The 55313-nt window shown below is 72.5% G+C and carries 54 protein-coding genes, 2 rRNA genes and 2 pseudogenes (1 of these 58 running past the window's edge); 41 read left to right on the plus strand and 17 right to left on the minus strand.

Annotated features, from left to right (window positions below; all coding sequences use genetic code 11):
* From ACFYWQ_RS04865 to ACFYWQ_RS04910, 10 genes are all read left to right on the plus strand, one after another.
* Window positions 1-73, plus strand: a 23S ribosomal RNA gene (locus ACFYWQ_RS04865); the annotation flags it as partial.
* An 87-nt stretch (window positions 74-160) separates the two neighbouring features.
* A 5S ribosomal RNA gene (rrf, locus tag ACFYWQ_RS04870) occupies window positions 161-277 on the plus strand.
* A 61-nt stretch (window positions 278-338) separates the two neighbouring features.
* Complete coding sequence (locus tag ACFYWQ_RS04875; protein WP_389512891.1) at window positions 339-983, plus strand: HAD family hydrolase; 645 nt, start codon at window positions 339-341, stop codon at window positions 981-983.
* Window positions 984-1091: 108 nt separating this feature from the next.
* Window positions 1092-2420, plus strand: a complete 1329-nt coding sequence (locus tag ACFYWQ_RS04880) for an MFS transporter (protein ID WP_389512893.1) — start codon at window positions 1092-1094, stop codon at window positions 2418-2420.
* The gene (locus tag ACFYWQ_RS04885) at window positions 2311-3462 is read left to right on the plus strand and encodes an acetoin utilization protein AcuC (RefSeq protein WP_389514334.1); all 1152 of its coding nucleotides are present in this window, start codon (window positions 2311-2313) and stop codon (window positions 3460-3462) included. Before ACFYWQ_RS04880 ends, ACFYWQ_RS04885 begins: the two co-directional genes overlap by 110 nt.
* Window positions 3463-3648: 186 nt before the next feature.
* A complete protein-coding gene (locus tag ACFYWQ_RS04890; protein WP_389512895.1) occupies window positions 3649-4464 on the plus strand; it encodes a phosphatase in 816 nt (271 codons plus the stop codon).
* 134 nt (window positions 4465-4598) lie between these two features.
* Entirely contained in the window at window positions 4599-4808 is a 210-nt protein-coding gene (locus ACFYWQ_RS04895) for a helix-turn-helix domain-containing protein (protein WP_162655568.1), read from the plus strand.
* Between the two features lie 155 nt (window positions 4809-4963).
* Window positions 4964-5062, plus strand: a complete 99-nt coding sequence (locus ACFYWQ_RS04900; RefSeq protein WP_003948845.1) for a 30S ribosomal protein bS22 — start codon at window positions 4964-4966, stop codon at window positions 5060-5062.
* A 393-nt stretch (window positions 5063-5455) separates the two neighbouring features.
* The gene (locus ACFYWQ_RS04905; protein ID WP_389512897.1) at window positions 5456-6517 is read left to right on the plus strand and encodes an NAD-dependent epimerase/dehydratase family protein; all 1062 of its coding nucleotides are present in this window, start codon (window positions 5456-5458) and stop codon (window positions 6515-6517) included.
* Window positions 6518-6531: 14 nt separating this feature from the next.
* Window positions 6532-7608, plus strand: a complete 1077-nt coding sequence (locus ACFYWQ_RS04910) for a lysophospholipid acyltransferase family protein (RefSeq protein WP_389512899.1) — start codon at window positions 6532-6534, stop codon at window positions 7606-7608.
* A 146-nt stretch (window positions 7609-7754) separates the two neighbouring features.
* Here ACFYWQ_RS04910 and ACFYWQ_RS04915 read toward each other — a convergent pair whose 3' ends face one another.
* The 3 genes from ACFYWQ_RS04915 to ACFYWQ_RS04925 form a co-directional block, all read right to left on the minus strand.
* Window positions 7755-9047: a DUF5667 domain-containing protein gene (locus tag ACFYWQ_RS04915; protein WP_389512901.1), complete on the minus strand. Its 1293-nt coding sequence runs from the start codon at window positions 9045-9047 to the stop codon at window positions 7755-7757.
* Between the two features lie 235 nt (window positions 9048-9282).
* Complete coding sequence (locus ACFYWQ_RS04920) at window positions 9283-10062, minus strand: ECF subfamily RNA polymerase sigma factor, BldN family (protein WP_389512902.1); 780 nt, start codon at window positions 10060-10062, stop codon at window positions 9283-9285.
* A 517-nt stretch (window positions 10063-10579) separates the two neighbouring features.
* The gene (locus ACFYWQ_RS04925) at window positions 10580-11482 is read right to left on the minus strand and encodes an HAD family hydrolase (RefSeq protein ID WP_389512904.1); all 903 of its coding nucleotides are present in this window, start codon (window positions 11480-11482) and stop codon (window positions 10580-10582) included.
* A 303-nt stretch (window positions 11483-11785) separates the two neighbouring features.
* On the opposite strand from ACFYWQ_RS04925, the gene ACFYWQ_RS04930 reads away from it, so the two are divergent.
* From ACFYWQ_RS04930 to ACFYWQ_RS04950, 5 genes are all read left to right on the plus strand, one after another.
* Window positions 11786-12073, plus strand: a complete 288-nt coding sequence (locus ACFYWQ_RS04930; RefSeq protein WP_389512905.1) for a glutaredoxin family protein — start codon at window positions 11786-11788, stop codon at window positions 12071-12073.
* A gap of 350 nt (window positions 12074-12423) precedes the next feature.
* Complete coding sequence (locus ACFYWQ_RS04935; protein WP_389512907.1) at window positions 12424-13245, plus strand: redox-sensing transcriptional repressor Rex; 822 nt, start codon at window positions 12424-12426, stop codon at window positions 13243-13245.
* Entirely contained in the window at window positions 13242-14948 is a 1707-nt protein-coding gene (locus ACFYWQ_RS04940) for a glutamyl-tRNA reductase (protein WP_389512909.1), read from the plus strand. The genes ACFYWQ_RS04935 and ACFYWQ_RS04940 overlap by 4 nt, the downstream gene beginning before the upstream one ends.
* Window positions 14945-15904: a hydroxymethylbilane synthase gene (gene hemC, locus ACFYWQ_RS04945; RefSeq protein ID WP_389512911.1), complete on the plus strand. Its 960-nt coding sequence runs from the start codon at window positions 14945-14947 to the stop codon at window positions 15902-15904. The genes ACFYWQ_RS04940 and hemC overlap by 4 nt, the downstream gene beginning before the upstream one ends.
* Window positions 15901-17604, plus strand: coding sequence for a uroporphyrinogen-III synthase (locus tag ACFYWQ_RS04950; RefSeq protein WP_389512913.1), 1704 nt, complete (start codon window positions 15901-15903; stop codon window positions 17602-17604). Before hemC ends, ACFYWQ_RS04950 begins: the two co-directional genes overlap by 4 nt.
* A 60-nt stretch (window positions 17605-17664) precedes the next feature.
* Here the strand turns inward: ACFYWQ_RS04950 and ACFYWQ_RS04955 are convergent, their stop codons facing one another.
* Both ACFYWQ_RS04955 and ACFYWQ_RS04960 read right to left on the minus strand, forming a co-directional pair.
* Complete coding sequence (locus ACFYWQ_RS04955) at window positions 17665-17871, minus strand: DUF397 domain-containing protein (RefSeq protein ID WP_389512915.1); 207 nt, start codon at window positions 17869-17871, stop codon at window positions 17665-17667.
* On the minus strand, window positions 17868-18704 hold the full coding sequence (locus ACFYWQ_RS04960; RefSeq protein WP_389512917.1) for a helix-turn-helix transcriptional regulator: 837 nt from the start codon (window positions 18702-18704) through the stop codon (window positions 17868-17870). Before ACFYWQ_RS04960 ends, ACFYWQ_RS04955 begins: the two co-directional genes overlap by 4 nt.
* A 160-nt stretch (window positions 18705-18864) precedes the next feature.
* Between ACFYWQ_RS04960 and ACFYWQ_RS04965 the strand changes: the two genes are divergently transcribed.
* Complete coding sequence (locus tag ACFYWQ_RS04965; RefSeq protein WP_389512919.1) at window positions 18865-19299, plus strand: ATP-binding protein; 435 nt, start codon at window positions 18865-18867, stop codon at window positions 19297-19299.
* Window positions 19300-19594: 295 nt separating this feature from the next.
* Entirely contained in the window at window positions 19595-20638 is a 1044-nt protein-coding gene (locus ACFYWQ_RS04970) for a helix-turn-helix domain-containing protein (protein WP_389512921.1), read from the plus strand.
* Window positions 20639-20669: 31 nt separating this feature from the next.
* Here the strand turns inward: ACFYWQ_RS04970 and ACFYWQ_RS04975 are convergent, their stop codons facing one another.
* Window positions 20670-21317, minus strand: coding sequence for a DUF4232 domain-containing protein (locus tag ACFYWQ_RS04975; RefSeq protein WP_389512923.1), 648 nt, complete (start codon window positions 21315-21317; stop codon window positions 20670-20672).
* Between the two features lie 445 nt (window positions 21318-21762).
* Here ACFYWQ_RS04975 and ACFYWQ_RS04980 point away from each other — a divergent pair, with 445 nt between their 5' ends.
* From ACFYWQ_RS04980 to ACFYWQ_RS04995, 4 genes are all read left to right on the plus strand, one after another.
* Window positions 21763-22239, plus strand: a complete 477-nt coding sequence (locus ACFYWQ_RS04980) for a TetR/AcrR family transcriptional regulator (RefSeq protein WP_389512924.1) — start codon at window positions 21763-21765, stop codon at window positions 22237-22239.
* An 18-nt stretch (window positions 22240-22257) separates the two neighbouring features.
* The gene (locus ACFYWQ_RS04985) at window positions 22258-22623 is read left to right on the plus strand and encodes a hypothetical protein (RefSeq protein ID WP_389512926.1); all 366 of its coding nucleotides are present in this window, start codon (window positions 22258-22260) and stop codon (window positions 22621-22623) included.
* 122 nt (window positions 22624-22745) lie between these two features.
* Window positions 22746-23738: a porphobilinogen synthase gene (gene hemB / locus ACFYWQ_RS04990; protein WP_389512929.1), complete on the plus strand. Its 993-nt coding sequence runs from the start codon at window positions 22746-22748 to the stop codon at window positions 23736-23738.
* A 147-nt stretch (window positions 23739-23885) separates the two neighbouring features.
* On the plus strand, window positions 23886-25118 hold the full coding sequence (locus ACFYWQ_RS04995; RefSeq protein WP_389512931.1) for a PLP-dependent aminotransferase family protein: 1233 nt from the start codon (window positions 23886-23888) through the stop codon (window positions 25116-25118).
* 37 nt (window positions 25119-25155) lie between these two features.
* Here ACFYWQ_RS04995 and ACFYWQ_RS05000 read toward each other — a convergent pair whose 3' ends face one another.
* A complete protein-coding gene (locus tag ACFYWQ_RS05000) occupies window positions 25156-26025 on the minus strand; it encodes a DUF4253 domain-containing protein (RefSeq protein WP_389512933.1) in 870 nt (289 codons plus the stop codon).
* Window positions 26026-26062: 37 nt separating this feature from the next.
* On the minus strand, window positions 26063-26215 hold the full coding sequence (locus ACFYWQ_RS05005; RefSeq protein ID WP_389512935.1) for a hypothetical protein: 153 nt from the start codon (window positions 26213-26215) through the stop codon (window positions 26063-26065).
* Window positions 26216-26488: 273 nt separating this feature from the next.
* Between ACFYWQ_RS05005 and ACFYWQ_RS05010 the strand changes: the two genes are divergently transcribed.
* Window positions 26489-27784, plus strand: a complete 1296-nt coding sequence (locus ACFYWQ_RS05010) for a hypothetical protein (protein WP_389512937.1) — start codon at window positions 26489-26491, stop codon at window positions 27782-27784.
* 58 nt (window positions 27785-27842) lie between these two features.
* On the opposite strand, the gene argS is transcribed toward ACFYWQ_RS05010, so the two are convergent.
* Window positions 27843-29609 carry an arginine--tRNA ligase gene (argS, locus tag ACFYWQ_RS05015; protein WP_389512939.1) on the minus strand — a complete coding sequence of 589 codons (1767 nt, stop codon included), beginning with the start codon at window positions 29607-29609 and terminating at the stop codon, window positions 27843-27845.
* 135 nt (window positions 29610-29744) lie between these two features.
* On the opposite strand from argS, the gene lysS reads away from it, so the two are divergent.
* Window positions 29745-31487 (plus strand): lysine--tRNA ligase, encoded by a 1743-nt coding sequence (lysS, locus tag ACFYWQ_RS05020; RefSeq protein WP_389512941.1) that lies wholly within the window; start codon window positions 29745-29747, stop codon window positions 31485-31487.
* Window positions 31488-31581: 94 nt separating this feature from the next.
* Here the strand turns inward: lysS and ACFYWQ_RS05025 are convergent, their stop codons facing one another.
* The 3 genes from ACFYWQ_RS05025 to ACFYWQ_RS05035 all read right to left on the minus strand — a co-directional run bounded on the left by ACFYWQ_RS05025 (window position 31582) and on the right by ACFYWQ_RS05035 (window position 35099).
* Window positions 31582-33072: a DUF2637 domain-containing protein gene (locus ACFYWQ_RS05025; protein WP_389512943.1), complete on the minus strand. Its 1491-nt coding sequence runs from the start codon at window positions 33070-33072 to the stop codon at window positions 31582-31584.
* A 76-nt stretch (window positions 33073-33148) separates the two neighbouring features.
* Window positions 33149-34108 (minus strand): DUF3558 family protein, encoded by a 960-nt coding sequence (locus ACFYWQ_RS05030; RefSeq protein WP_389512945.1) that lies wholly within the window; start codon window positions 34106-34108, stop codon window positions 33149-33151.
* 118 nt (window positions 34109-34226) lie between these two features.
* Window positions 34227-35099: a DUF3558 domain-containing protein gene (locus ACFYWQ_RS05035; RefSeq protein ID WP_389512946.1), complete on the minus strand. Its 873-nt coding sequence runs from the start codon at window positions 35097-35099 to the stop codon at window positions 34227-34229.
* 221 nt (window positions 35100-35320) lie between these two features.
* Between ACFYWQ_RS05035 and ACFYWQ_RS05040 the strand changes: the two genes are divergently transcribed.
* Window positions 35321-36514: an RtcB family protein gene (locus ACFYWQ_RS05040; RefSeq protein WP_389512948.1), complete on the plus strand. Its 1194-nt coding sequence runs from the start codon at window positions 35321-35323 to the stop codon at window positions 36512-36514.
* Between the two features lie 73 nt (window positions 36515-36587).
* Here the strand turns inward: ACFYWQ_RS05040 and ACFYWQ_RS05045 are convergent, their stop codons facing one another.
* Window positions 36588-36794: a hypothetical protein gene (locus ACFYWQ_RS05045; RefSeq protein WP_389512949.1), complete on the minus strand. Its 207-nt coding sequence runs from the start codon at window positions 36792-36794 to the stop codon at window positions 36588-36590.
* Window positions 36794-37570: an SDR family NAD(P)-dependent oxidoreductase gene (locus tag ACFYWQ_RS05050; RefSeq protein ID WP_389512950.1), complete on the minus strand. Its 777-nt coding sequence runs from the start codon at window positions 37568-37570 to the stop codon at window positions 36794-36796. Before ACFYWQ_RS05050 ends, ACFYWQ_RS05045 begins: the two co-directional genes overlap by 1 nt.
* A 357-nt stretch (window positions 37571-37927) precedes the next feature.
* Between ACFYWQ_RS05050 and ACFYWQ_RS05055 the strand changes: the two genes are divergently transcribed.
* The 12 genes from ACFYWQ_RS05055 (at window position 37928) to ACFYWQ_RS05110 (ending at window position 50076) form a co-directional block, all read left to right on the plus strand.
* A complete protein-coding gene (locus ACFYWQ_RS05055) occupies window positions 37928-38419 on the plus strand; it encodes a hypothetical protein (RefSeq protein ID WP_389512951.1) in 492 nt (163 codons plus the stop codon).
* Between the two features lie 79 nt (window positions 38420-38498).
* Window positions 38499-38972 (plus strand): MarR family winged helix-turn-helix transcriptional regulator, encoded by a 474-nt coding sequence (locus ACFYWQ_RS05060; RefSeq protein WP_389512952.1) that lies wholly within the window; start codon window positions 38499-38501, stop codon window positions 38970-38972.
* 3 nt (window positions 38973-38975) lie between these two features.
* Entirely contained in the window at window positions 38976-40073 is a 1098-nt protein-coding gene (locus ACFYWQ_RS05065; protein WP_389512953.1) for a permease, read from the plus strand.
* Entirely contained in the window at window positions 40070-40993 is a 924-nt protein-coding gene (locus tag ACFYWQ_RS05070; protein ID WP_389512954.1) for a TIGR03943 family putative permease subunit, read from the plus strand. The genes ACFYWQ_RS05065 and ACFYWQ_RS05070 overlap by 4 nt, the downstream gene beginning before the upstream one ends.
* A 112-nt stretch (window positions 40994-41105) precedes the next feature.
* Window positions 41106-42269 carry a terpene synthase family protein gene (locus ACFYWQ_RS05075; RefSeq protein WP_389512955.1) on the plus strand — a complete coding sequence of 388 codons (1164 nt, stop codon included), beginning with the start codon at window positions 41106-41108 and terminating at the stop codon, window positions 42267-42269.
* A gap of 276 nt (window positions 42270-42545) precedes the next feature.
* A complete protein-coding gene (locus ACFYWQ_RS05080) occupies window positions 42546-43631 on the plus strand; it encodes an LLM class flavin-dependent oxidoreductase (protein WP_389512957.1) in 1086 nt (361 codons plus the stop codon).
* Complete coding sequence (locus ACFYWQ_RS05085) at window positions 43628-44248, plus strand: FMN reductase (RefSeq protein WP_389512959.1); 621 nt, start codon at window positions 43628-43630, stop codon at window positions 44246-44248. The genes ACFYWQ_RS05080 and ACFYWQ_RS05085 overlap by 4 nt, the downstream gene beginning before the upstream one ends.
* A 91-nt stretch (window positions 44249-44339) precedes the next feature.
* On the plus strand, window positions 44340-45059 hold the full coding sequence (locus tag ACFYWQ_RS05090; RefSeq protein WP_389512960.1) for a response regulator transcription factor: 720 nt from the start codon (window positions 44340-44342) through the stop codon (window positions 45057-45059).
* A 36-nt stretch (window positions 45060-45095) separates the two neighbouring features.
* Window positions 45096-46502, plus strand: a complete 1407-nt coding sequence (locus ACFYWQ_RS05095; RefSeq protein ID WP_389512962.1) for an ATP-binding protein — start codon at window positions 45096-45098, stop codon at window positions 46500-46502.
* Between the two features lie 586 nt (window positions 46503-47088).
* Window positions 47089-48354: an ArgE/DapE family deacylase gene (locus tag ACFYWQ_RS05100; RefSeq protein WP_389512964.1), complete on the plus strand. Its 1266-nt coding sequence runs from the start codon at window positions 47089-47091 to the stop codon at window positions 48352-48354.
* A gap of 116 nt (window positions 48355-48470) precedes the next feature.
* Window positions 48471-49211, plus strand: a complete 741-nt coding sequence (locus ACFYWQ_RS05105; protein ID WP_389512966.1) for a hypothetical protein — start codon at window positions 48471-48473, stop codon at window positions 49209-49211.
* Between the two features lie 208 nt (window positions 49212-49419).
* Entirely contained in the window at window positions 49420-50076 is a 657-nt protein-coding gene (locus ACFYWQ_RS05110; protein WP_389512968.1) for a sigma-70 family RNA polymerase sigma factor, read from the plus strand.
* 61 nt (window positions 50077-50137) lie between these two features.
* Here the strand turns inward: ACFYWQ_RS05110 and ACFYWQ_RS05115 are convergent.
* Window positions 50138-50305, minus strand: a pseudogene (locus ACFYWQ_RS05115) (helix-turn-helix domain-containing protein); the annotation flags it as partial.
* 403 nt (window positions 50306-50708) lie between these two features.
* Window positions 50709-51233, minus strand: a complete 525-nt coding sequence (locus ACFYWQ_RS05120; protein ID WP_389512970.1) for a hypothetical protein — start codon at window positions 51231-51233, stop codon at window positions 50709-50711.
* Window positions 51234-51288: 55 nt separating this feature from the next.
* Here ACFYWQ_RS05120 and ACFYWQ_RS05125 point away from each other — a divergent pair.
* Window positions 51289-51465, plus strand: a pseudogene (locus ACFYWQ_RS05125) (type II toxin-antitoxin system RelE/ParE family toxin); the annotation flags it as partial.
* Entirely contained in the window at window positions 51465-51827 is a 363-nt protein-coding gene (locus ACFYWQ_RS05130; protein WP_389512971.1) for a helix-turn-helix domain-containing protein, read from the plus strand. The pseudogene ACFYWQ_RS05125 and the gene ACFYWQ_RS05130, both read left to right, overlap by 1 nt.
* Window positions 51828-51866: 39 nt before the next feature.
* On the opposite strand, the gene ACFYWQ_RS05135 is transcribed toward ACFYWQ_RS05130, so the two are convergent.
* On the minus strand, window positions 51867-52514 hold the full coding sequence (locus tag ACFYWQ_RS05135) for a hypothetical protein (RefSeq protein WP_389512973.1): 648 nt from the start codon (window positions 52512-52514) through the stop codon (window positions 51867-51869).
* Window positions 52515-52830: 316 nt separating this feature from the next.
* On the opposite strand from ACFYWQ_RS05135, the gene hemL reads away from it, so the two are divergent.
* From hemL to ACFYWQ_RS05150, 3 genes are all read left to right on the plus strand, one after another.
* Window positions 52831-54150 (plus strand): glutamate-1-semialdehyde 2,1-aminomutase, encoded by a 1320-nt coding sequence (hemL, locus tag ACFYWQ_RS05140; protein WP_389512974.1) that lies wholly within the window; start codon window positions 52831-52833, stop codon window positions 54148-54150.
* Window positions 54147-54866, plus strand: a complete 720-nt coding sequence (locus tag ACFYWQ_RS05145; protein WP_389512975.1) for a histidine phosphatase family protein — start codon at window positions 54147-54149, stop codon at window positions 54864-54866. Before hemL ends, ACFYWQ_RS05145 begins: the two co-directional genes overlap by 4 nt.
* 212 nt (window positions 54867-55078) lie before the next feature.
* Window positions 55079-55313 carry the start of a hypothetical protein gene (locus tag ACFYWQ_RS05150; RefSeq protein WP_389512977.1) on the plus strand. Its footprint extends 1175 nt past the window's final position, so the window shows 235 of its 1410 coding nt (coding positions 1-235); it begins with the start codon at window positions 55079-55081; its stop codon lies beyond the right edge, outside the window.

A 55313-nucleotide genomic window follows, 5' to 3' on the forward strand; every position in this document is an offset into this window, starting at 1 on the left:
GTTGATAGGCCGGATCTGGAAGCACGGTAACGTGTGGAGGTGACCGGTACTAATAGGCCGAGGGCTTGTCCTCAGTTGCTCGCGTCCACTGTGTTGGTTCTGAAACCACGAACAGCCCCACGTTGTCACAGGCGTGGTGCGGCTGACAGTTTCATAGTGTTTCGGTGGTTATAGCGTGAGGGAAACGCCCGGTTACATTCCGAACCCGGAAGCTAAGCCTTACAGCGCCGATGGTACTGCAGGGGGGACCCTGTGGGAGAGTAGGACGCCGCCGAACAATTTTTGAGAAATCCCCCGTGCCGGATGGCACGGGGGATTTCTGCGTTTAGGGTCGAAACATGGACTACGACCTGGTCATCTTCGACAACGACGGTGTGCTCGTCGACAGCGAACCCATTTCCAACCGGCTGCTCGCCGCCTATCTGACCGAGCTGGGGCACCCCACGACGTACGAGGAATCGATCCGGGACTACATGGGGTCCGCGATGCACCGGATCCACGAGCTGGTCCTGGAGCGGACCGGGCAGCGGCTGCCGGCGGACTTCGACGACGTCTTCCACACCCGGGTCTTCGCCGCGTTCGAGCAGGAACTGGCCGCCGTCGACGGGGCCGCCGCCGTGCTGGAGAAACTGGCCGCCAACGGGGTGCCGTACTGTGTGGCGTCCTCCGGCAGCCATGAACGTATTCGGGTGGGCCACCGGACGACCGGGCTCGACCGGTGGTTCGACGAGGGACGGATCTTCAGCTCGCAGGACGTGGGACGGGGCAAGCCGGCCCCGGACCTGTTCCTCCACGCGGCCGAGCGGATGGGAGTCGCGCCGCAGCGCTGCGTCGTCGTGGAGGACTCACCACTCGGGGTGCAGGCGGCCGTCGCGGCCGGGATGGACGTGTACGGGTTCACCGCCATGACACCGGCGGAGAAGCTGGCCGGAGCCGACCGTCTCTTCTCCGACATGGCCGAGCTGGCCGACCTGCTCGCCTGACCCCTGGAACTCGCCCGCCCCCCGACTCCCGACCTCCCCTGAAGGTGAAGGAAATTCATCTTCGGCTGGATCTACCCACCAGTACGCCGGAGCCCTACGCTCGCCGCCATGACGGAAGTGCTGCGGCGCGGTAGGGCCTCGCTGGCGTTCGGCTTCTTCGCGCAGGGCGTCGCCTTCGCCCTGCTCGTGACCCGGATCCCGGCCATCCAGGACCGGTACGGGGTGTCGGACGCGCTGCTGCCCCTCTTCCTCGCCGCCGTGCCCGTCCTCGCCGGAGTCGGCAGCGTGGCCACCGAACAGCTGGTGAAGCGCGTACCGGCGCGTTCGCTGCTGCGCTGGTCCCAGCCGGTCGTGCTCCTGGCGCTGCTCGGCGTCGGGGCGGGCGAGCGCATGGTCGCGCTCGGAACCGCGCTCGCGGTCTTCGGGCTGGCGGTGGGGATGCTGGACGCCTCGATGAACATGCTCGGGGTGAGCATGCAGCGGGCGTACGGGCGAAGCATCATGCTCGGTTTCCACGCCGCGTACAGCCTGGGCGGAATCCTGGGCGCGTCCCTGGCCTGGGCGGGGGCGCACTGGCACCTCGCGCTCTGGGTGTCGTATCTGCCGGTCGTGGCGGTGCTGTTGCCGGCCGTGCTGGTGGGGAGCCGGTGGTATGCCGACGGGGACGGCGGCACCCTCCGGGAGGAGGGACGGGCGGAGGACCGGGCCGGGAAGAGCGCCGGGCGGGGGGACGGTGACGGCGTCGTCTTCAGGGCGCTGCTGCCGCTGTGCCTGGTGATGACCTTCGCGTACATCGGGGACTCGACCGTCTCCAACTGGAGTGCCAAGTACCTCCAGGACGTGCTGGGCGGGTCCGAGCAGCTGGCGACCGTGCCGTACAACGTGTACATGGTGACGACGCTGCTCGGGCGGGCCGTCGGGGACCTCGGGGTGCGGCGGTTCGGGGCGGTGGGCGTCGTGCGGGCGGGGGCGCTGGTGGCGGCGGTGGGGTTCGCCGTGGTCGCGGTCGCCCCGGGGGCGTGGCTGGGGATCGGCGGGTTCACCCTGCTGGGAGTGGGGCTGTGTGTGCTGGTGCCGCAGACGTTCGCCGCGGCCGGGAGGATGTTCCCGGGGGCTTCGGACGCGGCGGTCGCCCGGCTCAACGTCTTCAACTACGTGGGTTTCCTGATCGGTTCGCCGTTGGTGGGGGCGTTGGGGGACGCGTGGAGCTACCGGGGGGCGATGGTGGTGCCGATGGCGTTGGTGCTGGTGACGTTGGTGTACGCCCGGTCGTTCGCCGCTCGGCCGGACCGATACGGTGGCGGTCATGAGCGGCCGCGCACAGCTGATGTGGGACGAGGCAGTAACGGGCTACGACTTCGGCCCGGACCATCCGATGGACCCGGTCCGGCTGGATCTGACCCGGAGGCTCGTCCACGCCCTGGGGCTCGACCGTGAGGTGACGGTCGCGTCCGCCCAACCGGCCGGCGAGTCGACGCTGCGGCTGGTGCACCGCGAGGACTACATCGCCGCGGTGAAGGCGGCCTCGCTGGACCCGGGTGCGGCGGACACCTCGTACGGGCTGGGGACGGTGGACGATCCGGCCTTCGCCGGGATGCACGAGGTGTCCTCCCTCATCGCCGGGCTGTCCGTGGGCGCGGCGGAGGCGGTGTGGCGCGGGGACGCGCTGCACGCGGTGAACTTCGCGGGCGGCCTGCACCACGCGATGCCGGGCGGCGCGTCGGGGTTCTGCATCTACAACGACGCCTCGCTGGCCATCGCGCGGCTGCTGGAGCTGGGGGCCGAGCGGGTCGCCTACGTGGACGTCGACGTGCATCACGGCGACGGGGTGCAGGCGGCGTTCTGGGAGGACCCGCGGGTCCTGACGATCTCGTTGCACGAGCATCCCCGGACGCTGTTCCCGCAGACCGGGTGGCCCGAGGAGACGGGGGCGGAGCGCGCCGAGGGATCGGCGGTGAACGTCGCCCTGCCGGCGGGGACCGGGGACGCGGGATGGCTGCGGGCGTTCCACGCCGTCGTGCCGGAACTGATCGCCGACTTCCGGCCGGACGTCCTGGTCACCCAGCACGGGGCCGACACGCACTTCGAGGATCCGCTTGCCCACCTCGCGGTGTCGCTGGACGCCCAGCGGGCCGTGCAGACGGCCTGCCACGATCTGGCGCATGCGCATGCCGGGGGGAAGTGGGTCGCGCTGGGCGGGGGCGGATACGCCGTGGTCGATGTGGTGCCGCGGTCGTGGGCGCATCTGGTGGGCGTGGCGGCGGGGGCGCCGGTGCCGCCGGAGACGGTGATCCCCGAGGGATGGCGGCAGGACGTCTTCGCCCGTACCCGGCAGCTGGCCCCCGCGCGGATGACCGACGGGCGGTGGCCCGTGGAGTGGGCGGACTGGGAGGCGGGGTACGACCCCGCGGACCGGCTGGACCAGGCGGTACTGGCGACGCGGCGGGCCGCGTATCCGCTGCGGGGGCTGCTGCCGTAGGGGCTGCCGTAGGGGGCCCGGCGCTGACGAGCTGTCCTGGCGAGCCGCACCAGGGGCTGCCGTAGGGGCGGAGACGGACAGCAGGGAGACGGCGGGAGAGAGCGGGAGACGGTGGGCTTACGCCGACCGTGCGTTCTTCGGCCGTTCCCGGGACGCCCCCCGCCCTCCTCGCGCACCATCACCCCCGTGTGGAGTACCGCGGCCCTGAGGGCCCATCTGCTGGCTGCCGGGCTGGCCGGGGTGGTGGCCACCTCCCGGGAGGAGAGCCTTCGCCGTTACCGCCTCTTCGCCGCCCGCGATCCCCGGGTGCTGATCGGTATCGATCCCGAGAGGACCTGGGAGGTGCGGGATCTGGTCGAGTTGATGGCGGCCAAGTGCGGGGTTTCGGCCGATCCGGCGGACGTTTCGGGGCATGATGTGATCGACCCCGAGCGGACCCTGGCGGCCCTCGACGCCTTCGCGGAGCGGCTCACCGAGGTCGCCCGGCGTGCCGCGCCCGTGCTTCTGGGTACCGGGCACCCGCATCGGCTGCTCGGTTTCTACGGCGGGATCGCGGACGCTTTGTCGGCGGCGGGATGTGAGGTCCTCACCCCCGCGCAGGGTCGCTGTGTCGACATAACGACCCGGTTCGGACTACGCACGTACAACCTGGACTACGTACGGGGTGTCGCGCTGGTGCGGGGTCCGGAGGGGCGGCGCCCCGGTGGTGCGACCGGCGCGCACACCCACTCGCCCCTCCCGGTTCGACTGGCGCTGGCGGCGGCCGCGGAGGCCGGCGGGCCGCTGCCGGAGCTGGTCATCGGGGATCACGGGTGGCTCTGCGGGGCAGGTCAGCTGGGGTTCGAGGCGATGGGACCGGCGGACACCGACGACCCGGCGCCGTTCGTGGGGGAGGCCGAGGGGTCGGTGTCCGTCGTCGTTCCACTTGATGACGGCGTGCGGTCCGCTTACTACCTCCCGCTGACCCGCTACGTACTCAATCGGGCGTGTCTGTCACAGTAGGCCGCCGATGGGTGCACCTCTTCCCCACTCGCATCACCCGCCCCTACATTGGGGAGTGAGCACGCAGCGACGAAGAGTCACCGGAAGGGGAAGCCGGTGGCCGTCGAGTCGAGTGCGGAAGGTTCAGGTGTGTCATGGCTGCTGACCAGAGGCCTCTGAGCGAGGTTCAGTTCCTTACCGTGGCGGAAGTCGCCTCGGTGATGCGAGTGTCCAAGATGACCGTGTACCGGCTGGTGCACAGCGGTCATCTGCCCGCGATCCGGGTGGGACGGTCCTTCCGTGTCCCGGAGAACGCGGTTCACGAGTACCTCCGCGAGAGCTACGTGGGGGTGGAAACCGCCTGACGGCTGGGTCCGGGGGGATCCGTTCACCGGGCACGTCAGGGTCCCTCCGCCCCTCGATTACGACCTCAGCGCTCGGGCGGGTAGGCTAGCCCCTCGTAGGTCGTATGGGCCCATGGCGCCCAGCACCGAGTGATGAGAAGTGAGCGAGGGTAGTCGTGGGCTCTGTTATCAAGAAGCGGCGCAAGCGGATGGCCAAGAAGAAGCACCGCAAGCTGCTCAAGCGCACGCGCGTTCAGCGTCGCAACAAGAAGTAAGCGCAGTTCGTTCGCGCGGCATCGGCCGCGAGAGCGTGGTGTGGCCCCTCACCGTCCGACGGTGGGGGGCCACACGCGTCTCCGGAGCGTCGTGCGGAGGGGTGAACGCCGTGCACAGGGCCGGACGGGGACCCGGCCGGTCCGGTCGTGCGTAGGGGCCGGACGGGCACCTGGCCGGTTCAGTCGTGCGAGGGGGCCGGATGGGACCCCGGCCGGTCCGGTCGTAGGGACGGGCGCCTTGCGGCAGATGGTGGCGGTTGCGGCATGTGGCGCGTCGGGCGGTCATGTCGGCGCAACACCGACCGGCTAAGTTGGCCCGCGGACGGGGAACGCGGCAGGGTAACGAGCAGTACGGCGGCCGGGCGGTACCAGTGCGGAAGGAAGGCGCTGATCTTGGGCAAGGTTGTGCTCGTCACCGGAGTGGCCCGTCAGCTCGGGGGCCGGTTCGTACGACGGATCCAGCGGGACCCGGAGGTCGACCGGGTGATCGCCGTGGACGCCGTGCGGCCCGAGCACCATCTCGGCGGGGCCGAGTTCATCCAGGCCGACATCCGGCAGCCCACCATCGCGCGGGTGCTCGCCGAGACCGGTGCCGACACCGTCGTGCACCTGGACGTGACGGCCACCGCGCTGGGCAGCGGCAGCCGGACCCTGGTCAAGGAGACCAACGTCATCGGGACCATGCAGCTCCTCGGCGCCTGTCAGAAGTCGCCGAGCGTGCGACGGCTGGTGGTCAAGTCCAGTACGAACGTGTACGGGTCCGCGCCCCGCGACCCCGCCGTCTTCACCGAGACGACCTCGGCGAAGTCGCTGCCCAGCGGCGGTTTCGCCAAGGACATCTGTGAGGTCGAGGGGTATGTGCGCGGGTTCGCCCGGCGGCGGCCGGACGTCGCGGTCTGCGTGCTGCGGTTCGCCAACATCCTCGGGCCGACCGCCGAGACCCCGCTCGCCTCGTACTTCTCGCTGCCGGTGCTGCCGACGGTCCTCGGTTACGATCCGCGGCTCCAGTTCGTGCACGAGGACGATGTGATCGAAGTGCTGCGGATCGGCTCCCACGAGCCGGCGCGGGGCACCCTCAACAGCGGGACGTTCAACATCGCCGGCGACGGCGTCCTGCTGCTGTCGCAGTGCTCGCGGCGGCTCGGGCGGCCCACCGTGCCGCTGCTGCTGCCCGCGGTGACCTGGGCGGGCTCCCTGGTCCGTACGCTGGGCGTGACGGACTTCTCGCCCGAGCAGATCCGGCTGCTCACCCACGGCCGGGTCGTGGCGACGGACCAGATGCGCGAGACGCTGGGCTTCACGCCGAGGTACACCACCGCGGAGACGTTCGCGGACTTCGCCCGCGGTCAGGGTCCGGGGCTGCTGCCCCCCGAGGCCCTCGCGGGAGCCGTCGACCGGATCGCCGCGCTGCCCCTCGCGGGCGGCGGCCACCCCCCGACCCAGAGCGCCAACTGAGGAGCGCATCAACGATGGCGGACGCCAAGGTCATTCCGTTCGACGACGACCGGTCCCGTGGGAGCGCCGTGCAGCGGCCGTCGCGGCGCCGGAGCGGGGGCGGCCGGCGCACGAGCGGCGAGTCGGCGCCGGTCCGTGAGATCGGTGACGCCGGTGAGGGCCGGCCCCTGCCCGCCAGGGCGGTCGCGAAGGATGATGATCCCGTGACCGGTACCGGGGAGGAGCGGCCGCGGCCGCCGCGGGAGGACGCCGGCGGCATCGAGCGGCGCATCGCGGGGGGTCTGGCCTTCCTGCGCCGCCGGCTGACGGGTGATTACGACGTCGACGACTTCGGCTACGACGAGGAGCTCACCGACCAGGTCCTGATGTCGCTGCTGCGGCCGGTGTACGAGAAGTACTTCCGGGTCGAGGTGAAGGGCCTGGAGAACATTCCGGCCGAGGGCGGCGCGCTGATCGTCGCCAACCACTCCGGGACGCTGCCGCTGGACGGGCTGATGTTGCAGGTCGCCGTCCACGACCACCATCCGGCGGGCCGCCATCTGCGGCTGCTGGCCGCCGATCTCGTCTTCGTCCTGCCCGTCGTCAACGAGCTGGCCCGCAAGCTCGGCCACACCCTCGCCTGCGCGGAGGACGCCGAACGGCTGCTGGCGGCGGGCGAACTCGTCGGGGTGATGCCGGAGGGCTTCAAGGGCATCGGGAAGCCGTTCAGCGAGCGCTACAAGCTCCAGCGGTTCGGCCGGGGCGGCTTCGTCTCCACGGCCCTGCGGCAGGGTGCTCCGATCGTCCCCTGCTCGATCGTCGGGGCGGAGGAGATCTACCCGATGATCGGCAACGCCAAGACGCTCGCCCGGCTGCTCGGCTTCCCGTACTTCCCGCTGACGCCGACGTTCCCGTGGCTGGGGCCGTTGGGCGCGGTGCCGTTGCCGACGAAGTGGACGATCCAGTTCGGTGAGCCGATCCGGACGGACGGGCACCCGCCGGAGGCGGCGGAGGATCCGATGCTGATGTTCAACCTGACGGACCAGGTGCGGGAGCAGATCCAGCACACGCTGTACAAGCTGCTGGTGCAGCGGCGGTCGGTGTTCTTCTGAGGCTGCTGCCGGGCTGCCGGGCTGCCGGGCTTTCCGTCTCAGCGCTGCCGGTCTCCGGCCGGTACGGCGGGGGGGGGGGGGGGGGGGGGGGGGGGGGGGGGGGGGTTTGGGCGCCCCCCCCCCCCCCCCACCGCCGTACGGGGCCGCTAGTCCGCGTCCTCGCTGTCGATGCCCAGGCCGGGCAGGAGGCCGGGGAGGAGGGGCGGGAGGGTGACGTCCGGGGCGGTGGTGGCGGGGTCGCTGGTGGACGGGGAGGCGCTGTCGGCGTCCTGGGGCGGGTCGAGCAGGCCGCCGGTGTCGCCGCCGAGCAGCCCGTCGTCGTCGGTGCCGGTGGAGGACGACCTGCTCGGGCTGCTGGTGTCGCCGCCGGTGCCGTCGGAGCCGGCGGGGCCGTCGCCGGTGCTGGGGGCGGTGGAGCGGCCGGTGTGGGTGGTGCCGGGGGACACCGGGTCGGTGCTCCGCCCGCTGCCGCCGCTTCCCTTCCGGGCCGGGGGCTCCGGGAGGAGGGACCGCAGCGGGGCCACCTCTTCGTCTATGGCGTCGAAGACCGACGAGACCTCTCGACTGACGTCGCCGAGCTGGACGGGGAGCCTGTCGCGCAGGGCGCCCCAGGCCTCGCGGTGCGAGCGGGAGAACGTGGACAGGGTCTGGATGGGGCCCAGGGAGTCCGGGTCCCGCTCGTACGCCTCGTGCAGCAGCCGGTGGCCTTCGGAGGCGTCGTGGCGCATGCCGGACAGGGCGCGGCGGATCTCGCCGAGGGACTCGTGGTCGAGGTGGGCGCCGCCGCGGCCGCGCTCCATGAGCCTGCGGGCCTCGCCGAGCCGTGTGGAGGCCTGGTCGAGGTAGGCCTCGCCGCGTTCGCTGTCGCCCTCGGCGAGGTAGGTGAGCTTGAAGTCCTCGATGCCGCGTTTCAGTCCGTAGAGCGAGTCACCGGGCAGCGCGTCGGAGCTCGCGGCGGCGACGCCGCCGAAGGCGCCCGCAGCCATGCCGACGCTCAGGCCGCCCGCGGTGAGGCCCTTGGCGAGCCGTGTGCGCGGTCGGAACTTTCCCAGGGGGCTCGCCCGGTGGGTGCCCCGCGCCCGCGAGCGCTCGCCCGCCTCCTGCCGGCGCCCTTCGGCGGCGGGAGCGGTGCTCCCCCTCTGCCCGGGCACCGCGAAGTCCGGCGCCTCGCCCGCGGTGCCCGCCTGCAGCATGGCCTCCATCGCGGCGACCAACCGGGCGCGCTGGACGACCTTGACCTCGGGGTCGAGTTCCGGTTTGGGCAGCTCGGCGAGACTCGTCGCGAGGGCCAGGAGGCGGCCCCGCTCGGTCTGGTCCGCAGCGGCCGGGGCCGGTGCCGATCCTTCGGACTGCTCGGCCGCCGTGCCCTGGTCGGACTGCTCCTCCAGGGCCTGGGCGAAGGCGTGCGCCCGCCGGTGCGCCGATACGTTCGCGATCACTGGCGGCACCTCCTCTCGTCATGACGGTCGACTCCCCGGGGGGTCTGGGGGGTGCACGCCCTCGATCCTTTCCACCCGATCGAGTGAGCGGAGGTGGCGAGGGGCGTGTCCACAGGGAGCCTGTATCCCGCACAACGACTGGCGCGGCACTTGGGTTACGGACTGCCGGTGACCGGATGCGAAAGTCAACCCACTTTCACGGAACGTGAGTTGAGGTGGCCGACGGTGAGCGGGGTCAGCGCGCGTCGTCGGGGAGGAGACGGGCGAGGGTGCGGACGGCCCGGTACTGGAGGGTTTTGATGGCGCCTTCGTTCTTGCCCATCACGCGGGCGGTCTCGGCGACGGAGAGGCCCTGGAGGAAGCGGAGGGTGACGCACTCCTGCTGCTGCGGGTTGAGCCGTCGTACGGCGTCCAGCAGGGCGGCGTTGGAGAGGGACTCGAGGACGGAGTCCTCCGGGGAGCGCTCGACCTCGTTGGCGTCGAGCATCTCACCGGTGGTGACCTCCAGGCGGAAGCGGCTGGACTTGAAGTGGTCCGCCACCAGGTTGCGGGCGATGGTGACGAGCCAGGCGCCGAAGTCGCGGCCCTGCCAGGTGAAGGTGCCGATGCGGCGCAGGGCGCGCAGGAACGTCTCGCTGGTGAGGTCCTCGGCGGTCGCCTTGCCGCCGACGCGGTAGTAGATGTAGCGGTAGACCGTGTCGCTGTACTGGTCGTACAGCCGCCCGAAAGCGTCGGCCTCGCCGTCCTGGGCCCGCTCGACGAGGTCCATCATCCGGGCGCTGTCGCTGTCGGCGGCCGGCCGGCGGGCGGTGGCCGCGCCGGTCGCGCGTCCTCGTCTGCCCACCGCGGCGCTGCCCTCGGCCAGTGCGTAGCACGGGCCGGCCGGAGCGGCGGCGGCGAAGGCGGGGACGGCGTACGCGGTGGGGACGAAGTCGCGCAACAGGTCCTGGACCGTAGCGACCGTTGCGCGCAGCGTAGCCAGGCCCGAGGCGTCAACCCCGACGTGTGGGTACACGGGACTCCCAGAGGCAGAGCTTCCATCACGTGCAGTGCGGGACCATTCACCCGTCGTAGCGACGGAGGGGTACCGGATTGCGTCTGAGGAGAATAACGCTTCGTACAGGCGCTGCTACACCGAGTTGCTCAAATCGACGATTACGTCGCTTCTCTAGCCGTTTGACGCTCACTCAAGTTGCTGAGAGTGAGCGATTGTTGATCGAAACGGTCCGAGTTTCCGGTCGGTCCGGGGCGCGTTGTGGCGGTGCGCGGACAAGGCGGAGGAGAGGGGTGGGGGCCTGTCGCGGGGGTACGACGGTGGACCGAGGCGCGCGCGGGGAGCGCGCCCACGTCGGAAGGTGGGACGCCGCGAGGGTCGGCGTGCGCGTCAACCGCACGGGTCACCGCGTGCGTCAACCGCGCGGGTCACCTACGAGGAGCGGGGGCGCTCCCGGGTCCCGGCGGCGGAGGGGGCGGAGGCGGGGGAGGAGGGGCGGCTGCGGCGGCGGCCGAGGGGCGGTTGCGGCGGCCGAGTGTCAGCGGCGGCGGCGGTGGAGGGCGATCGCCGCCGCCGTGCCGCCGGCCACCGCGCCCACGCCGGCCGCCGCCGGGATGCCGACCTTGGCCGCCTTGCGGCCCGTGCGGTAGTCGCGCAGCCGCCAGTCCAGCTCGCGGGCGTGCTTGCGGAGCTTGGCGTCGGGGTTGATGGCGTAGGGGTGGCCGACGAGCGAGAGCATCGGGATGTCGTTGTGGGAGTCGCTGTAGGCGGCGCAGCGGGAGAGGTCCAGGCCCTCCGCCGCGGCCAGCGCCCGGACCGCCTCCGCCTTGGCCGGGCCGTGCAGCGGCTCGCCGACCAGCCTGCCGGTGTAGACCCCGTCGACGGACTCGGCGACCGTGCCCAGTGCCCCGGTCAGGCCGAGCCGGCGTGCGATGACCTGGGCGATCTCCACCGGCGCGGCGGTGACGAGCCACACCTTCTGGCCTGCCTCCAGGTGGGCCTCGGCCAGGGCGCGGGTGCCGGGCCAGATCCGCTCGGCCATGTACTCGTCGTAGATCTCCTCGCCGATCGACCGGAGCTCGGAGACGCGGTGGCCCTTGACGATCGACAGGGCGGAGTCGCGGGCCTCCTGCATGTGCTCCGGGTCCTCGACGCCGGCCAGCCGGAACCACGTCTGCTGCCAGGCGAACTTGACGAGGTCGCGGGTCTCGAAGAACTTCCGCTTGTACAGGCCCCGGCCGAAGTGGAAGAGGGCGGCGCCCTGCATCACGGTGTTGTCGAGGTCGAAGAACGCGGCGGCGCGGTCGTCGCCGTGCACGGGGAACGGCGGTTCCTGCGCGGAGACGTCCTTGCGGGCGGCCTCCGCCGACGCTTCGCCTGCCAACACGCTCCGCGCCGTGGCGGAGCGCCTACGGGGAGTGAGCCATCCGAGAGCGGCCATGGCGTGAGCATAGCCAGTCTGTTCGGTGGTTCCGGTTTCACGAGGTTGGGACGCTGTGAACTCTCCGCGACCGTGTCGTTAAACGCCCGGCGAAAGGCGTCGCGAAAGCCGCCCGGAAGCCGCCCGGAAGCCGCCCGGAAGTCACCTGGCAGGCGTGCCGGCGGTGCCCCGGAAGGTGTCGCGGACAGCGCCCCGGACGGCGTCACGGAAGGCGTCGCGCCGAGGGCGGTGCGGGCGGTCCGTCGCCGGGTTGTGTCACGGTCGCGCGCACGGCCGCTGCCCGATGCGCGAGGGCGCGCGAGAATGGCCGGCATGAGTCCCCTGTTTCGCCGGAAGGGCCCCGCCCCGCAGGACCGGCTGGTGACGTTGATCGGCAAGCCCGGCTGCCATCTGTGCGACGACGCGCAGGTGGTGGTCGAGAAGGTGTGCGGCGATCTCGGGGTCCCGTGGGAGAGGCGGGACATCACCGAGGACCCCGCTCTCCACGACCAGTACTGGGAGCAGATCCCCGTGGTGCTCGTGGACGGGAAGCAGCACACTTTCTGGCGCGTTGACGAGGAGCGGCTGCGCAGGGAGCTCTCGGGGAACTGAGGGGGCCCGCGGGAGCCCCTCGGGGAGCCGGAGAGTCGCTCGGGCAGCTGACAGGAAACTGACCGGCCAGTCCAAGAGTTCCGAAAAGTCGCTTAAAATCGACGGCGACCAGGTCTCGGGGGCGGGATTCGTGAGGAGAGTGTGCGACTTTGCCCCCAATACGGAAGGAACGTGGGCGCGTGTGCGCCGGTTCCCCACGAACGCGCCGGGGGCGCGTGAGCCCGGTCACGTTGGCCGGGCAAATCGGACACCATCTTTGTGCACGCGTTCACAAAGACATAGCCTGCTGTCGACGGGGCGGTCTGGGGACGTATGACCGCCTGCAGCCCCGCTCTACCCGCAGGAGCACCGTGGCAACTGGCCGAACTCACCGACCGGCGACCCGCAGCCGAGGCATTCCCGAGGCCACCGTCGCCCGTCTTCCGCTGTACCTCCGCGCCCTGACCGCGCTCTCCGAGCGTTCGGTCCCCACGGTCTCCTCCGAGGAGCTCGCGGCCGCGGCGGGGGTCAACTCCGCGAAGCTGCGCAAGGACTTCTCGTACCTGGGTTCCTACGGGACGCGAGGGGTGGGGTACGACGTCGAGTATCTCGTCTACCAGATCTCCCGCGAGCTGGGCCTGACCCAGGACTGGCCGGTCGTGATCGTCGGTATCGGTAACCTCGGCGCGGCGCTGGCCAACTACGGCGGGTTCGCCTCCCGTGGTTTCCGGGTCGCGGCCCTCATCGACGCCGACCCCGCGATGGCCGGGAAGCCCGTCGCCGGGATCCCCGTCCAGCACACCGACGACCTGGAGAAGATCATCCAGGACAACGGTGTGTCGATCGGTGTCATCGCGACGCCCGCCGGTGCCGCCCAGCAGGTCTGCGACCGGCTCGTGGCCGCCGGCGTCACCTCCATCCTGAACTTCGCGCCGACCGTGCTGTCCGTCCCGGACGGCGTCGACGTGCGCAAGGTCGACCTCTCCATCGAGCTTCAGATCCTCGCCTTCCACGAGCAGCGCAAGGCCGGCGAGGAGGCCGCGCTCGACGCCACGCCCGCCCCGGCCACCGCGTCCGCCCAGGCCACCGCGTCCGCCCAGGCCGCGACGGCCGTCCCGGCCACCGCCGCGACCCGCGGGAAGAGCACCGACCAGGGACCCGACGGGGACGTCCCCGCCGTGATGCCGGCATGAGTCTCCTCGTCGTCGGGCTGAGCCACCGCAGCGCCCCGGTCAGCGTCCTGGAGCGGGCCTCGCTCTCCCCGGACGCCCGGCTCAAGCTGCTCCAGGACACGGTCGCCGCCGAACCGGCCGCCGAGGCCGCGGTGCTCGCCACCTGCAACCGCATCGAGCTGTACGCCGACGTCGACAAGTTCCACGCCGGTGTCGCCGAGCTGTCCACCCTGCTCGCCCAGCACAGCGGCGTGGGGCTGGAGGAGCTCACCCCCTACCTCTACGTGCACTACGAGGACCGCGCCGTCCACCACCTGTTCTCGGTGGCCTGCGGCCTGGACTCGATGGTCGTCGGCGAGGGCCAGATCCTCGGTCAGATCAAGGACTCCCTGGCCCGCGCCCAGGAGCTGCACACCGCCGGACGGCTGCTGAACGACCTGTTCCAGCAGGCCCTGCGGGTCGGCAAGCGCGCCCACTCCGAGACCGGCATCGACCGCGCCGGCCAGTCCCTGGTCACCTTCGGCCTGGAGCAGCTGGCGGCGGGCGGGGACGTGGCCGGGTGGGCGCGGGGCAAGCGCGCCCTGGTCATCGGCGCCGGCTCGATGTCGTCCCTGGCCGCGGCGACCCTCGCGCGCGTGGGCGTGGCCGAGGTCGTCGTCGCCAACCGCACCTTCGACCGCGCCGAGCGCCTGGCCCGGATCCTCACCGACGCCGAGGACACGGACGTCGTGGCCCGCGCGGTGCCGATGGAGTCGGTGGCCGAGGAGCTGACACGTGCCGACGTCGCCGTCTCCTGTACGGGGGCGACGGGACTCGTCCTGACGGCGGAAGTGGTCGCGACGGCGGTCGAGGGCCGCACCGGGACGCCCGTCGCCTCCGACGGCGGCACCGTGGGTGCCGGGACGGCGCCGGCGGACGTACGGCCGCTGCCGCCCACCTCCGTGGGCACCGACGACGGCTGCCCGCTGGACCTGTCGGCCGTGCAGCAGTCCGGGTTCTCCGTGATGGGCGAGGCCGCCGTGGCCGGCATGGACGCGGCGACGCTGGAGCAGCACGCCGCGTGGGCGGCCGGCACCGCCGTCGACCGCCGCGAGGCCGCCCGCCGGCCCGACACCGACTCCGGGCTGATCACCGCGCTGGCCGCGACCGCCGCGACCGTCGGCCGCATCCCCGAGCTGCGCAGGCCCGAGCCGGTCACCGTGCCCGTACGGCCCGAGCCGGTGCTGTTCCTGCTGGACCTGGCGATGCCGCGGGACGTCGACGCGGCCGCGCACCGGCTGGCCGGGGTGCGCCTGGTCGACATCGAGTCGCTCGCCGAGGCCTCCGCGGACGCGCCGATGGCGACGGACGTGGACCACGTGCGGCGGATCGTGGCCGACGAGGTCGCCGCGTTCGGCGCCGCGCAGCGGGCCGCGCACATCACGCCGACCGTCGTCGCGCTGCGCGCGATGGCCGCCGACGTCGTGGCGAGCGAGATCGCCCGGCTCGACGGCCGGCTGCCCGGCCTGGACGACAAGCACCGCGCGGAGATCACACAGACCGTACGGCGCGTCGTGGACAAGCTGCTGCACGCGCCGACCGTCCGGGTCAAGCAGCTCGCGGCCGAGCCCGGCGGCGCCGGGTACGCGGACGCGCTGCGCACCCTGTTCGACCTCGACCAGGAGACGGTGGCCTCCGTCTCGCGCGCCGAGGACAGCACCGAGAAGAACCGAGGGCCACGATGACCAAGAAGGCACTGAGACTGGGCACGAGGCGGAGCAAACTCGCCATGGCCCAGTCCGGGCAGGTGGCGGAAGCCGTGAGCCAGGTGACCGGACGGCCCGTCGAACTCGTCGAGATCACCACCTACGGCGACGTCTCCCGCGAGCACCTCGCGCAGATCGGCGGCACGGGCGTGTTCGTCACCGCGCTGCGGGACGCGCTGCTGCGGGGCGAGGTCGACTTCGCGGTTCACTCGCTGAAGGACCTGCCGACGACGCAGTCCGAGGACCTGGTCCTGGCCGCGATACCGGAGCGCGAGGACCCGCGGGACGTGATCGTCGCCCGGGACGCGCTGAAGTTCACCGACCTGCCCCGCGGGGCGCGCATCGGTACCGGTTCGCCGCGCCGGATGGCGCAGCTGAACGCGTACGCGCGCAGCCACGGGCTGGACATCGAGACGGTGCCGATCCGCGGCAACGTCGACACCCGGATCGGGTTCGTACGCAGCGGCGAGCTGGACGCGGTGGTGCTGGCCGCGGCCGGGCTGAACCGCATCGGCCGCAGTGAGGAAGTGACCGACTTCCTGTCGGTCGACACGGTTCTGCCCGCTCCCGGCCAGGGGGCGCTGGCGATCGAGTGTGCCGCGCACGACGCGGAACTCGTCGCGGCACTCGGCGAGCTCGACGACCCGTTCACCCGGGTCGCCGTGACCGCCGAACGGTCACTGCTCGCCGCCCTGGAGGCCGGTTGCAGCGCTCCCGTGGGGGCGTTGGCCGACTTGCTGGCCGACGGGCAGATTGTCAACGAAATGCGCCTGCGCGGCGTCGTCGGCACCACCGACGGCACGCGCATGGTGCAGCTGTCCACCACCGGTCCCGTGCCCGAGACGCACGACCGGGCAATGGCGCTCGGTCGCGAACTCGCGGCCGAGATGCTCGCCCAGGGCGCGGCCGGTCTGATGGGGGAGCGAGCACAGTGAGCCCCACCACCCTTCCCACCGGCCTCGAACACGGGCACGTCACCTTCCTGGGTGCCGGACCCGGGGATCCGGGGCTGCTGACTCTGCGCGCCGTGGAGGCGCTGGCCAACGCGGACGTCCTCGTCGCCGAGCACGAGGTGCTCGACGTCGTGCGGACGCACGCCAGGCCGGGCGTCGCCGTCGTGAACGCGGAACCGGATCCCTCGTCGGATCCGCTCCCGGGCACGGGCACGCCTCACCCCAAGCTTGTTGACGCTGCGTCAACAAGCGCTGCGGTACCCGCTGTGCGGGATGCGGCACATCTTGTCATGGAGGCCGCGCGGGGCGGCAGGCGGGTCGTCCGTGCGGTGACCGGGGACCCGGGACTCGATACGTACGCGGCGAAGGAAATGCTCGCCTGCGCGGCGGCCGGTGTGCCGTTCGAGGTCGTCCCCGGCGTCGCGGCGGCGGTCGGCGTGCCCGCGTACGCCGGTGTGCCGCTGCGGGACGCGCACGGCGCGGACGTCCGGTTCGTGGACGCGCGCACGGCGTCCGACCGGTGCTGGACCGAGGTCGGCGCCTCCGACGGGACCGTCGTCGTGTCGACCACGCTGGACGCGGTGGCGGTCGCGGCGGGCGAGCTGGTCTCGGCCGGGCGCAAGCCGGACACTCCGCTGACGGTGACGGTCGCCGGTACGACGACCCGGCAGCGGACGTGGAGCGCCACGCTCGGGACGATCGCGCAGACGCTGAAGCAGGCGAAGGTGCTGCCCTCCCCCGAGGGCGGCCGGCCGGTGATAGCCGTGGTCGGTGAGCGTTCCGCCCCCGCCCAGCGCGACCAGCTCGCGTGGTTCGAGTCCAAGGCGCTGTTCGGCTGGAAGGTGCTCGTGCCGCGGACCAAGGAGCAGGCGGCGTCGCTCTCCGACCAGCTGCGGTCCTACGGTGCCGTGCCGCACGAGGTGCCGACGATCGCCGTCGAGCCGCCCCGCACGCCCCAGCAGATGGAGCGCGCGGTCAAGGGCCTGGTCACCGGCCGCTACGAGTGGATCGCCTTCACCTCGGTGAACGCCGTCAAGGCGGTCCGCGAGAAGTTCGAGGAGTACGGGCTCGACGCCCGCGCCTTCGCCGGGATCAAGGTCGCCGCGGTGGGCGAGCAGACCGCCAAGGCGCTGATCGCCTTCGGCGTGAAGCCGGACCTGGTGCCGAGCGGCGAGCAGTCGGCCGCCGGGCTGCTGGAGGACTGGCCCCCCTACGACCCGGTCTTCGACCCGATCGACCGCGTCTTCCTGCCCCGCGCCGACATCGCCACGGAGACCCTGGTCGCCGGGCTCATCGAGCTCGGGTGGGAGGTCGACGACGTCACCGCCTACCGGACCGTGCGCGCCTCGCCGCCGCCCGCCGAGACGCGGGAGGCGATCAAGGGCGGCGGCTTCGACGCCGTTCTCTTCACGTCGTCGTCGACCGTGCGGAACCTGGTCGGTATCGCGGGCAAGCCGCACAACGTGACCGTGATCGCCTGTATCGGCCCGGCGACGGCCAAGACCGCCGAGGAGCACGGGCTCCGCGTCGACGTCATGGCTCCCGAGCCGTCCGTGCACAAGCTGGCGGAGGCCCTGGCCGACTTCGGCCTGCGGCGCCGGGCCGCCGCACTGGACGCCGGGGACCCGGTGACCCGGCCGAGCGAGCGGCGTCCGGGGTCGCGCCGGCGCCGGGCGACCTGAGGGCAGGCGAACGGCCCCGCATCCGAGCAGTCGGGTGCGGGGCCGTTCGCGTGCGCCCGCTCAGGCCTCGGAGGCGTACGGGAGGAAGGCCGCCCAGGTGGTGGGGGTGAGGGTGAGGCGGGGGCCGTGGGGGTTCTTGGAGTCGCGGACGTGGATGGTCCCGAGGGAGGCGGCGACCTCGACGCAGGAGGGGGTGTCTGCGCCGCTGTAGCTGCTCTTTATCCACTCGAGCGCTGTCCCGTCCCCGGAGGCGGGCTTGAAGCTCATGGCTCTCCCAGCATTTTCTCGATGAAGGCCAAAGACTCTTCGGGGTTGAGGGCCTGGGCTCGGATGATCCCATAACGGATCTCAAGGACCTGAACGAGTTTCGGATCGACGATCGCGCGACTGGTGAGCTGCACCTCGTTGTATCCCACATTGGTGCCGTCCTTGAGCCTGAGCACGCGGAACGGGCCGTCGACACCGGCGTTTCCCTCACGCCCAAGAGGCATGATCTGGATGTCTACGTTCCGCAACCCGCCCAGCCGTAGCAGTTGTTCGAGTTGCGTGCGCATCACCATTGTGCCCCCGTAGGGGCGCCGCAGAGTCGACTCGCACTGGACAAAACTGAAAACCGGCAACGCGGCGGCGCTGTCCACGATCGCTTGACGTGCCGTACGCGCAGCCACCTGCTGTTCCAGCTCCTCCTCCGTGAACGGCGGTCGCCGGGAGCTGAACACGGCCCGCGCGTACTCCTTGATCTGCAACAGTCCGTCGATGACCGAGTTGTTGTAGGAGCAGATCTCGACGGCTTCCGCCTCCAAGCGCTTCACGTCCCGTACCTTCTTCGGGTACCGGACCTCCGCCACGTCCTCCTTCAACGCGGCGATCCTGCCGCCCGCGTTCAGGGCCTCGTCGGCGCGGTCCAGGTACTCGGGGCGGGGGATGCGCCGCCCCCGTTCCACGGAGGAGACCAGTTCCTCGCCGTACCCGATGGCCGCCCCGAACTCGGCCTGGGTGAGGCCGGCCGACTCCCGCCACAGCTTCAGCTGCCGCTGGACGGCCCTCATCACGGCCCCGGCCTCCTCGTCGTCCGCCGCTCCCGCGTCCCACTCGTTCACGTCCGTAGCCCTCCCGCCGTGCCCTTCCCGGTCCAACCCCGGCGCCCGCTCCCCGTCACCCCGTACGGTCCGGACGGAAACCGGACGCCGTACGGACGGACACCGTCCGCACGGGCCACCCGTCTTCACAGAGTACGCACGCGTAAACACGCTGAGTGATGTGAATCAGCAAACCGCGCCCACCGCGCCCGCTCCTGTCCACCTGTTCTCGGTGCCGCTCTCCGCCACCCGGCGCGGTGCCCGTCTCGCCCGCCTGCTCGCGGCGGAACGGCTGAACGACTGGGGACTGCCGTGCGATCCGGCCCGGCTCGTCATCGCCGAACTGGCTGCCAATGCCGCGCTGCACGGCCGTGTCCCCGGCCAGAGTTTCCGGCTCACCCTCTCCGTCGCCGCGTCCGGGGTGCTGCGCATCGAGGTCAGTGACAACCGGGGCGACCTTGATCCCTCCCGGGGGCGATCGGCGGCCGAGGCGCCCGCGGAGTCCGGCTACGGCCTCTTGCTCGTGGAGGAGTTGGCGGACCGGTGGGGTGTACGGCGGGGGCCGGTTCCGGGCAAGACGGTGTGGGCGGAAATCGATCTGGCGCCCCATCAGTGAACGCCTGTCCGCGCGTCCCGTGCCGGAGCCCGGAAGCGGGTCGCCCGGTGAGGCGCGGGCCGGGGCGGCGGGCGGTAAAAGACCAAAAAACCCAGGGAAAAAACCAACCAACCAACCAAACCTCGCGTACGTCACTCGGCCGGGTGAAACCGGTCGATCTGAGTGGCGGACGGAGGGCACGAGCGTGCAGTCTCGGCGCAGACAACTCCACTGCCCCGCACATGCATCGGCCCCCGCCGGGACTGCAATCCCAGGGCGAGGGCCTGACCAACGAGGAAGACAAGGACCCTTCCCCATGGCTGAGAAGAAGCCTAATGCCGTTGCCCGCCCGAGTCAGGGTGTTGAGCAGACAACCACCCCCTCCGGTGTCACCCACGTACGGGCGTTCCAGTCGGGCCAGTACACGGTCGTCGGCAACCACCTCGCCCAGCACCGCGAGCTGTCGCTGACCGCCATCGGTCTCGCCGCCCACATCCTGTCGCTGCCGGAGGGCGCCCCCGTCGACATCCGCAGCCTCGCCGACCGCTTCCCCGAGGGGCGGGACCGGATCGCCTTCGCCCTGCGGGAGCTGGAGGCGCACGGCTACCTGGAGCGGGTGCGGGAGCGCACGGAGGCGGGGCGGCTGTTCACGCGTACGTACGCCCATCACACCCCCGGTGCCACCGCCGCGCAGTCGGCTCCCGCGCGTGTCCCCGCGGCCCGCCCGCGTGGCCGCAGCGCGCCGGTCCGCCTGTCGGGGGACGACCGGCAGGCACCCCAGGAGGACGACGACCGAGGTGCGGACCGACCGCCGTCCCGCGACGCGCACACCGCTCCCGTGGCCGCTCGACCGCCTGGCACCCCCGAGCGATCAGCCGAGGCCCCTGAGCGGCGGGCCGTACCGCAGAGCCCGCCCGAGGAGGATGCCGATGCCCCTCGCGACGCACGCCACGAGCGGGCCGTCGCCCTCCTCGCGGGCCTGCGCCGCACCGACAGCCGCCTCACCCTCTCCGCGCGGGACGTACGCACGCTCGCGCCCGCCGTCACCGCCTGGTTCGACCACGGCGCCCCGGCCTCCGTCGTCCACCACATCCTGACCACCGGCCTCCCCGACGACATGCGCCACCCGGCCGCCGTCCTCGGCTACCGCCTCCGCGAGCTGCTGCCCGCACCCCTCCCCGCGATCCCGGCGCCACCGCCCGTACCGGCAGACGCCCAGGCGGCGGGCCACCGCCCCCACCCCTTCCAGACCTGCGACGGCTGCGAACGCGCCTTCCGTGCCCCACACCCCGGCCGCTGCCGCGACTGCCGGTCGCGATCCGAGCCGTCGACGACGGTCAGCCCGCTCTGCGCCGCATGAGGCGGCCGAGGCGGAAACCCGGATCCACGGGTCAGCTCGCCCCGCCCTGGCCCGCGCTGCCCATCGGGCCGACCGTGACGGAGGAGCCGGTGCCGTCGGTGACGGGCAGGGTGCCGGCGCCCGGCCAGGCGAGGGTGACCGACTTCGTCTCGTTCGGCGGGGTCACCACCAGGCCGGTGATGCTGACGCCGGAGCCGCCCGAGTCGTTGAGCGGGTAGACGATGCCGAAGGACACCGACTCACCGTCCTTGAGAGTCACGGGGTCGGACGCCTGGCCACTGCGCTCGGCGGACAGATCCCCCGCGCTGGTCTTCAGGTCGACGCCCGCGTACCCGGACAGGGTGCAGTCGTGGCCACCGCCGTTCTTGAACGTGACCGCGACCGAGCCCTCGGCGTCACCGGTGATGGTGGTGTCCGACGCGGTGACCTCCAGTTCGTCGGTACGGCACGTGGCGGTCTCGGCGTCCGTGCCGGAACCGCTCCCGGCGGAGTCCGTCGCCCCCTCCTGCTCCGAGCCTCCCTGCTCCGAACCGGTGGACGCCGAGGTGGTGTTCGAGGTGGATGCGGAAGAGGCGGACGCCCCGTCGCTCTGCGCCGCGAGGTCGTCGCCGTTGCAGGCCGTGAGCGAGAGACCCGCGGCGACGGCCAGGACGGCGAAGGTGAGCTTGCGAACGCGCATCGTTACTTCCTCAGTCTCGGTGGATTCTGTCGGCCGCTCGGTCCGCGTCGGTACGAGCGGGCTTTCCTGATCACCAAGACATGTCCGCGCCACGACCCGTTCCGCTCAACCACCGCTCCGGACACCGTCGTTACACACACCACCGCGGTACGCCTCGGACCGTCGCGGGGGAAGGCGGTGGGTTCCCGCACCCTGCCGTGCCTCTCGCTCGGCGCCGTCCGGCCCGGAAATTCGGGGCCTGAGGCCCGGCGTGTCCCCGGCACACCGGACCCACCCGACGGCGGGGGCGGACGCAGGTTCCGGCCCGGTCGGCACCTTCCGCGATCACCGCCGGCTGGGACAGATCCGTGACCCGGTGGACACCCTCCTCAGAAGACCCGCGGCTCAACCCATTAAGAACGATCGTTCTTGACTGGTCGTTCTCAAATGGCGTACGGTCAAGGACATGGGACGACCACGCGCTTTCGACGCCGATCGGGCCGTCGGTGACGCGGCGGCGCTCTTCGCTGTCCGTGGGTACGAGGGGACCTCGGTGGACGACCTGGTCGCGGCGACCGGGATTCATCGGGGGAGCCTCTACAAGGCCTTCGGTTCGAAGCGGGGCCTGCATCTGACCGCCCTGCGCAGCCATCTCGACCACGAGATCCACCCGACCACCGCCGCCATCGGCACGCTCACCGACCCCGCGCAGGCCCTGGCGGCGGCCGTCGCCTCGTTCGACGCCGGGCCGGCCGCCGGGCTCCTCCTGCTCGCCGCCGCCGAACGCGCCCCGCACGACCCGGAGGTCGCCGCGATGGTCGCGGAAGGCGTCGCCGCGCTGGAGGACGCGCTGCGTCCCTCCCACGGTGACGCCGCTCCCCGGACCGCCTCCACCGTCCTCGGTACCCGCCTGCGCCTGCGCGCCCAGCCGACCGCCCCTTAGGGCCCTAGGAGAACCGACATGGCATTGATTTCCGTCGACCGTGAACGCGGCCTGCTGATCGCCGAGTTCCAGGGGCTCGACAAGCTCTGGGCGCTCAAGAGCCGCCTGGAGATACCGCTCGCCCACGTGCGGGGCGCCACCCACGACCCCGGCATCGCCCGCGAACCGAAGGGCATCCGCACCGGGGGCACCTACCTCCCCGGCGTGATCGCCGCGGGCCGCTTCCGCCGTGACGGCGAGCGCCTCTTCTGGGACGTGAAGAACCCGGACAAGGCCGTCGTCATCGAACTCGCCGACGCCGAGGACTACGACCGCCTCGTCCTCGAGGTCGACGATCCCCGCGCCGCCGTGGCCCTCATCGAGGGAGCCGTCACCCGCGGCTGAGGGCGGGACGAAGGCCGGTCGTCCAGGAGGCCCGCCGACGGTTCCGGACGCCCGCCGGGGCGGGGCGGGGCGCCGACGGTGAGTCGGTAAAGGCGGGGGTGGGGCGGGCGTAGCGTAGGCGTATGACGAAGTACGGATCCTTTCCCGGTACGCGTCCCCGGCGGCTGCGCACCACCCCCGTGATGCGGCGCATGGTCGCCGAGACCCGGCTGCACCCGGCCGACTTCATCCTGCCCGCCTTCGTGCGGGAGGGCGTGAGCGAGCCGGTGCCGATCGAGGCGATGCCCGGGGTCGTGCAGCACAGCCGGGACAGCCTGAAGAAGGCCGCCGCGGAGGCGGTGGAGGCCGGGATCTCCGGGATCATGCTCTTCGGCGTTCCGGAGGAGGCGAAGAAGGACGGGCTCGGCACCGCCGGGACCGATCCGGACGGCATCCTCCAGGTCGCGCTGCGGGACGTGCGGGCCGAGGTCGGGGACGACCTGCTCGTCATGTCCGACCTCTGTCTGGACGAGTTCACCGACCACGGCCACTGCGGTGTGCTGGACGCCGAGGGGCGCGTCGACAACGACGCCACCCTGGAGCGGTACGCCGAGATGGCGCAGGTGCAGGCCGACGCGGGCGCCCACGTGGTCGGCCCGAGCGGGATGATGGACGGTCAGATCGGCGTCGTCCGCGACGCCCTGGACCAGATCGGGCGCGAGGACGTGTCCATCCTGGCCTACACCGCCAAGTACTCCTCCGCCTTCTACGGGCCCTTCCGGGAGGCCGTCGGGTCCTCGCTGAAGGGGGACCGCAAGACGTACCAGCAGGACCCCGCCAATCTGCGGGAGTCGCTGCGCGAGCTCGCCCTCGACCTGGAGGAGGGGGCCGACATGGTGATGGTCAAGCCGGCCGGACCCTACCTCGACATCCTGGCGCGGGTCTCCGACGCCGTGGACGTGCCGGTCGCCGCCTACCAGATCTCCGGCGAGTACGCGATGATCGAGGCCGCCGCCGAGAAGGGCTGGATCGAGCGCGACCGGGCGATCGTCGAGACGCTGACCGGCATCAAGCGGGCCGGGGCGCGGACCATCCTCACCTACTGGGCCACCGAGGTCGCCCGGAAGATCCGGTAGGCGCTCCGCACGCCGTACGCCGCACGCCGCACGCCGCACTCCGCAGGGGCGTAGACGTCCGCCGCCGTTCATATGTGCCGTCCACATCGCCGTCCACATCGCGAAAAGGGTTCTTGTAGACGGCATGTATTTATCTAGGGTGCGGGCATGACCCTTCCCACCGCACTCGGCACCGCCCCTGTCGCGGCGCCGCCCGCGCCCGCCTCCCCTCCGCCGCTCGCCCTGCGGGTCCGTGCCACCGGGGGGTCGCCGGTGCGGGACATCCTCGCCGTCACCGCCCGCCCCGAGGTGATCAACTTCGCGGGCGGGCTGCCCGCGCCCGAGCTGTTCGACCGGGAGGGCGTCGCCGCCGCCTTCCGGCACGTCCTGGAGGAACTGCCGGGCCGGGCCCTCCAGTACGCCACCACCGAGGGCGAGCCCGCGCTGCGCGAGCGGCTCGCGCGGCGGATGAGCACCCGGGGACTGCCGACCGACGCCGACGACGTCCTCGTCACCACCGGGTCGCAGCAGGCGCTGTCCCTCCTCGCCACCGCCCTCCTCGACCCCGGCGACACCGTCCTCGTCGAGGAACCCTGCTACCTCGCCGCCCTCCAGGCCTTCGGCCTCGCGGGCGCGCGGATCGTCGCCGTGCCGGGCGACGCGGAGGGACCGGACCCGGAGGCCCTCGCCGACCTGGTCGTGCGGGAGCGGCCCAAGCTGCTCTACACCGTGCCCACCTTCCAGAACCCCACCGGCCGCACCCTCTCCGCCGAGCGCCGGTCCGCCCTCGCCTCCGTCGCCGCCGTCCACGGCCTGTGGATCGTCGAGGACGACCCGTACGGCGAACTCCGCTACGAGGGCGAGCGCGTCCCCTGGATCGCCGCCCACCCCGACGCCCGCGACCGGACCGTGCTCCTCGGCTCCTTCTCCAAGGTGATGGCCCCCGGCCTGCGGCTGGGCTGGCTGCGGGCACCGGCGGAGCTGCGGCGGGCCTGCGCGGTCGCCAAACAGGCGGCCGATCTGCACACCCCGACCGTCAACCAGCTCGCCGCCGCCCGCTACCTCGCCGACCGCGACCTCGACGCGCACGTCGCCCGCGTCGCCGCCGTCTACCGCGAGCGCCGGGACGCCATGCTCGCCGGGCTGCCCGACGCCCTCCCCGAGGGCTCCGTCTGGAGCCGGCCCGAGGGCGGCATGTTCCTCTGGGCCCGGCTGCCGCAGGCGTACGACACCACCGCGCTGCTCCCGAGGGTGGTCCAGGAGGACGTCGCCTACGTGCCCGGCGCCCCCTTCCACGCCGGCCGGCCCGACCGGTCGACGCTGCGACTCTGCTTCGTGACGCAGTCGCCGGAGGAGATCGCGGAGGGGCTGCGCAGGCTGGGACGGGGGCTCAGGGGCTGACCGGCGGGCGGGGACTCGGGCAGAAGCGCCCTAGTGCTCAGTCCCACCAGAAGTGCCACACGCGCGCCCCGACCAGCTCCCGGGCGTACTCCCGCAGACTGCCCGGCCCCTGGGTGATGTTGTCCGGGCAGAACGCGAAGTGCTCGGCCGCCACCGCCTCCGCCTCGTCGGCGGTGGCGGGCGGGGCGGCCACGGAGACCGCGAGCAGGTCGAAGCCGAGCGCGACGACCCGTATGCCGAACCGGTCCTCCCAGGAACGCAGCACCGCGCAGAGGCGGGCCACGTCGTCCGTGTGGTTGAGGGGGCCGGGCCAGCCGAGGGCGGCCGGGATGTCGGCGGAGCGGCGGGCCGGGACCAGGGCCAGGTGCGCCTTCTCGGGCCAGGACGCGGAGCCGTCGGTCAGCAGGTCGGCGACCTGGGCGGCGCAGGCGAGCGGGTCCATGGTGAGGGCGGGGGAGGGGGCGAGGCCCGGCCAGTCGGGGCCGAAGGGAGCGAGCAGCTCGGCGGTCTCGTCGTCCCAGACCCCCTCGCCCCCGTCCGCCTCCCCGTCCGCCTCCTCGTCCTCCGCGTCGGCCGCCGCGCCGTCCTCCCAGAAGTCCGCCAGGACGTCTTCGGCGTCATGGTCCCCCGGGTAGGACGCCTCCCCCGGCATCAGCTCCCACTTCTCCGGGCCGCCCTGGCCGCCGCCCACGTCGACGAGCACCGGCAGCAGGCCGGCCCGCGTCGCCCGTGCGCCCAACGCGGTCCAGTTGCCGGGCGCCGCGGCCTGCTCGGCATGCCACAGCACCGGCCCGTCCGACGAGGCGTCGCAGCCGTCGATCAGCCTGCCGGGCGGCAGTTGGAGCCCGAGGGACCGACCGCTCGGGTCGGAGGCCAGCCTGGGCAGCGGGTTGGGAAGAGTCGCCATGCCCGTGACTGTAGGGGCCGGCACTGACAGTCCGCGCTCACCTGCGGCGACGCCGAACGAGGTGGGCGATCCAGATGCCCAGGCCGATCAGCGGCAGGACGACGGTGGCCGGGACGAGCACGCCCGCCCCGGCGATCAGAACGAGGCTGATCAGGGCCTCGCCGAGCGACGGGTCGTCCTGGCCGCCCAACGGCTTCTCCTCGCACTCGCGTTCCCCACCTCTCGCAGGGCGGGACGCACGGGTGCGAGGAGCGGTTCCGGCCCGGCCGGAACCGACCCGGCCGGGTGTCAGAGCTTCTCGGGCGTCCGGATGCCCAGCAGGGCCATGCCCCGGTGGAGCGTACGGGCAGGCACTGACAGTGAGGGTGTGGTGAAAAGGAACCGTGGGGTGACCGAGCCGCGTGTCATGATCGGGCCGAGTCTCGGGTTCACACCGGCCCAACACGCATACGGGGGTATACGAATGAGGCGTCAGCTGGCGTGCGCGATAGGGGCACTGGCCGCGTCCGGCCTGCTCGCGGCCTGCGGAGGCGGTGGCGGCTCGGGCGGGACCGAGGGCCCCACGGGCGGCGGAACGCCCACGTCCTCCGCCACGTCGGCGGCCAAGGCGTACGACCCGCCCCTGAAGTTCGAGGACCCCGCCTCGCAGCACATCGCGGGCGGCACCGGCGACGGCGGACCGTGGACCGTCCGGCTGGACGGGACCACCGCGTACGCGGCCTCCACGGCCGCGGTCAAGGCGGTGGACGTCGTGGACGGGACGGCTCTGTGGAGCGTGGAGCCGCAGGGCGAGCCGGTCTCCAACACCGACTACCTCACCGATGTGAAGGTCCCGCCGGTCGTCGTCCCCGTTGAGGGGAAGTCCGCCGTCCTGGCCGCGTTCGGCGTGACGGTACCGGGATCCGGCACCACTCCCGACCGCAACACCGTCGAACTCAGCGCCCTGGCGGCCGACTCCGGCAAGCAGCTGTGGACGACCACCCTCGAGTGGCCCGACGGCGTGGAGGAGGACGCCCCGGTCGTCCTCGGCTCCGACGGCACCGACGCCGTCGTCACCCTCGGCACCGACCATGACGCCGTCACGTTCGGGATCGCCCTCGACAGCCACACCACGGCGTGGACGGCCAAGGGTTTCGCCGCCAAGTTCGTCGACGGCGCCACCGTCGTCGGCCTCGTCGACACGAACGGCGAGACCGACGGCGGCATCACCGTCCAGGCGATCGGCGCGGCCGACGGCAAGGCCGCCTGGACCTACTCCACCCCCGAACTCAACGGCGCCGTGGTGACCTCGGTGGGCGCCGGCCTCTTCACGGCGGACGTGGACCCGCACGAGTACGACGAGGAGGACAGCGTGGCTCTGCTGTCCACGGCGAACGGCCGCGCCCCCGCCGGGTACGCCGCCGCGGGAACGGCCGGACTCTCCGCGCTGTCCTGCCTGTTCGACGACGAGGACACGTTCGTGTGCAGCTCCTCGGCCGAGGAGGCCGGCGGGAAGAGGGTCTTCGCCCTCGACGCGAACACCTTCGACGAACTGTGGGCGATCAAAGAGGGCGACACGGACCGGCTGCTCCCCGAGGTCTCCACGGTCTGGCACGGAGCGGTCTACGCCGACACCGACAACGGCGCCGTGATCCTCGACGCCCGCACGGGCAAGGACAAGGCCACGGAGCCCGGGGTCACGCCGTTCGCGGTGAACGCGTACGCGGGCCTGGTGAGCACCTCGGCGACAGGGATCGAGGCGCACCGGGCGATCGGCTGAGCGGGCGATCGGCCGGCCCCGGCGGACCGTGTGGCCCGCCGGGGCCGGGCGATCGACCTCAGAGCTTCTCGGGCGTCCGGATGCCCAGCAGGGCCATGCCCCGGTGGAGCGTACGGGCCGTGAGGTCCACCAGGAACAGGCGGTTCTCGACCTGCTCCGGGGTGTCCGCCTTCAGGACCGGGCACTGGTCGTAGAAGGCGGTCAGGTGCGAGGCCAGCTGGTACAGGTAGGCCGCCAGCTTGTGGGGCTCGTAGGAGGCCGCGACCTCCAGGACCGTCTCGCCGAACTGGTCCAGGTGCAGGCCCAGCGCCCGCTCCGCCGGGGCCAGCTCCAGCTCCGGGTGGGCGACCGGGCGGGCCTCGCCGGACTTGCGCAGGATCGACTGGACACGGGCGTACGCGTACTGGAGGTAGACGGACGTGTCGCCGTTGAGCGAGACCATCTGGTCCAGGTCGAACTTGTAGTCCCGGACGGCGGAGGTCGACAGGTCGGCGTACTTCACCGCGCCGATGCCGACGTACCGGCCGTTCTCCACGATCTCCTGCTCGCTCAGGCCCACCTTCTCGGCCTTCTCCCGGACGACGGCCGTGGCCCGCTCGACGGCCTCGTCGAGGAGGTCGACCAGCTTGACCGTCTCGCCCTCACGGGTCTTGAACGGCTTGCCGTCCTTGCCGAGGACCGTGCCGAAGGCGAGCTGGTGCGTCTTCACGTCGCCGTCGAGCCAGCCCGCCCTGCGCGCGGTCTCGAAGACCATCTTGAAGTGCAGGGACTGACGGGCGTCCACGACGTACAGGAGCGTGTTCGCCTTGAGGTTGTGGACACGGTCGCGGATCGCGGACAGGTCCGTGGCCGCGTAGCCGTAGCCGCCGTCCGACTTCTGCACGATCAGCGGGACCGGGTTGCCGTCCGGGCCCTTGACGTCGTCGAAGAACACGCACAGGGCGCCCTCCGAGCGCACCGCGACGCCCGACTCCTCCAGGAGGCGGCAGGTCTCCGCCAGCATGTCGTTGTAACCGGACTCGCCGACGATGTCCGCGTCCCGGATCTCCATGTCCAGCTTCTCGAAGACGGAGAAGAAGTAGATCTTCGACTCGTCGACGAACTTCTGCCACATGGCGAGCGTGTGCGGGTCCCCCGCCTGGAGGTCCACCACCCGGCGCCGCGCCCGCGTCTTGAACTCCTCGTCGGCGTCGAACAGCTTGCGCGCGGCCTTGTAGAGGCGGTCGAGGTTCGACATCGCCTCCTCGCCGCTGACCTCGGACTCCTTGTGGTCCAGCTCGTGCGGGTGCTCGTCCAGGTACTGGATCAGCATGCCGAACTGGGTGCCCCAGTCGCCGATGTGGTGCCGCCGCACCACCGTCTGGCCGGTGAACTCCAGCAGCTGGACCACCGCGTCGCCGATGACGGCGGAGCGCAGGTGGCCGACGTGCATCTCCTTCGCCACGTTCGGCTGGGCGTAGTCGATGACCGTCGTGCCGGGGGCGTCCGCGTGCGGCACGCCGAGGCGGTCGGTGTCCGCGTACCGCGCGGCGAGGTTCTCGGTGATCGCCCGGTCGGTGACCGTGACGTTGAGGAAGCCGGGACCGGAGACCTCGATGTCCCCGAGCACGCCACCGGTGACGACCCGGGAGACGACCTGCGTCGCCAGCTCCCGCGGGTTGGCCTTCGCCTTCTTCGCCAGGGCGAGGATCCCGTTGGCCTGGAAGTCCGCCCGGTCGCTGCGTCGCAGCAGCGGGTCCGCGCCGGCGGCCTCCGGCAGGGTGGCCGAGAGGGCGGACGCGAGGTGCTGTTCGACGGAGTGGCTGAGGGACGTGACCGGGGCCATAGGAGTGGGTGCCGTTCTCCTCGTGGGGATGGATAGACACGGCCAGTATCCCATGGGGGGTAAAGCGGTTTTCCCGGGCGCGGGCCCGTCTGGGAGTATGGAGGGGCCAATCCAGAGTTCGAGCATCAAGAGGACGTGCCGATCGTGGCTCAGAGCACCGAGACCACCGACTGGGTCTCCCGTTTCGCGGATGAGGTCATCGAGGAGTCGGAGCGTCGGGCCCCGGGCAAACCGGTCGTCGTCGCGTCCGGTCTCTCCCCGTCCGGCCCCATCCACCTCGGGAACCTCCGCGAGGTCATGACGCCCCACCTGGTCGCCGACGAGATCCGCCGGCGCGGGTACCAGGTCCGGCACCTGATCTCCTGGGACGACTACGACCGCTACCGCAAGGTGCCGGCCGGCATCGCGGGCGTGGACGAGTCCTGGGCCGAGCACATCGGCAAGCCGCTGACCTCCGTCCCGGCCCCGAAGGGCTCCGCGCACCCGAACTGGGCCGAGCACTTCAAGGCCGCGATGGTCGGGGCGCTGGCCGAGCTGGGCGTCGAGTTCGACGGGATCAGCCAGACCGCGCAGTACACCTCCGGCGTCTACCGCGAGCAGATCCTGCACGCCATGCGGCACCGGGGCGACATCGACGCGATCCTCGGCCAGTACCGGACCAAGAAGGCCCCGGCCAAGAAGCAGCAGCAGAAGGCCGTCGACGAGGCCGAGCTGGAGGCCGCCGAGGGCTCGGGCGCCGCGTCCGAGGACGACGGCAGCTCCGGCGCCGCCGGCTACTTCCCGTACAAGCCGTACTGCGGCAACTGCGAGAAGGACCTCACCACCGTCACCTCCTACGACGACGACAGCACCGAGCTGACGTACGCCTGCGACGCCTGCGGCTTCTCCGAGACCGTCCGGCTGAACGAGTTCAACCGCGGCAAGCTGGTCTGGAAGGTCGACTGGCCGATGCGGTGGGCGTTCGAGGGCGTCGTCTTCGAGCCCAGCGGCGTCGACCACTCGTCCCCGGGGTCCAGCTTCCAGGTGGGCGGCCAGATCGTCGGGATCTTCGGCGGCAAGCAGCCGATCGGTCCGATGTACGCCTTCGTCGGCATCAGCGGCATGGCGAAGATGTCGTCGTCGAGGGGCGGGGTGCCCACCCCGGCGGACGCGCTCCAGATCATGGAGCCGCAGCTCCTGCGCTGGCTGTACGCCCGGCGCCGGCCCAACCAGTCCTTCAAGATCGCCTTCGACCAGGAGATCCAGCGGCTGTACGACGAGTGGGACAAGCTCGACGCGAAGGTCGCCGACGGGACCGTGCTGCCCGCGGACGCGGCCGCGCACGCCCGCGCGGTGCGGACGGCCGGCGGCGAGCTGCCCCGCACCCCGCGCCCGCTGCCGTACCGGACGCTGGCCTCCGTCGCCGACATCACCGCAGGCCACCAGGACCAGGCGCTGCGCATCCTCAGCGAGCTGGACCCGGACAACCCGCTCGGCTCGCTCGACGAGGCGCGGCCGCGGTTCGACAAGGCCGAGGCGTGGATCAACGCGCACGTCCCCGCCGACCAGCGGACCATCGTGCGCGACGAGCCCGACACCGACCTGCTGAAGTCGCTCGAGGAGGCCTCCCGGCAGTCGGTGCGGCTGCTGCTCGACGGGCTGGCCTCGCACTGGTCCCTCGACGGGCTGACCCACCTCGTGTACGGCGTGCCCAAGGTCCAGGCCGGGTTCTCGGCCGACGCCACGCCCAAGGAGCTGCCCGCCGAGATCAAGACGGCCCAGCGGACCTTCTTCGCCCTGCTGTACCACCTGCTGGTCGGGCGGGACACCGGTCCGCGTCTGCCCACGCTGCTGCTGGCGGTGGGGCAGGAGCGGGTACGGACCCTGCTCGGGGAGTAGGCCCCGGACAGGCCCCGGACACGACGGAGGGGGCGCCCGGTGTTCGCCGGGCGCCCCCTCCGTCATACCCGGGGGTCAGGGGCGTAGCCGGGGGTCACGCGATGTGGTCCTCCTCCAGCTCCGCCGAGTGGCGCTGCTGGAAGCGCTCCGCGAGGCTCTTCAGCTCGCTGACGCTCAGGGTCCTGCCGTAGGTCGCCTGGATGTTGTCGCCGAGGACGCGGGGCGTGGGGTAGCTGCCGTCTATCGACTGGCGGAACACCTGGTAGTACGCCTCCTCGTCCGGCTCCGGGGGGCCGCCGCCGTCACCGAGTTCGCGGGTGCGGTTGGGGCCTACGGGGATGGGGAACGTGCCGGTCTCCTCGGGGGCCGGTTCCTGGCCGGGGGCCGGGGGCTCCTCCTCGTACTGTTCGCGGTACTCGTCGGCCTGGACCTGCTCCTCGTACCACTGCTCGTACTGTGCCTCGGGGTCGTACTGCGGGTCGTACTGGGGGTTGTAGCCGCCCTGGTACTCGACCTGGTGGGGGTGCCGGGCGTGGAGCCAGGGGTTCACTTCCGGGTCGGGGGCGGGGGCGGTGGCGTTGTCGGGGGTGCCGGGGTTCTGGGGGGCGGCGGGGTGAGGGTGCTGCTCGCTGGTGCCGCCGGGGTTCAGTCGCTGCTCGCTGGAAGGTGCCTCCCCCAGTGCCTGAACGGCCTGGGAGGTACCCCCAGCGCCCACCCGTGCCGCCCCAGCGGCACGACTGCCCGCGGCTGCGGCGGCGGTGGGGGCTGTGGGGGCCTGGGCCGCGGACGGGGCGTTCTGGGGTGCTGCCTGAGGCTCGGGGGTCGGGGACGGGGGGAGTTGTTGGGGGGATGCTGCGGGGAGTTCCTGGTGGGGGGCCGGGGGGAGGAGGGCCGGTTCGATGCCTGCTGCCGCCAGGCCGGCCGGGGCCGTTTCCGCCAGGGGGACGCCGTACCGCGCGAGGCGCAGCGGCATCAGGGACTCCACGGGGGCCTTGCGGCGCCAGGCGCGGCCGAAGCGGGAGCGGAGGCGGGCCTGGTAGACGAGACGTTCCTGCTCCAGCTTGATCACCTGCTCGTAGGAGCGGAGCTCCCAGAGCTTCATCCGGCGCCACAGCAGGAACGTGGGGACCGGGGAGAGCAGCCACCGGGTGAGGCGGACCCCCTCCATGTGCTTGTCCGCCGTGATGTCGGCGATCCGGCCGATGGCGTGCCGGGCGGCCTCGACGGCGACCACGAACAGGATCGGGATCACCGCGTGCATGCCGGTGCCCAGCGGGTCCGGCCAGGCGGCGGCGCCGTTGAACGCGATCGTCGCCGCCGTCAGCAGCCAGGCCGTCTGCCGCAGCAGGGGGAACGGGATCCGGATCCACGTCAGCAGCAGGTCCAGGGCGAGCAGGACGCAGATGCCCGCGTCGATGCCGATCGGGAACACGTAGGAGAAGTTCCCGAAGCCCTTCTGGATGGCCAGTTCTCGGACCGCCGCGTAGGAACCCGCGAAGCCGATACCGGCGATGATCACGGCGCCGGTCACGACCACGCCGATGAGAACGCGGTGCATCCGGGTCAGCTGTATTGGCGCGGCCACCCGCACTCCCCTCCCCTTGCGTGTTGTTGCGCGCAACAGGGTGGCACATGTGTGCGGTGCGCGTGGTGCCGGTCCGTCAGCTCTTCTTGACGGAGGTCTTCGACGAGGACGCGGCGGCGGCCTTCGCCGCGGTCGTCGAAGCCGCCTTGGAGGCGGTCGCCGAGGCCTTCGCCGAGGCCGTCGCCGAGGGGGTCGCGGAGGAGGTCTTCGACGACGTCTTCGACGGGCTCGGGGAAGCCGAACCACCGCTCGTGCCCTCGCCGTTGGCCGTCCGCACCGACGCCACCGCCTCCTTGGCGGCCTTCTCCGCGGCCTTCGTCAGGGTGTCCGCGTTCGGCGTCTTCTCGCCCGCCAGACCGGCGCCGTTGTAGTCGACGGTGACGACCACGTTCTCCACGCGCGCCACGACCGTCTGCTGCTTGAAGGCGCCTTCCTTCTTCTTCAAGTCGTAACGCACGGTCGTCGCCTGGTCGCCGGCCCCGGTGAGCGCCTGCGTCTTTGTGTTGGCCGCGCCGGACACCGTCTTGGCGCCCTGCACCTGCTTGGCGTAGTAGTCCTGCGCCCGCTGGTCGGCGGAGGTCGACGCGTCCGACTCGAAGCGCAGCAGGGAGACGTTCAGCCAGCGGTACTGGGAACCCTTCACCCCGTTGTTGTCCAGGCTGGACCAGGAGCAGGACGCCCGGGTCGCGGTGTCGCTCGACGTGCCCTCCTTGCCCTTCGTGTCCTTGGGCACCAGCTCGGTCAGCGTCTTCTTCGACAGCACCGCGCACGCCTCCGGCAGCTCCTGGTACGCCGCCGCCTGCACCGTCGGAGCGGCGCTCACCGTGGCACCCGCCTCGGCGCTGGCACTGGCACTGGCAGCGGCCTTCTGCGCGTCGTCGCCGGAGTCGGAGTCCGAGGAGCAGCCGGCGACGATCAGCATCACGGGGAGTGCGGCTGCCGCGGCCAGGAGGCGGCTGAGGCCTCCGGCACCCTGGGTTCGCTGGTCGTGCTGGTCGTCTCGCTGGGCTCGTCGCTGCATGGTTCCTTCACTCATGACGCTCGTGGTTCCTGCGGTCGGATCGGGTCCGGGGGGCCACGGTACGCGGTGGAAAAGCTGTGCGGCCGCGGTTCGGGAGCTGAGCGGGCGGGCCTCGGGCGGGCGCGAAGTGGCCTCAGCCCGCGAGGGAGTCGGCGATCTGGGCGGCCAGTTTCCGGGCCCTGTCCTGCATTTCCTTGCTGTCCGGGACCGCGCCGACGGTCGCCGGCTGCTCCTCGTACTGGATGGTGACGATGACGTTGGACGTGCGGAACGCCACAGTCACGGTGCGCTGCTTCGCCGTCGAACCGGAGCTGGAGAGCGCGTCGTCGACGAACGCCTCGTCGCCCAGGTCGTCGAGGAGCCGGGGCTGGAGGTCGGCCGGGGTGACGGACGGGGAGGGGGAAGCGGAGGTGGAGGCGGAGGGGCTCGTGGACGCCGAGGGGTTCGGGCTCGCGGGCGCGCCCTTGGAGGTGCCCGCGGCCGTGCTCGTGCCCGCGGTGGTGCCCGTGACCGTGGAGGGGGTCGACTGCGCGCTGCCGGTCTCCGTGGCCGTGGGCGCCGGGAGGTCGGCCGCGGTCACCTTCCCGGCGAACAGCGTCTCGGCCTGGTTGTCGTCGCTGACCGCGTTGTCGTACGACACCACGCGCTCGAAGTCGACGAAGAGGTGGTCGGTGGCCTCCGCCGACGACACCTTCCAGCGGCAGCCGGCCTTGCGGTCCGTGTCGTACGTCAGGGTCGCCTCGCCCGCGTAGACGGTCTCGCGCTGGGTCTCGTCGGCGACCTCGCGGATGCCGGGGAGGAGCGAGTCGAGGGTGGAGCGGCCGACGCTGCCGCAGGCCTGGGGCAGCGAGTCGTACCGGCCGGGCTGGGCGGCGGCGGTCGCCGTGCCGGCCTCGCCCGGGTTGGAGTCGTCCGTCGTGCCGCCGTCGTCGGAGCCGCCGGTGCAGCCGGCCAGCAGCGCCGCGAGGAGTGCGGCGACGCCGGATACGTACGCCTTCCGCTGCACGGTCGGCTCCTCTCGACGGTCACAACGTGGGTGGGTGCTCGGGCCGGGGCGCGTCCCGCCGGTTCCCGCTGGTTATTCGCTTGCCGGGCGGGGGCGGCCCCTGGAGACAATGTGTATCGCACGCACCACCGTGGATGCCGGTCCGTCGTCCTGTTCGTCGACCTTGGCGCCGGTTTTGCGATTCAAGACTTCTGTTGTGTTTCCGGGGGAATGAGGGCGATATGTCGTATGTCGAGATGCCGGGTGCGAAGGTTCCCATCCGGATGTGGACCGACCCCGCGACGGTGGAGGACGTGGCGCTCCAGCAGTTGCGCAACGTCGCCGGCCTCCCCTGGATCGAGGGGCTCGCCGTGATGCCGGACGTGCACTACGGCAAGGGCGCCACGGTCGGGTCCGTCATCGCGATGCGGGGGGCCGTGTGCCCGGCGGCGGTGGGCGTCGACATCGGCTGCGGGATGTCGGCGGTCCGGACGTCCCTGACGGCGAACGACCTGCCGGGCGACCTGTCGCGGCTGCGGTCGAGGATCGAGCAGGCGATTCCGGTGGGGCGGGGGATGCACGACGACCCGGTGGACCCGGGGCAGCTGCACGGGTTCGCGACCGCCCGGTGGGAGGACTTCTGGGGGCGGTTCGGCGGGGTCGCGGAGGCGGTCAGATTCCGTCAGGAACGCGCCACGAAGCAGATGGGAACGCTCGGAAGCGGCAATCACTTCATCGAGGTGTGCACGGACACGACCGGTTCCGTCTGGCTGATGCTGCACTCCGGGTCCCGCAACATCGGCAAGGAGCTCGCGGAGTTCCACATCGGCGTGGCCCAGAAGCTCCCGCACAACCAGAACCTGATCGACCGTGACCTCGCGGTCTTCGTCGCGGACACCCCGCAGATGGCGGCCTACCGCAACGACCTGTTCTGGGCGCAGGAGTACGCCCGGTACAACCGCACGATCATGATGGCGCTGCTCAAGGACGTGGTCCGCAAGGAGTTCCGGAAGGCGAAGCCGGCCTTCGAGCCGGAGATCAGCGCGCACCACAACTACGTCGCCGAGGAGCGCTACGACGGGATGGACCTGCTCGTGACCCGGAAGGGCGCGATCCGGGCCGGTTCCGGCGAGTACGGCATCATCCCGGGCTCCATGGGCACGGGCTCGTACATCGTGAAGGGCCTCGGCAACGAGAAGGCGTTCAACTCGGCGTCGCACGGCGCCGGCCGGCGCATGAGCCGGAACGCGGCGAAGCGGCGCTTCACGACCAGGGACCTGGAGGAGCAGACGCGGGGCGTGGAGTGCCGCAAGGACTCCGGTGTCGTGGACGAGATACCCGGGGCCTACAAGCCGATCGAGCAGGTCATCGACCAGCAGCGGGACCTGGTGGAGGTCGTGGCGAAGCTGAAGCAGGTCGTCTGTGTGAAGGGCTGAGCCCGGACGGTTCTGTGTGTGTGGGGGGCGGGCGTGGGGGGCTTCCGTCAGTGGCGTCCGTCAGTGGCGTCCGTCAGTTGCCGTGCTTGACGGCCCAGATCATCACGAAGGCGATGACGTGGATGCCGAAGAGGAAGTACGCCAGGAAGTACCAGACCTGGCGTTCGTCCCTTGTCTCCTGGGCCAGGCGGCGCTGTTCCGCCGCCCGGACCGTTTCCTCCCGGGCCGTTTCCTCCCGGGCCGTCTTCTCCCGCGTCTCGTCCCTCGTCGGGTCCGGCATCACGGCTCCCGGTGGACCTTCGTGTTGGAGGCCTGGGCGCGCGGGCGCAGGATCAGCAGGTCGACGTTGACGTGGCTGGGCCGGGTCACCGCCCAGGTGATGGTGTCGGCCACGTCGTCGGCGGTGAGCGGCTCGGCCACGCCCTCGTAGACCTTCGCCGCCCTCTCCCGGTCGCCGCCGAAGCGGGTGAGGGCGAACTCGTCGGTCTTGACCATGCCGGGCGCGATCTCGATCACGCGGACGGGCCGGCCGACGATCTCCAGGCGCAGGGTCTCGGCGAGGACGTGGGCGCCGTGCTTGGCGGCGACGTAGCCCGCGCCGCCCTCGTAGGTGCCGTGGCCGGCGGTGGAGGAGACGACCACGACCGTGCCGTCGCCGCTGGCCTCCAGCTTCGGCAGCAGGGCCTGGGTGAGGTTGAGGGTGCCGATGACGTTCGTCTCGTACATGGTGCGCCAGTCGGCCGGGTCGCCGGTGGCCACCGGGTCGGCGCCGAGCGCGCCGCCCGCGTTGTTGACGAGGACGCCGACGGTCTTGAACGCCGTCGCGAACTCGTCGACCGCCGCGCGGTCGGTGATGTCCAGCTGGTACGCCGTCGCCGAGCCGCCCGCCGCGGCGATCTCCTCGGCCAGCGCCTCGATGCGGTCCTTGCGGCGGGCGGTGAGGACCACGCGGTATCCGGCCGCGGCGAGCTGCCGGGCGGTGGCGGCGCCGATCCCGCTGCTCGCACCGGTCACGACGGCGATGCGGGAGGCGGCGGACGGTGCGGCGGTGGCCATGGGGGCTGCTCCTCGGGGGTGTGGGTGCGTGGGGTGCGTGGGTGTGTGGGGTGCGGCGGGCGGGGGAGGTCGAGAACCCGCTCGGTCAGGATAGGCGGGCGGTGGCGCGGGGCGGGCGGTGATCTCGGCCTGTGGGCGTTGTGGGCGTTGTGGGCGTTGTGGGCGTTGGGGTTGCTGCGGTCCGGCGGTCCGGCGGTCCGGCGGTCCGGTGGTCCGGTGGTCCGGCGGTTCGGTGGGCCGGTGGTCGCTGTCGTCGGTGGGGCGCTTCACCTGATGGACGGCGCCTGCCGTTCCGGTTCGGCGGGGATACATGCGTACGTTCCTGTCCCTGTCCTGGCCGACCGAGGAGTGGATGGCATGCGCCGGATGCGGGTTCCCGCCGTGCGGGGCGCGGTGGTGGGTGCGGTGGTGGCCGGCGGGCTGGCGGTCGGCGGGGCGGTGCCGCCCGCCGCCGCGGACGTTCCCGAGGCCGATCTGTCGTACCACGGCTCCGCCGTGCTGGACCGCGGCCGGGTCGAGGTGCGGCTGACCCCGCGCAACCACGGTCCGGGGGACGTCCCGGACGCCACCGTACGGCTGCGCTGGTCGGCGCCGTTCGCGGACCGGCCGCAGGTGCTGCCGGACGGGTGCGCGCGGACGGGGGCGCGGGAGGTGATGTGCCGGACGGGCGCGCTGGACGCCGACACGCCGGGCGAGCCGATCGTGGTGGAGGTGTGGCTGGCGGACGGGCCGACGGAGGTGACGCTGTCGGTGGAGACGGTGTGGGGCGGTGGGGCGGTGGACCGCAACCGGGCCAACGACCGGCAGCAGGTGCTGGTGCTGGACACCGGGGACGCCTACTTCTTCTGACGGACCGCGACGGGCGACCAGTCGGGGCGCGGCACGTCGTACCATCTGCGGACGGCGCTGACGAAGGGGTGTGCGGGCGATGTCCGGGAACGTGCGGTCGCGGTTGCTGGACGAGCTGTCCACCGTCTCCCGGCGGTACGTGGCCACGTTCGCGCTGTTCAACCAGGCCGTCGCCGACCGGCTCGGGCTGCACCCCACCGACCTGCAATGTCTGAACCTGCTCTCGCTGGAGCGGGCGCCGGTGACGACGGGCCGGGTCGCGGAGCTGACCGGGCTGACGACGGGGTCGGCGACCCGGCTGGTGGACCGGCTGGAGAAGGCCGGGTACGTCGTGCGGCAGCGGGACGTGACCGACCGGCGGCGGGTCCTGGTGGCGACGGTGCCGGAGCGGATCGCCGAGTTCGGGCGGACGTGGGAACGGCTGGGCGGCGACTGGAGCCCTCTCTTCGCCGACCTGGACGATGCCGAGATCGCCGTGATCGTGCGGCACATGAGGCGGACGGTGGAGTTCAGCGGGGAACAGGTGGGGCGGTTGCGAGGGGGCCTGGTCTAGGACATGGCGACCGTTCAGGACTCGTACTCGGACTCCGACTCGGACCCGGACACGGACACGGAACCGGACACGGACATACGGCCGGGGGCGGACACGGGCGTACGGCCGGGGGCGGCGGAGGCCGGTTCCGTGTCCGCCGGCCGCGGGCTGCCCCGTCACTGGCCGTTGCTGCTGGCCGGCGCGGCCGTGCTGCCCGGTGCGCTGCTGGTGCTGGTCGGGCGGTCCCTGGACGACCCGGCCGTCGAGGCGTGGCGGACGGTGTGTCTGGCGGTGACCGTGCAGGCGATGCCGTTCCTGCTGCTGGGCACGGCCCTGTCGGGGGCGATCAACGCGTTCGTGCCGGCGCGGGTGTTCCACCGGCTGCTGCCGAAGCGGCCCGCGCTGGCGGTGCCGGTCGCGGGTGCGGCGGGAGTCGTCCTGCCGGGCTGCGAGTGCGCGTCGGTGCCGGTGGCGAACAGCCTGATCGGCAGGGGGGTGACCCCGGCCGCCGCGTTCGCGTTCCTGCTGTCGGCGCCCGCCGTGAACCCGGTCGTGCTCACCGCCACCGCCATCGCCTTCCCGGGCAGCCCGGAGATGGTACTGGCCCGGCTGCTGGCCTCGCTGGTCACGGCGGCCGTGATGGGCTGGCTGTGGCTCTGGCTGGGGCGGGCGGAGTGGCTGCGGCCGACCGTACGGCACACCGGGCACCGGACCGGGCAGAGCAGGTGGACGGAGTTCCGGCGCGGCTTCCAGCACGACTTCCTGCACGCGGGCGGATTCCTGGTGGTCGGTGCGATGGCCGCGGCGACGTTCAACGTGGCGGTGCCGCGCTCGGTGGTGGACACGTTCGCCGGTTCGGCCTGGCTGTCGGTGCTGTTCCTGGCGGTGCTGGCGATCGTGCTGGCGGTGTGCTCGGAGGCCGACGCGTTCGTGGCGGCCTCGCTGAGCGGGTTCTCGCCGGTCGCCCGGCTGACGTTCATGGTGGTGGGGCCGATGGTCGACCTGAAGCTGATCGCCCTTCAGGCGGGCACCTTCGGCCGGGCCTTCGCGTGGCGTTTCTCCGCCGCCACGGCCGTGGTGGCGGTCGTGTGCAGCGCCGTGGTGGGAGGGGTGCTGCTGTGAAGCGGTTCGCGCAGGTGGGGTTGCTGGTCCTGAGCGGGCTGGGGCTGTTGCAGGCCTCGCTCTTCACGGAGTCGTACCTGCGGTACGTGAAGGAGGGCATGCGGCCGCTGCTGATCGTGTCGGGGGCGCTGCTGATCCTGCTGGGGGCGGCGGAGGCCTGGTCGGCGCGGAGGGGCGTGCGGGACGTGCGGGGCGTGCGGGGCGGGAGGGACGGCTCCGGCGATGGGGACGGCGGGCCGGAGCACGGGCGGGAGCGGGAGCACGGGCGGGAGCGGGAGCACGGGCGGGAGCAGGGACAGGAGCAGGGGCAGGAGCAGCAGGAGAATCATGAGCACGAGCAGGGGCCTGAGCAGGGTCACGGGCACGACCACTCCGGTGTCCCCCGCGTCGCCTGGCTGCTGTTCCTGCCCGCGCTGAGCCTGCTCTTCTACGCCCCGCCCGCGCTCGGTTCGTACACCGCCTCCCGTGAGGCGCCCAAGGCCGTGGCCGTGGTGGAGGAGGACGGTTTCGAGGCGCTGCCCGCGACCTCGCCGCTGCCCATCACCCTGACCGATTTCACCCAGCGGGTGCAGCAGGACACCGCGCGGGCCATCGAGGGGCGCCAGGTCCGGATGACGGGGTTCGTCACGCCCGTCGCGGGGGGCGACGGCTGGTATCTGACCCGCATCCTGCTGTCGTGCTGTGCGGCGGACGCGCAGTCGGTGAAGGTGCGTGTGTACGGCGTCGAGGCGCCCGCCGCCGACACCTGGGTGACGGTGACCGGGGCCTGGCATCCGGCCGGCTCCCTGGGGACGTCCTCGGCGGCGGTCGCGCTGGACGCGGACAGCGTGGAGAAGGTCGAGCGGCCGACGAACGGGTACACGGACGCGCTGCCGATCGGCTCGCGACGCCGGGCGGGCCGGGGCGCGCCCCTGACGTGACGAAACCTGTTCGAGTGACTCCGCGGTTCTGCCTCGCCCGAGGCCGGTGGGCCGCGGTTAGCGTGAGGGCCCCCACCAGGTCCGGCAGTCCCGTGGAGTAGTGGAGTAAGAGATGACATCTTCCCGTCACGCGCTTGTGTCGCCGGCGCCGGCGCCGATGCCGGGAACTCCCTTCGAGTTCCCGCGCATCCAGAAGCGGCTGCCTCTGCGCGTCCATCCGCAGCACGCGCAGATCGAGGAGGAGTGCCATCGCTGGGCCCGCCCCCACCTCGTGGACCACTTCGGCGACGAACAGCTCGCGGAGCGCCATGTCGCGCAGCGGATGGCCTACTGGGCCTGCGTGTGTTACCCGCACATGCTGGACGACCGGTGCTTCGTCCTGCCGAACATCATGATCCCGGCCGGCATCTGCGACGACTCGTTCTCCCGCCCCGGGACGGACAGGGACCCCGAGCGGACGGAGGAGCTGCGGCGGCTGTGGCTCGGCGTGCTCGACGACGAGCCGGTGGCTCCCGACTTCCCCGCCGGCCGGATGCTGTACGACGCGCTCGCCCCGGCGTGGCCGCAGATGCCGCAGGCGCTCGCGGACCGCTACCGTGACGCCTTCCGGGACGTCGTCGCGTCGTCCGTCGTAGAGGCCGACGACCGCGTCCACGACGGCATCCTGCCGTTCGACGCCTACCTGGAACTGCGGCTGACCGACCTGTTCGGCCACTGGGCCACCTGCCAGACCGAATACGCCCTCGGGTGCGACCTCACCGCCGAACTCGCTACGGACGCCACCCTCGCCAAGGCGCGTGACCTGGCCGTGAACCACATGACCCTGGTCAACGACCTCTTCTCCGTCCCCTTCCCCGTCCCCGCGGAGAGCCGTCTCCCCTCCTCCCCCGAGGAGTGCGAGGCCGGCGAGGCCATGAACTCCCTGGGGCTCCTCATGCGCACCGAGTCGCTCTCCCTCCAGCAGGCGGCCGACAGACTCGCCGAGCTCATCGCGTGGACCGAGGACGCGTTCTGCCGCGCGTGCGCCGACATCGTCCACCGGGACGGGCCGGCCCACCCCGACGTGCCGCGTTACCTGAACGAACTCGGGCACCTCATCAGCGGCAACCGGCACTACCGCACGCTCGTCGCCCGCTCCCGCGGCGACGCCGTGGGCGAGGGGAGGGGGAAGGCGTCCGGGACGGTGACCCTCGGGCGCCTCGGGACCGTCCACACGCCCCGCACCCACGGGGACGCGGGCACCGTACGGCATCTCGACGGCACCGACCGCGACTGACACCGCGCCGCCGCATCGCCGCGCCCCCGCATCGCCGGATCGCCGTGGCGGCGCGCCGCCGCACCGCCACGGCCCATCGCCCTCATCCTCGCCCTCACCCTCACCCTCACCCTCACCCTCGCCCTCGGCACACCCACGCCGAGGGCGACGGCATACCCCCTCACCGTCCGTCCCCACCCTTCCCGCGACGACGGAAGACGCCCGGGGAATACCCGGCGACAGCGCACAGTTCCAGGGGTATAGTTGAAGCATCAACAACTTGAAGGGTGAGCGGCCATGCAGTTCGGGATCTTCACGGTCGGCGACGTCACGCCGGACCCCACCACGGGACGTACGCCGACCGAGCGCGAGCGGATCAAGGCCATGGTCGCCATCGCGCTGAAGGCCGAGGAGGTCGGCCTGGACGTCTTCGCGACCGGCGAGCACCACAACCCGCCGTTCGTGCCGTCGTCCCCGACCACGATGCTCGGCTACATAGCCGCGCGGACGGAGAAGCTGATCCTCTCCACCTCGACCACCCTCATCACCACCAACGACCCGGTGAAGATCGCCGAGGACTTCGCGATGCTCCAGCACCTGGCCGACGGGCGCGTCGACCTGATGATGGGGCGCGGCAACACCGGGCCGGTCTACCCCTGGTTCGGACAGGACATCCGGCAGGGCATCAACCTCGCCGTCGAGAACTACGCCCTGCTGCACCGGCTGTGGCGCGAGGACGTCGTCGACTGGGAGGGCAAGTTCCGCACGCCGCTCCAGGGCTTCACCTCGACGCCCCGGCCGCTGGACGGCGTCGCGCCGTTCGTCTGGCACGGTTCCATCCGCTCGCCGGAGATCGCCGAGCAGGCCGCCTACTACGGCGACGGCTTCTTCCACAACAACATCTTCTGGCCCGCCGACCACACCAAGCGCATGATCGAGCTGTACCGGAAGCGGTACGCGCACTACGGGCACGGCACGCCCGAGCAGGCCATCGTCGGCCTCGGCGGCCAGGTGTTCATGCGGAAGAACTCGCAGGACGCCGTCCGGGAGTTCCGGCCGTACTTCGACAACGCCCCCGTGTACGGGCACGGGCCCTCGCTGGAGGAGTTCACCGAGCAGACCCCGCTGACCGTCGGCTCGCCGCAGCAGGTGATCGAGAAGACGCTGTCCTTCCGCGAGTACGCCGGCGACTACCAGCGCCAGCTGTTCCTGATGGACCACGCCGGGCTGCCGCTGAAGACCGTGCTGGAGCAGCTCGACCTGCTCGGCGAGGAGGTCGTGCCCGTGCTGCGCAAGGAGTTCGCCAAGGACCGCCCGGCCGACGTGCCGGAGGCCCCGACCCACGCTTCCCTCAAGGCCGCCCAGGAGGTGACCGTCGCATGAAGCTCGTCGTCGTCTCGGCCGGGCTGAGCGTCCCGTCGTCCACCCGCCTGCTGGCCGACCGGCTGGCCGCCGCCACCGCCGAGCGGGTCTCGGCGACGGGGGCGGAGCCGGAGGTGCAGGTCGTGGAGTTGCGCGACCTCGCCGTGGAGATCGCGCACCACTTCACCAACGGCTTCCCCGGGCGGAAGCTGGCGGCCGCGCTGGACGCGGTCGCGGACGCGGACGGACTGATCGTCGTCACGCCGGTGTTCTCCGCGTCGTACAGCGGACTGTTCAAGTCGTTCTTCGACGTCATGGAGAAGGACGCGCTGGCCGGGAAGCCGGTCCTGATCGCCGCCACCGGAGGGACGGCCCGGCACTCGCTGGTGCTGGAGCACGCCCTGCGTCCGCTCTTCGCCTACCTGCGGGCCGTCGTCGTCCCGACCGGGGTCTACGCCGCCTCCGAGGACTGGGGCGCGGAGGGGCTGCCGGAGCGCGTCGAACGGGCGGCGGGGGAGCTGGCGGCGCTGGTCGGCGGCCTGTCGGCGGCCCGTCCCGCCCGGCCGGCCCTCGACCGGGCGGCCCTCGACGTCGTGCCCTTCGAGGAGCAGCTCGCCGCGCTGCGGCCGGCGGGATGAGAGGAATCCCCGGGTGAGAGGCGCGTAAGAAGGGCGCCGGGTGAGCCGCCCGTCACGGCGGACGGCCGGGGCGGCTTGGCAGACTGGCCCCGTGCCTCCCACCGTGCTCCTCGCCGAAGACGACCGCGCGATCCGTCACGCCCTGGAACGGGCCCTGACCCTGGAGGGCTACGAGGTGACGGCGGTCGCCGACGGCGTCGAGGCGCTCGCGCACGCCCACCGGACGCCCCCGGACGTGCTCGTCCTGGACGTCATGATGCCCGGCATCGACGGCCTCCAGGTCTGCCGCGTGCTGCGCGCCGAGGGCGACGGCACGCCCATCCTGATGCTGACGGCGCTCGTGGAGACCGCCGACCGGATCGCCGGGCTGGACGCGGGCGCCGACGACTACGTCGTGAAACCCTTCGACGTCGAGGAGGTCTTCGCCCGGCTGCGGGCCCTGCTGCGCCGCACCGGCCCGACACCGGCGGCGGCCCCCGTCGACGTACCGAAGCCGGCCGCGGCCTCCGACCGCCACCTGGAGGCCGCCGGGCTGCGCATGGACCCGCAGGCGCGGCGCGCCTGGCGCGGCGAGCGGGAGCTGGAGCTGACCCGCACCGAGTTCGAACTGCTGGAACTGCTCGTGCGCAACGCCGGCGTCGTCCTCGACCACTCCACGATCTACGACCGCATCTGGGGCTACGACTTCGGCCCCGGCTCCAAGAACCTCGCCGTCTACGTCGGCTACCTGCGCCGCAAGCTCGACGCGCCCGGCGCCCCGCAGCTGATCCACACCGTGCGGGGCGTGGGTTACGTGCTGCGGGAAGACTGAGGGGCGGACCCGGTGGGCGGCCGCCCGAGGCGGTGGATGTCCCGGCGGCGCTGGCGGCTCGTCTCGCTGCGCACCACCTTCGCGGTGTCCTTCGCCGCCGTGACCGCAGCCGTCACCGTCCTCGTCGGCGTGCTGTCCTACTCGGCCGCCGCCCGGCTGGTGCGGGTGGACCAGGAGTCGGTGTTCGACGAGGTGGTGCAGGACCTGCGGGACGAGGTGCGCCAGCGGGCCATGCACCCCGGGGACTTCTCCTCCGCCGCGCCGGGCCACGACATCGTGCGCCCGGCCCGCACGGACGTGCAGGTGCTCGGTTCGGACGGGGCGGTCGTCGACCCCGGCAGCCCCGGACTGCCGGTCGTGGCCGCCGACCGCGACGTCGCCGCCGCCCCGACGGCGGGGACGCTCACCGAGCACGAGGACGTCGACGTCGGCAACGACGTCTACCGCGTCGCGACCGTCGCGCTGGGCGGCGGGCGGGGCGCCGTGCAGGTCGCCCAGGAGTTCAGCGACACGGAGGACCTGCTGCGCGCGCTCCTGCGGCGGACGCTGCTGCTGATGGCCGCGGTCGTGACCGCCGCGGGCCTGTTCGGCTGGTGGCTGGCCCGGCGCATCACCCACCGCCTGGTCATCCTCACCACCGCGGCGGAGGACGTCGCCCGCACCCGCCGGCTGGGCGTCCAGGTGCCCGTCACCGGCTACGACGAGGTCGGCCGCCTCGGCCGCGCCTTCGACCGCATGCTGGGCCGCCTCGCCCAGTCCGAGGAGGACCAGCGGCGCCTGGTCCAGGACGCGGGCCACGAACTGCGCACCCCGCTGACCTCACTCCGTACGAACATCTCGCTGCTGCGCCGCATCGACGAACTGCCCCCCGCCACCCGGGAGGAACTCGTCGCCGACCTCGGCCAGGAGGCCCGCGAGCTCACCGACCTCGTCAACGAGCTGGTCGACCTCGCCGCCGGCCAGTCCGACACCGAACCGCCCCGCCGCATCGACCTCGCCGACCTCGCCGAGGAGGTCGCCGTCCTCGCCCGCCGGCGCACCGGCCGGCAGATCCTGGTCCGCGCGAGCGGCGACACCACCACCCACGGGCGGGCGGGCATGCTCCAGCGGGCCCTGTCCAACCTCGTCGAGAACGCCACCAAGTTCGACCGCGGGGGCCGGGCACCCGTCGAGATCAACGTCACCGGCCCCGCCCGGCCCGGCACGGTCCGCGTGGAGGTCCTCGACCGCGGCCCCGGCATCACCGACGCCGACCTCACCCGCGTCTTCGACCGCTTCTACCGCGCGGCGGACGCACGCTCCCTGCCGGGCTCCGGCCTCGGCCTCTCCATCGTCCGCGAGGTGGCCCTGTCCCACGGCGGGGCCCCGTTCGCCCACGGGCGGGCGGGAGGCGGCTCGGTGATCGGGTTCACGGTGGGCGGACACCGGGGGAGCGGGGCGTGAGCGGGACACGATCGTCTTGCGGCCGTGGCGTGAACGGGGATCGCCCTGTGGCTGTGGCGTGAGAGGGACGGCTCTGCGCCTGTGGCGTGAGAGGGACGGCTCTGCGCCTGTGGCGTGAGAGGGATCGCTCTACGCCTGTGGCTGAGAGGGACTGCTCTGCGCCTGTGGCGTGAGTGGGATCGCTCTACGCCTGTGGCTGAGAGGGACTGCTCTACGGCTGTGGCGTGAGTGGGATCGTCCTACGGCCGTGGCGTGAGCGCGGGCTGTCGTCCTCCGTGGTCGATGCGCTCGTACGGCGGCGGTGGCGGGGGCGGCGGCGGTGGCGGGGGCGCCCGGGTCCGACGGCGGGCGCGGACGACGTGACGGCGGGCCGGGACGACGCGGCCCGGTGGCGGCGTACGGGCGGGCCGGGGTGAGCAGGTATGCCTGGGGGCGGCGAGCGACGGCGGGCCGAGCGGTGGGCCGGGCGACGGAGGGCCGCCGGACGAGGAGGGCCGCGTCGTCCGCCGGGTGGGGCCGGGCGGCCGAGCGGTTCGCCGGGCGCCCGCGGGCCGGACGGTCCGCCGGACAGGGAGGGAGTCGACGCATGCTGAACGACCAGGAAGCCGCCGTGCTGGCGGCGATCGACGGGCCGGCCGCCGCGCGGACCCTGCTGGAGCTGATCGCGATCCCCAGCGTCACCGGCAGCGTCGCGGAGTCCGAGATCCAGCACCACCTCGCCGGACGGCTGGAGCGGCTCGGGCTCGACGTCGACCTGTGGGGCATGGACCTGCCCGCCCTGTACGCGCACCCCGGCTTCCCGGGGACGGAGGCGCCCCGGGAGGAGGCCTGGGGGCTCGTGGGGCACACGCCCGACGGGGGCGACGGGCCGACCCTGATCCTTCAGGGACACGTGGACGTCGTACCGCCCGGGGACCTCGCGGCCTGGGAGGGCGACCCGTTCGCGCCCCGGGTGAGCGGGGACGTGGTGCACGGGCGCGGCGCCTGCGACATGAAGGCCGGGCTCGCCGCCCACCTGGCCGCGCTGGCCGCGGTCCGGGCGGCCGGCGTGCGGCTGCGCGGGCGGGTCGCGGTGCACTTCGTCGTCGGTGAGGAGGACGGCGGGCTCGGCACCTTCGGCACCCTGCACCGCGGTCACACCGGCGACGCGTGCCTCATCGCCGAGCCGACGGCCGGGACGGTGATCACCGCCAACGCCGGAGCACTCACCTTCCGGATCGCCGTCCCCGGCCGGGCCGCGCACGCCAGCTCGCGCGAGGCCGGGGTCAGCGCGATCGACGCCTACCTGCCGTTGCACCGGGCGCTGGCCCGGCTCGAAGCCGAACGCAACCGGACCCCCGACCCGCTCCTCGCCGAATACCCCATCCCCTACTCCCTCTCCGTGGGCACCCTGCGCTCCGGGGACTGGGCGAGCAGCGTGCCGGACCTGCTCCTCGCGGAGGGGCGGCTGGGGGTGCGGCTGGGCGAGGACCCGGCCGAGGCGCGGGCGGCCCTGGAGCGGTGCGTGGCCGAGGCGTGCGCGGCCGACCCCTGGCTGCGCGAGCATCCGGCGACGGTGACCTGGCCGGGCGGGCAGTTCGCGAGCGGGCGGCTCCCGGCGGGGCATCCGCTGCGCGACACCGTGGCGGGGGCGTACGCCGACGCGACCGGCGCCCCGCGCCCGAGGGAGCGCGGGGCGACGTACGGCAGCGACCTGCGGCTGTACGCCGCTGCCGGGATCCCTGCCCTCCAGTTCGGCCCGGGCGACATCGCGGTCGCGCACAGCGCGCGGGAGCACGTGTCCGTACGGGAGGTGGTGGACGCGGCGCGTGCGGTGGCGCTGACGGTGCTGCGGACGGTCGGGACCAAGTGAGGGACCGGTGCGGGCCGGTGGTGTCCTGGATCACACGCCATGAGGTGAGTGCGGACCCGGGGTGATTCCCGTACCGACCCTTGACGAGCGAAGTCCGGCTGCGACGATGAGGCGTTATGACGGCAGGGTGGTGTTCCCGCACGGTTCGGGCCGCGGTGTTCGCGGCCGTCTGCGTGCTGCTCGCCGCCCTGGGCCACGTCATGATGTCCGGCGGTTCCGTCCCCGCGGGGGCGCTGGCCACGGGCGCGGCCGTGACCGGTGCGGCGGGCTGGTGCCTGGCGGGCCGGGAGCGCGGGCTGCCGCTGATCGTGACGGTCGTGGTCACCGCCCAGACGGCACTGCACTGGGCGTTCTCCCTCGCGCAGCGGGCGGGGACGGGAACGACGGGAACGACGGGAACGACGGGAACGACCGGATCGGCCGCCGACGGCATGGACTCCATGTCCACGGGCTCCATGAACATGAGCTCCATGAACATGGGCTCTGTGGACATGGGGTCCATGGGGCACGAGATGCATGCGACGGGGCACACGGGGGGCATGGGGGGCATGGGGCACGCCGGGACGGGCGGCTTCCTGGGCGGCTCGTCGTCGTTCGGCATGCTCGCCGTCCACCTGCTCGCCGCGCTGCTGTGCGGCCTGTGGTTGGCCCACGGCGAGAAGGCCGCGTTCCGCATCCTGCGTGCCGTCGCCGGATGGCTGGCCGCGCCGCTGCGGGTGCCGCTCGCCCCGCCCGCCGTCCGGGTCCGCCCCCGCCCGCGCCCGCGTCGCCCCCGGTCGGACCGGGCGCCGGGCCTTCTTCCGCTCGTCCACGCCATCACCTCTCGGGGTCCCCCTGCGGGGACGGCTGTCGTCTGAGGACAGCTGGTGTCCCGGGGCCGCGCCCATGCGCGCCCCGGGCTCGGTCGTACGCCCACCCGCCCGCCGCCGCGTTGACGCGGCGCCGCATCTCCGCGCCGTAGGCCGACCGACCTCCCCCTTTCACCGGACCGGCCGCCCGCGCCCGCGTGGGCCCGGACCGGATCTCGCATCCCGAGAAGGACACCTGGTGACCAGGAGAACTGCTGTGCCCGCCCCTCGTACCGCTGTGCCTGCCGCGCGCGGCACGACCCGCACACCGTCGTCGCTCGACGACTCGATCACGGCATGGGCGCTCGCCGCGCGAGGCGGTGACACGGACGCCGTCGAGCGGTTCGTGCGGGCCGTGCACCGTGACGTCCAGCGCTACGTCGCCCATCTGTGCGCTGATCCGCAGGCCGTCGACGACCTCGCGCAGGACACGTTCCTGCGGGCGCTCGGCAGCCTGCACCGCTTCGAGGGCCGCTCCTCGGCGCGGGCCTGGCTGCTGTCCATCGCCCGCCGCGCGGTGATCGACAGCCTCCGGTGCGCCGCCGCCCGGCCCCGCCTGTCCGACGTGTCGGACTGGCAACTGGCCGTCGAGCAGGCGCAGCCGCGGGACCTGCCCGGCTTCGACGACGGCATCGCCCTGCTGGACCTGCTGGCGGCGCTGCCGGACGAGCGACGGGAGGCGTTCGTCCTCACGCAGATGCTCGGCCTGCCCTACGCGGACGCGGCCGAACTCAGCGACTGCCCCGTCGGCACGGTCCGCTCCCGGGTCGCCCGGGCCCGGGCGACCCTGCTGGACCTGCTCGACGCCGGAGCCACCGCCCCCGTCCGGGAGGCGGGGCGGGAGGAGGCACGGCCCGCCGCTCTGGCGGCCTGAGCCCCGGTACGAGGGTGAGGAAGCGTCGGTGCCCGCGGCGCACCTTCGGCCGACGTCACGGTCAGCCGAAGGTGCGGCGGTAGGCGTGCGGGCTGACCCCCGTGGTGCGTTCGCAGCGTTCGCGGAAGGCGGTGGGGGAGCCGAAGCCGGCCTGGCCGGCGATGCGTTCCACGGAGTGGTCGGTGGTCTCCAGCAGGTGCTGGGCCTGGCGGACGCGGGCGCACCGGAGGCCACCGGCCTCCAAGGCCACCGGCGAGCGCCGCGCCGTCCGGCCCGAGCCCGGCGTCGGCCCGAGCCCGGCGTCGGCCCGAGCCCGGCGCCGGCCCGAGCCCGGCGCCGGGGCGTGACCGTGGATCCGGGTGCGGAGCGCATGAGCCTGCGGCACCACCTGCGCCGGCCACCGGCCGTCACCGCCGCCGACGCGGTCCGTCTCGTCGCGGAGGGCGCGCTCGTCGTGGACGTCCGCCGCGCGTTCGAGTGGACCGGGTGCACATCCCGGCGCAGTGCGCATGCCGCTCGAAGTGCTGGTGGAGAACGGCTTCGATGCGGTCGACATGAGCCGCGGTCTCGTCGACCGGCGTGCCGCGGGCGGACCGCTCACCACCCGGTGAGCATCCCCGCCCGCACGAGCTCTAGCGCACCCACCCGGTGTACTGCTGACCGCCACTTCGGTTCGACGTGACGGAGGAGCGGGACCGTATGCCGCCGCTCTCGACGGCCGCGTTCACCGCGCGCACCAGCCACGCGTTGACCGACAGGCCCTCGCGTGCGGCCGCGTCCTCGGCGCGCGCCTTGAGCGGGGCCGGAAGCCGCAGGTTGACCCGCGCGGTGGTGCTGTCCTCGTCGGTGGGTGCCGGAGCCGGTGCCTTCAGCGGCTCGGGGCGGTCGGCCGGCCCCTCGAAACCGGCGTCACCCGGCGGCGGTGTCACGACGAAGTCGGGGTCGAGCCCCCGCAGCCGTACGTCGACGGAGCCGGGGGCGAGTTCACGGGTGATCTCGTCCATGGCGGCGGACAGCACGTTCAGCAGGGTCAGCCGGGCCGCCGACTCCAGCGGAGCGGTCAGCCGCTCGGCCAGCTCGCGGGCGTCCTCCCCACCGGCTTCCGCGGCCACCGCGAGTTCCCGGCGGAGTGTGTCGACATACGGCGTGAGGTCCATGACGCCATGGTGGCACCCGGCCGGGCGCGTGGGGCCACCGAGGCTGTCAGGTGCGTACTGGCTCGCGCCCGGGCAGCGGATCGTTCTGCCGACGGTGTTCCGTAAGACGAGGATGCGCGAGGCGGCGGAAGTCGAACGTGCGCAGCGGGTCCAGAAGGTCTGCGAGGCCGAGTACGGCCGGGCCGAGTGCGGCCGGGCCGAGCGCACCTACGATCGGCGCAGGGAGAGCTGATGAATCACAGCACGTGGAGGACGCGTCGGACCCGGCAGCTTGCGGGTGAGGCGGTGGAGTACGACCGGGAGTACGTCGACGCGCGGCTGGCCGGCGATCTCGGGCAGGCGGTCTACGACCGTCGGATCGAGCTGGGCCTGTCCCAGGCCGAACTGGCCGTGCGGGCCGGTATGACGCGGCCTCAGGTGTCCCGGATGGAGGGCGGCGACACCGTGCCCGCCCTCCCGCTGCTGCGACGCCTGCCCAACGCCCTGGACGGCACCCCGAACCTGACCATCGACGAGGGCGACTCCCACATCACTTTCACCCCGCACCCCGCACGCCGCACGCCGCCTGAAGCCGATCCCGGCCCGGTCCGCTGAGGACGTCGTCGACCTGGGTCGGTGCGCGTCGTGGTTGTCTCAGGGCCACACCAAGCAGTACGGCTGATGCCCCGCCTCATGCAGCCGGTGGCTGAAGTCCTGCCACTCGTGCAGCAGTTGGTACACGTTGAACGCGTCCCGCGGGCCGCCCCGGTCCGGCACCGTCGACCAGATGAAGGCCGCCGCGCCGACCGCCTCCTCGCCGATGTCGCGGAGGGGGTCCACCACCGTCATGGGGAGTTTGACCACGGCGTAGTCGGGGTGCAGGACGACCAGTTCCAGCGGGGGGACCCGGTGCAGGGGGACGCCCTCGATGCCCGTCAGGACCATCGCCGCCATCGTCTCGGGCTTGATCTTGGTGAACATGCCGTTCATACCGAGCTCGTCGCCGCCGAGTTCCTCGGGGCGCATCGAGATCGGGACGCGGGCCGCGGTCGCGCCGTCCGGCGCGCCGAAGTACTTGTACGTCACCCCCACCCGACCACCATTCCTGATCCCCGCCCGCAGGCCGTCCGTCCGGCGGTCGGTCCGCCGGTCGACCGGCTCGAGCTCACCCGGTACGCCCTGTGCCTGACGTGCTTCGGTACTGTCCGCAGCTTCCTCCGCGTCGCGCCGGTGCCTTCCCCGCCGGGCACGTCGAGGACCCAGGTCATCAGTCCCCTCGCCCAGTCCGCCACCGCGATGCATATCTCCACCCGACTGCTTTTCTAGGACGCGTGGCGCCCGCCGCGCAACCCGATCATCGTGTCAGTGACCTCCCCCACGGCCGCCCGCCGAAACGTGCGGTGAAACACCTGTCCGCAGGATCTTCGCAGCCCTCCGGCACATCGTCGGTGCGGGCCGCGTCCAGTGCCCACAGTTTCGCAGATGGCGGACGGGACGGACGGGTAAGCCGGGCTGCCGGTGGCGGCCCCGCTGCCGCCGGACCGCCCTGGCCTACCCTGAGGATGTCACTGGCAACCGCAGTCCCAGAAGTCGGAGAAGGTCGGAGTAGCCGCAGGTCATGAGCGAAATGCCTTATTCATACGATGCGCCCGTCTCGCAGGCCCTGTTCGACCGTGCGGCCGCCGTCACGCCAGGTGGTGTGAACTCGCCGGTGCGCGCCTTCCGCGCCGTGGGCGGTACGCCCCGGTTCATGGTGTCCGGCAGCGGTCCGTACCTGACCGACGCCGACGGGCGGGAGTACGTCGATCTCGTCTGTTCCTGGGGACCCATGATCCTCGGGCACTCGCACCCCGAGGTCCTCGCCGCCGTGCAGGAGGCCGTCGTCCGCGGCACCTCCTTCGGTACGCCCGGTGAGGGCGAGGTCGCGCTCGCCGAGGAGATCGTCGCGCGGGTCGAGCCGGTCGACCAGGTGCGGCTCGTCTCCAGCGGGACCGAGGCCACCATGTCGGCCATCCGGCTCGCCCGCGGGTTCACCCGGCGCACCAAGGTGATCAAGTTCGCCGGCTGCTACCACGGTCACGTGGACTCCCTGCTCGCCGCGGCGGGCTCCGGCGTCGCCACCTTCGCGCTGCCCGACACCCCGGGTGTCACCGGCGCCCAGGCCGGCGACACCATCGTGCTGCCGTACAACGACCTGGAGGCCGTGCAGGAGGCCTTCCACCGGCACCCCGGCGAGATCGCCTGCGTGATCACCGAGGCCTCCCCGGGCAACATGGGCGTCGTGCCGCCGCTGCCCGGGTTCAACCAGGGGCTCAAGGACGCGTGCGCGAACAACGGCGCCCTCTACATCTCCGACGAGGTCATGACCGGCTTCCGTACGAGCCGCGCCGGCTGGTACGGCGTCGACGGGGTCAAGCCGGACCTGATGACCTTCGGGAAGGTGATGGGAGGCGGGTTCCCGGCCGCGGCCTTCGGCGGCCGTGCCGACGTCATGGCGCACCTCGCGCCCGCCGGGCCCGTCTACCAGGCCGGCACCCTCTCCGGGAACCCGATCGCGACCGCCGCCGGGCTCGCCCAGCTCCGGCTCCTCGACGACGCCGCCTACGCCACGCTCGACGCCGTCTCCGAGCAGATCAGGGGACTGGTGTCGGAGGCGCTGTCCAAGGAGGGCGTCGCGCACACCGTGCAGAGCGCCTCCAACATGTTCTCCGTCTTCTTCACGGACCGCGCGGTGCGCACCTACGAGGACGCCAAGGCGCAGGACTCCTTCCGCTTCACCGCGTTCTTCCACTCGCTGCTGGCGAACGGCGTCTACCTGCCGCCGTCGTCCTTCGAGTCGTGGTTCGTGTCCACGGCCCACGACGAGCGGGCCGTCCAGCGGATCGCCGACGCCCTCCCGGCGGCGGCCCGAGCGGCGGCGGAGGCCACGGCGGCATGAGCGTCAGCAGCAGCGACAACAGCAACGGCGACAGCAGCAACGACAGCGACATCACCGTCGTCCATCTCATGCGGCACGGTGAGGTGGCCAACCCGGACGGCATCCTCTACGGCCGCCTCGCCGGCTACCACCTCTCCGAGCTCGGCCGGCGGATGGCCGACCGGGTCGCCGAGCACCTCGCCTCCCGGGACGTCACCCACGTCTGCGCCTCCCCGCTGGAGCGGGCGCAGGAGACGGCGACCCCCATCGCCAAGGCGCACGGCCTGGACCTCGCCACCGACGAGCGGCTCATCGAGGCCGACAACGTCTTCCAGGGCAAGACCTTCGGCGTCGGCGACGGTGCCCTGCGCCGGCCCGAGAACTGGCGGCACGTCTACAACCCGTTCAAGCCGTCCTGGGGCGAGCCGTACGTCGACCAGGTGGTGCGGATGATGGGCGCGCTGAACGCCGCCAAGGACCGGGCGCGGGGGCACGAGGCGGTGCTCGTCAGCCACCAGCTGCCGATCTGGACCGTGCGGTCCTACGTCGAGCGGCGGCGGCTGTGGCACGACCCGCGCAGGCGGCAGTGCACGCTCGCCTCCCTGACGACGTTCACCTACCGGGGCGACACGATCGTCTCCGTCGGGTACAGCGAGCCCGCCCTGGACCTCGTACCGGCCCACCTGCGCGCCGGCGCCAAGCCGGTGAAGGGGAAGGGCAAGGCCTTCGGGGCGTAGGCCCTGCCGCCGAGCCGCCACCCTCGACCTCCTGCCCCCCGACCCGCCGATCCGCCGCCCCCGAGCCGCCGTCCCCCGACCCGCCGATCCGTCGCTCCGCACAGGCGTCTTCCGAACGCCTGTTACGGAATCCGCACGTATCGGCGGAACCCTCCCGTTCGTCCCGTGCTCTGACCGGGTGACCACCAGAGCACGCGACGGACGGGGATGTCATGCGCACTCTCACCCGCAGGGGAGCACTCGGACTCGGGGCGGCGGCCGCGGCCGCCGCCGGACTCGCGGGGTGCGCCGACCTCGCCCCCTCGGACGCCTCGAGCACCGGGCCGGGTTCCGGGGGAGATCGTTCCGGCTCGGCCGCGGGCGGCTCCGGGAGCACGCCCCCGGTCACCGTCCGCCCCCTCGGTGACGGCTCCACCTCGTTCACCGGCAAGCAGCCCCAGCAGCCGG

The sequence above is a fragment of the Streptomyces sp. NPDC003247 genome (assembly GCF_042888135.1).
Classification (GTDB): domain Bacteria; phylum Actinomycetota; class Actinomycetes; order Streptomycetales; family Streptomycetaceae; genus Streptomyces.

Coding starts and splice junctions, on each gene's coding strand:
- ACFYWQ_RS05045 (WP_389512949.1), bottom strand. CDS start 36,794: ATGCCGGACCCGACGAGGGACGAGACGCGGGAGAAGACGGCCCGGGAG.
- ACFYWQ_RS04910 (WP_389512899.1), top strand. CDS start 6,532: ATGGCGGACGCCAAGGTCATTCCGTTCGACGACGACCGGTCCCGTGGG.
- ACFYWQ_RS05080 (WP_389512957.1), top strand. CDS start 42,546: ATGCAGTTCGGGATCTTCACGGTCGGCGACGTCACGCCGGACCCCACC.
- ACFYWQ_RS04875 (WP_389512891.1), top strand. CDS start 339: ATGGACTACGACCTGGTCATCTTCGACAACGACGGTGTGCTCGTCGAC.
- ACFYWQ_RS05010 (WP_389512937.1), top strand. CDS start 26,489: ATGAGGCGTCAGCTGGCGTGCGCGATAGGGGCACTGGCCGCGTCCGGC.
- ACFYWQ_RS05060 (WP_389512952.1), top strand. CDS start 38,499: ATGTCCGGGAACGTGCGGTCGCGGTTGCTGGACGAGCTGTCCACCGTC.
- argS (WP_389512939.1), bottom strand. CDS start 29,609: ATGGCCCCGGTCACGTCCCTCAGCCACTCCGTCGAACAGCACCTCGCG.
- ACFYWQ_RS05145 (WP_389512975.1), top strand. CDS start 54,147: ATGAGCGTCAGCAGCAGCGACAACAGCAACGGCGACAGCAGCAACGAC.
- ACFYWQ_RS05130 (WP_389512971.1), top strand. CDS start 51,465: ATGAATCACAGCACGTGGAGGACGCGTCGGACCCGGCAGCTTGCGGGT.
- hemB (WP_389512929.1), top strand. CDS start 22,746: ATGACGAAGTACGGATCCTTTCCCGGTACGCGTCCCCGGCGGCTGCGC.
- ACFYWQ_RS05050 (WP_389512950.1), bottom strand. CDS start 37,570: ATGGCCACCGCCGCACCGTCCGCCGCCTCCCGCATCGCCGTCGTGACC.
- ACFYWQ_RS04940 (WP_389512909.1), top strand. CDS start 13,242: ATGAGTCTCCTCGTCGTCGGGCTGAGCCACCGCAGCGCCCCGGTCAGC.
- ACFYWQ_RS04885 (WP_389514334.1), top strand. CDS start 2,311: ATGTGGGACGAGGCAGTAACGGGCTACGACTTCGGCCCGGACCATCCG.
- ACFYWQ_RS05105 (WP_389512966.1), top strand. CDS start 48,471: ATGACGGCAGGGTGGTGTTCCCGCACGGTTCGGGCCGCGGTGTTCGCG.
- ACFYWQ_RS05100 (WP_389512964.1), top strand. CDS start 47,089: ATGCTGAACGACCAGGAAGCCGCCGTGCTGGCGGCGATCGACGGGCCG.
- hemL (WP_389512974.1), top strand. CDS start 52,831: ATGAGCGAAATGCCTTATTCATACGATGCGCCCGTCTCGCAGGCCCTG.
- ACFYWQ_RS04980 (WP_389512924.1), top strand. CDS start 21,763: ATGGGACGACCACGCGCTTTCGACGCCGATCGGGCCGTCGGTGACGCG.
- ACFYWQ_RS05135 (WP_389512973.1), bottom strand. CDS start 52,514: ATGCATCGCGGTGGCGGACTGGGCGAGGGGACTGATGACCTGGGTCCT.
- ACFYWQ_RS05000 (WP_389512933.1), bottom strand. CDS start 26,025: ATGGCGACTCTTCCCAACCCGCTGCCCAGGCTGGCCTCCGACCCGAGC.
- ACFYWQ_RS04985 (WP_389512926.1), top strand. CDS start 22,258: ATGGCATTGATTTCCGTCGACCGTGAACGCGGCCTGCTGATCGCCGAG.
- ACFYWQ_RS04930 (WP_389512905.1), top strand. CDS start 11,786: ATGGCCGGCATGAGTCCCCTGTTTCGCCGGAAGGGCCCCGCCCCGCAG.
- ACFYWQ_RS05120 (WP_389512970.1), bottom strand. CDS start 51,233: ATGGACCTCACGCCGTATGTCGACACACTCCGCCGGGAACTCGCGGTG.
- ACFYWQ_RS05085 (WP_389512959.1), top strand. CDS start 43,628: ATGAAGCTCGTCGTCGTCTCGGCCGGGCTGAGCGTCCCGTCGTCCACC.
- ACFYWQ_RS04955 (WP_389512915.1), bottom strand. CDS start 17,871: ATGAGCTTCAAGCCCGCCTCCGGGGACGGGACAGCGCTCGAGTGGATA.
- ACFYWQ_RS05095 (WP_389512962.1), top strand. CDS start 45,096: ATGTCCCGGCGGCGCTGGCGGCTCGTCTCGCTGCGCACCACCTTCGCG.
- ACFYWQ_RS05065 (WP_389512953.1), top strand. CDS start 38,976: ATGGCGACCGTTCAGGACTCGTACTCGGACTCCGACTCGGACCCGGAC.
- ACFYWQ_RS05075 (WP_389512955.1), top strand. CDS start 41,106: ATGACATCTTCCCGTCACGCGCTTGTGTCGCCGGCGCCGGCGCCGATG.
- ACFYWQ_RS05030 (WP_389512945.1), bottom strand. CDS start 34,108: ATGAGTGAAGGAACCATGCAGCGACGAGCCCAGCGAGACGACCAGCAC.
- ACFYWQ_RS05055 (WP_389512951.1), top strand. CDS start 37,928: ATGCGCCGGATGCGGGTTCCCGCCGTGCGGGGCGCGGTGGTGGGTGCG.
- ACFYWQ_RS05040 (WP_389512948.1), top strand. CDS start 35,321: ATGTCGTATGTCGAGATGCCGGGTGCGAAGGTTCCCATCCGGATGTGG.
- ACFYWQ_RS04925 (WP_389512904.1), bottom strand. CDS start 11,482: ATGGCCGCTCTCGGATGGCTCACTCCCCGTAGGCGCTCCGCCACGGCG.
- ACFYWQ_RS04970 (WP_389512921.1), top strand. CDS start 19,595: ATGGCTGAGAAGAAGCCTAATGCCGTTGCCCGCCCGAGTCAGGGTGTT.
- ACFYWQ_RS04995 (WP_389512931.1), top strand. CDS start 23,886: ATGACCCTTCCCACCGCACTCGGCACCGCCCCTGTCGCGGCGCCGCCC.
- hemC (WP_389512911.1), top strand. CDS start 14,945: ATGACCAAGAAGGCACTGAGACTGGGCACGAGGCGGAGCAAACTCGCC.
- ACFYWQ_RS04975 (WP_389512923.1), bottom strand. CDS start 21,317: ATGCGCGTTCGCAAGCTCACCTTCGCCGTCCTGGCCGTCGCCGCGGGT.
- ACFYWQ_RS04880 (WP_389512893.1), top strand. CDS start 1,092: ATGACGGAAGTGCTGCGGCGCGGTAGGGCCTCGCTGGCGTTCGGCTTC.
- ACFYWQ_RS04895 (WP_162655568.1), top strand. CDS start 4,599: ATGGCTGCTGACCAGAGGCCTCTGAGCGAGGTTCAGTTCCTTACCGTG.